This window comes from Citrobacter sp. RHBSTW-00859 (assembly GCF_013729795.1).
Classification (GTDB): Bacteria; Pseudomonadota; Gammaproteobacteria; order Enterobacterales; family Enterobacteriaceae; genus Citrobacter; species Citrobacter braakii.
Genome location: NZ_CP056284.1, coordinates 57,672 through 115,217, shown reverse-complemented (window position 1 = coordinate 115,217; position 57,546 = coordinate 57,672). Strand labels below are relative to the sequence as shown.

At 49.8% G+C, this 57,546-nt stretch carries 56 protein-coding genes, 1 tRNA gene and 4 pseudogenes (2 of these 61 running past the window's edge); 35 read left to right on the top strand and 26 right to left on the bottom strand.

What is annotated here, in order from left to right:
* From HV302_RS00580 to rfaQ, 6 genes are all read right to left on the bottom strand, one after another.
* Positions 1-315, bottom strand: partial view of a lipopolysaccharide N-acetylglucosaminyltransferase gene (locus tag HV302_RS00580; protein ID WP_181626789.1) — the start only. The gene continues 828 nt to the left of window position 1, outside the view; 315 of the gene's 1,143 nt are visible here — the first part of the coding sequence; it begins with the start codon at positions 313-315; its stop codon lies beyond the left edge, outside the window.
* Between the two features lie 11 nt (positions 316-326).
* The gene (locus tag HV302_RS00575; protein WP_137352466.1) at positions 327-1,340 is read right to left on the bottom strand and encodes a glycosyltransferase family 8 protein; all 1,014 of its coding nucleotides are present in this window, start codon (positions 1,338-1,340) and stop codon (positions 327-329) included.
* Between the two features lie 90 nt (positions 1,341-1,430).
* Entirely contained in the window at positions 1,431-2,441 is a 1,011-nt protein-coding gene (gene waaO / locus HV302_RS00570; protein WP_181627426.1) for a lipopolysaccharide 3-alpha-galactosyltransferase, read from the bottom strand.
* Positions 2,442-2,515: 74 nt separating this feature from the next.
* A complete protein-coding gene (gene rfaP / locus HV302_RS00565; protein ID WP_137379814.1) occupies positions 2,516-3,313 on the bottom strand; it encodes a lipopolysaccharide core heptose(I) kinase RfaP in 798 nt (265 codons plus the stop codon).
* Positions 3,306-4,430, bottom strand: coding sequence for a glycosyltransferase family 4 protein (locus tag HV302_RS00560; RefSeq protein WP_181626788.1), 1,125 nt, complete (start codon positions 4,428-4,430; stop codon positions 3,306-3,308). The genes rfaP and HV302_RS00560 overlap by 8 nt, the downstream gene beginning before the upstream one ends.
* The gene (gene rfaQ / locus HV302_RS00555) at positions 4,427-5,497 is read right to left on the bottom strand and encodes a lipopolysaccharide core heptosyltransferase RfaQ (RefSeq protein WP_181626787.1); all 1,071 of its coding nucleotides are present in this window, start codon (positions 5,495-5,497) and stop codon (positions 4,427-4,429) included. The genes HV302_RS00560 and rfaQ overlap by 4 nt, the downstream gene beginning before the upstream one ends.
* A gap of 397 nt (positions 5,498-5,894) precedes the next feature.
* Here rfaQ and waaA point away from each other — a divergent pair, with 397 nt between their 5' ends.
* Together waaA and coaD are read left to right on the top strand one after the other, a co-directional pair.
* Positions 5,895-7,172, top strand: a complete 1,278-nt coding sequence (waaA, locus tag HV302_RS00550) for a lipid IV(A) 3-deoxy-D-manno-octulosonic acid transferase (RefSeq protein ID WP_046275764.1) — start codon at positions 5,895-5,897, stop codon at positions 7,170-7,172.
* Positions 7,173-7,180: 8 nt separating this feature from the next.
* Entirely contained in the window at positions 7,181-7,660 is a 480-nt protein-coding gene (coaD, locus tag HV302_RS00545; protein ID WP_181598745.1) for a pantetheine-phosphate adenylyltransferase, read from the top strand.
* 47 nt (positions 7,661-7,707) lie between these two features.
* On the opposite strand, the gene mutM is transcribed toward coaD, so the two are convergent.
* From mutM to radC, 4 genes are all read right to left on the bottom strand, one after another.
* Positions 7,708-8,517, bottom strand: coding sequence for a bifunctional DNA-formamidopyrimidine glycosylase/DNA-(apurinic or apyrimidinic site) lyase (mutM, locus tag HV302_RS00540; protein ID WP_019078041.1), 810 nt, complete (start codon positions 8,515-8,517; stop codon positions 7,708-7,710).
* A gap of 98 nt (positions 8,518-8,615) precedes the next feature.
* On the bottom strand, positions 8,616-8,783 hold the full coding sequence (gene rpmG / locus HV302_RS00535) for a 50S ribosomal protein L33 (protein ID WP_003024094.1): 168 nt from the start codon (positions 8,781-8,783) through the stop codon (positions 8,616-8,618).
* 20 nt (positions 8,784-8,803) lie between these two features.
* Positions 8,804-9,040, bottom strand: coding sequence for a 50S ribosomal protein L28 (rpmB, locus tag HV302_RS00530; RefSeq protein WP_003024071.1), 237 nt, complete (start codon positions 9,038-9,040; stop codon positions 8,804-8,806).
* A gap of 276 nt (positions 9,041-9,316) precedes the next feature.
* Positions 9,317-9,982, bottom strand: a complete 666-nt coding sequence (gene radC / locus HV302_RS00525) for a RadC family protein (RefSeq protein ID WP_016154986.1) — start codon at positions 9,980-9,982, stop codon at positions 9,317-9,319.
* 172 nt (positions 9,983-10,154) lie between these two features.
* Between radC and coaBC the strand changes: the two genes are divergently transcribed.
* From coaBC to slmA, 3 genes are all read left to right on the top strand, one after another.
* Positions 10,155-11,375 (top strand): bifunctional phosphopantothenoylcysteine decarboxylase/phosphopantothenate--cysteine ligase CoaBC, encoded by a 1,221-nt coding sequence (gene coaBC / locus HV302_RS00520; RefSeq protein ID WP_181599263.1) that lies wholly within the window; start codon positions 10,155-10,157, stop codon positions 11,373-11,375.
* Positions 11,353-11,811 (top strand): dUTP diphosphatase, encoded by a 459-nt coding sequence (dut, locus tag HV302_RS00515; RefSeq protein WP_016154988.1) that lies wholly within the window; start codon positions 11,353-11,355, stop codon positions 11,809-11,811. Before coaBC ends, dut begins: the two co-directional genes overlap by 23 nt.
* A gap of 116 nt (positions 11,812-11,927) precedes the next feature.
* Complete coding sequence (slmA, locus tag HV302_RS00510; protein WP_016154989.1) at positions 11,928-12,524, top strand: nucleoid occlusion factor SlmA; 597 nt, start codon at positions 11,928-11,930, stop codon at positions 12,522-12,524.
* Positions 12,525-12,611: 87 nt separating this feature from the next.
* On the opposite strand, the gene pyrE is transcribed toward slmA, so the two are convergent.
* Both pyrE and rph read right to left on the bottom strand, forming a co-directional pair.
* A complete protein-coding gene (gene pyrE / locus HV302_RS00505) occupies positions 12,612-13,253 on the bottom strand; it encodes an orotate phosphoribosyltransferase (RefSeq protein ID WP_016157763.1) in 642 nt (213 codons plus the stop codon).
* Between the two features lie 65 nt (positions 13,254-13,318).
* The gene (rph, locus tag HV302_RS00500) at positions 13,319-14,035 is read right to left on the bottom strand and encodes a ribonuclease PH (protein ID WP_016154991.1); all 717 of its coding nucleotides are present in this window, start codon (positions 14,033-14,035) and stop codon (positions 13,319-13,321) included.
* Positions 14,036-14,160: 125 nt separating this feature from the next.
* On the opposite strand from rph, the gene HV302_RS00495 reads away from it, so the two are divergent.
* The 12 genes from HV302_RS00495 (at position 14,161) to HV302_RS00440 (ending at position 23,652) form a co-directional block, all read left to right on the top strand.
* Positions 14,161-15,024 (top strand): YicC/YloC family endoribonuclease, encoded by an 864-nt coding sequence (locus HV302_RS00495; protein ID WP_019078038.1) that lies wholly within the window; start codon positions 14,161-14,163, stop codon positions 15,022-15,024.
* A gap of 175 nt (positions 15,025-15,199) precedes the next feature.
* The gene (locus HV302_RS00490; protein ID WP_181626786.1) at positions 15,200-16,459 is read left to right on the top strand and encodes a tyrosine-type recombinase/integrase; all 1,260 of its coding nucleotides are present in this window, start codon (positions 15,200-15,202) and stop codon (positions 16,457-16,459) included.
* A gap of 188 nt (positions 16,460-16,647) precedes the next feature.
* Entirely contained in the window at positions 16,648-17,283 is a 636-nt protein-coding gene (locus tag HV302_RS00485) for a hypothetical protein (protein WP_181626785.1), read from the top strand.
* 71 nt (positions 17,284-17,354) lie between these two features.
* Positions 17,355-17,531: a helix-turn-helix transcriptional regulator gene (locus tag HV302_RS00480; RefSeq protein ID WP_181626784.1), complete on the top strand. Its 177-nt coding sequence runs from the start codon at positions 17,355-17,357 to the stop codon at positions 17,529-17,531.
* Complete coding sequence (locus HV302_RS00475) at positions 17,525-17,848, top strand: hypothetical protein (RefSeq protein ID WP_181626783.1); 324 nt, start codon at positions 17,525-17,527, stop codon at positions 17,846-17,848. The genes HV302_RS00480 and HV302_RS00475 overlap by 7 nt, the downstream gene beginning before the upstream one ends.
* A 90-nt stretch (positions 17,849-17,938) precedes the next feature.
* On the top strand, positions 17,939-18,808 hold the full coding sequence (locus HV302_RS00470; protein WP_181626782.1) for a toprim domain-containing protein: 870 nt from the start codon (positions 17,939-17,941) through the stop codon (positions 18,806-18,808).
* A complete protein-coding gene (locus HV302_RS00465; RefSeq protein WP_181626781.1) occupies positions 18,805-20,511 on the top strand; it encodes a DUF927 domain-containing protein in 1,707 nt (568 codons plus the stop codon). Before HV302_RS00470 ends, HV302_RS00465 begins: the two co-directional genes overlap by 4 nt.
* Before the next feature lie 300 nt (positions 20,512-20,811).
* Complete coding sequence (locus HV302_RS00460; protein ID WP_123923088.1) at positions 20,812-21,228, top strand: hypothetical protein; 417 nt, start codon at positions 20,812-20,814, stop codon at positions 21,226-21,228.
* A 393-nt stretch (positions 21,229-21,621) separates the two neighbouring features.
* Positions 21,622-22,014, top strand: coding sequence for a hypothetical protein (locus HV302_RS00455; protein WP_235426905.1), 393 nt, complete (start codon positions 21,622-21,624; stop codon positions 22,012-22,014).
* The gene (locus HV302_RS00450; protein WP_044071072.1) at positions 22,011-22,217 is read left to right on the top strand and encodes a hypothetical protein; all 207 of its coding nucleotides are present in this window, start codon (positions 22,011-22,013) and stop codon (positions 22,215-22,217) included. The genes HV302_RS00455 and HV302_RS00450 overlap by 4 nt, the downstream gene beginning before the upstream one ends.
* A 119-nt stretch (positions 22,218-22,336) precedes the next feature.
* Positions 22,337-22,618 carry a hypothetical protein gene (locus HV302_RS00445; RefSeq protein WP_181626779.1) on the top strand — a complete coding sequence of 94 codons (282 nt, stop codon included), beginning with the start codon at positions 22,337-22,339 and terminating at the stop codon, positions 22,616-22,618.
* 416 nt (positions 22,619-23,034) lie between these two features.
* Complete coding sequence (locus tag HV302_RS00440; RefSeq protein WP_003024049.1) at positions 23,035-23,652, top strand: trimeric intracellular cation channel family protein; 618 nt, start codon at positions 23,035-23,037, stop codon at positions 23,650-23,652.
* Here the strand turns inward: HV302_RS00440 and ligB (HV302_RS00435) are convergent.
* Positions 23,649-23,957, bottom strand: a pseudogene (gene ligB / locus HV302_RS00435) (NAD-dependent DNA ligase LigB); the annotation flags it as partial. The gene HV302_RS00440 and the pseudogene ligB (HV302_RS00435) sit on opposite strands and share 4 nt — an antisense overlap.
* Positions 23,958-24,028: 71 nt before the next feature.
* Between ligB (HV302_RS00435) and HV302_RS00430 the strand changes: the two are divergent.
* A protein-coding gene (locus HV302_RS00430) for an IS3-like element IS911 family transposase (RefSeq protein ID WP_094461488.1) occupies positions 24,029-25,197 on the top strand; the annotation gives its coding sequence in 2 pieces (ribosomal slippage) (positions 24,029-24,278 and positions 24,278-25,197; 1,170 coding nt in all).
* Positions 25,198-25,206: 9 nt separating this feature from the next.
* Here the strand turns inward: HV302_RS00430 and ligB (HV302_RS00425) are convergent.
* Positions 25,207-26,580, bottom strand: a pseudogene (ligB, locus tag HV302_RS00425) (NAD-dependent DNA ligase LigB); the annotation flags it as partial.
* Between the two features lie 261 nt (positions 26,581-26,841).
* Between ligB (HV302_RS00425) and gmk the strand changes: the two are divergent.
* From gmk to recG, 5 genes are read left to right on the top strand one after another with little or no spacing between them, the layout of a single operon-like run.
* Positions 26,842-27,465, top strand: coding sequence for a guanylate kinase (gmk, locus tag HV302_RS00420; RefSeq protein ID WP_019078035.1), 624 nt, complete (start codon positions 26,842-26,844; stop codon positions 27,463-27,465).
* Positions 27,466-27,519: 54 nt separating this feature from the next.
* Positions 27,520-27,795, top strand: a complete 276-nt coding sequence (gene rpoZ / locus HV302_RS00415; protein WP_000135058.1) for a DNA-directed RNA polymerase subunit omega — start codon at positions 27,520-27,522, stop codon at positions 27,793-27,795.
* A gap of 18 nt (positions 27,796-27,813) precedes the next feature.
* A complete protein-coding gene (gene spoT / locus HV302_RS00410; RefSeq protein WP_003024038.1) occupies positions 27,814-29,928 on the top strand; it encodes a bifunctional GTP diphosphokinase/guanosine-3',5'-bis pyrophosphate 3'-pyrophosphohydrolase in 2,115 nt (704 codons plus the stop codon).
* A gap of 10 nt (positions 29,929-29,938) precedes the next feature.
* Complete coding sequence (gene trmH / locus HV302_RS00405; RefSeq protein WP_047415767.1) at positions 29,939-30,628, top strand: tRNA (guanosine(18)-2'-O)-methyltransferase TrmH; 690 nt, start codon at positions 29,939-29,941, stop codon at positions 30,626-30,628.
* 5 nt (positions 30,629-30,633) lie between these two features.
* Positions 30,634-32,715 carry an ATP-dependent DNA helicase RecG gene (recG, locus tag HV302_RS00400; RefSeq protein ID WP_047358798.1) on the top strand — a complete coding sequence of 694 codons (2,082 nt, stop codon included), beginning with the start codon at positions 30,634-30,636 and terminating at the stop codon, positions 32,713-32,715.
* 42 nt (positions 32,716-32,757) lie between these two features.
* Here the strand turns inward: recG and gltS are convergent, their stop codons facing one another.
* Positions 32,758-33,963 carry a sodium/glutamate symporter gene (gene gltS / locus HV302_RS00395; protein ID WP_016155009.1) on the bottom strand — a complete coding sequence of 402 codons (1,206 nt, stop codon included), beginning with the start codon at positions 33,961-33,963 and terminating at the stop codon, positions 32,758-32,760.
* Between the two features lie 225 nt (positions 33,964-34,188).
* On the opposite strand from gltS, the gene xanP reads away from it, so the two are divergent.
* Together xanP and HV302_RS00385 are read left to right on the top strand one after the other, a co-directional pair.
* Positions 34,189-35,580 carry a xanthine/proton symporter XanP gene (gene xanP / locus HV302_RS00390; protein ID WP_003024026.1) on the top strand — a complete coding sequence of 464 codons (1,392 nt, stop codon included), beginning with the start codon at positions 34,189-34,191 and terminating at the stop codon, positions 35,578-35,580.
* 121 nt (positions 35,581-35,701) lie between these two features.
* Positions 35,702-37,411, top strand: a complete 1,710-nt coding sequence (locus HV302_RS00385) for an AsmA family protein (RefSeq protein ID WP_181626778.1) — start codon at positions 35,702-35,704, stop codon at positions 37,409-37,411.
* Positions 37,412-37,452: 41 nt separating this feature from the next.
* On the opposite strand, the gene HV302_RS00380 is transcribed toward HV302_RS00385, so the two are convergent.
* The 4 genes and pseudogenes from HV302_RS00380 to HV302_RS00365 all read right to left on the bottom strand — a co-directional run.
* Entirely contained in the window at positions 37,453-38,136 is a 684-nt protein-coding gene (locus tag HV302_RS00380; protein ID WP_016155011.1) for a D-lyxose/D-mannose family sugar isomerase, read from the bottom strand.
* A gap of 49 nt (positions 38,137-38,185) precedes the next feature.
* Positions 38,186-39,046, bottom strand: coding sequence for a ketose-bisphosphate aldolase (locus HV302_RS00375; protein ID WP_016155012.1), 861 nt, complete (start codon positions 39,044-39,046; stop codon positions 38,186-38,188).
* 80 nt (positions 39,047-39,126) lie between these two features.
* The gene (locus HV302_RS00370; RefSeq protein WP_181626777.1) at positions 39,127-39,978 is read right to left on the bottom strand and encodes a class II fructose-bisphosphate aldolase; all 852 of its coding nucleotides are present in this window, start codon (positions 39,976-39,978) and stop codon (positions 39,127-39,129) included.
* An 11-nt stretch (positions 39,979-39,989) separates the two neighbouring features.
* A pseudogene (locus tag HV302_RS00365) lies at positions 39,990-40,937 on the bottom strand (PTS fructose transporter subunit IIC); the annotation flags it as partial.
* Between the two features lie 56 nt (positions 40,938-40,993).
* On the opposite strand from HV302_RS00365, the gene HV302_RS00360 reads away from it, so the two are divergent.
* A protein-coding gene (locus tag HV302_RS00360; RefSeq protein ID WP_223429336.1) for an IS1 family transposase occupies positions 40,994-41,691 on the top strand; the annotation gives its coding sequence in 2 pieces (ribosomal slippage) (positions 40,994-41,243 and positions 41,243-41,691; 699 coding nt in all).
* 68 nt (positions 41,692-41,759) lie between these two features.
* On the opposite strand, the gene yicI is transcribed toward HV302_RS00360, so the two are convergent.
* Positions 41,760-44,078, bottom strand: a complete 2,319-nt coding sequence (gene yicI, locus HV302_RS00355; protein ID WP_181626776.1) for an alpha-xylosidase — start codon at positions 44,076-44,078, stop codon at positions 41,760-41,762.
* A gap of 10 nt (positions 44,079-44,088) precedes the next feature.
* Positions 44,089-45,471, bottom strand: coding sequence for a glycoside-pentoside-hexuronide family transporter (locus tag HV302_RS00350; protein WP_181626775.1), 1,383 nt, complete (start codon positions 45,469-45,471; stop codon positions 44,089-44,091).
* 290 nt (positions 45,472-45,761) lie between these two features.
* Between HV302_RS00350 and HV302_RS00345 the strand changes: the two genes are divergently transcribed.
* The 4 genes from HV302_RS00345 (at position 45,762) to HV302_RS00325 (ending at position 49,521) form a co-directional block, all read left to right on the top strand.
* A tRNA-Sec gene (locus tag HV302_RS00345) sits at positions 45,762-45,856 on the top strand.
* A gap of 162 nt (positions 45,857-46,018) precedes the next feature.
* On the top strand, positions 46,019-47,191 hold the full coding sequence (locus HV302_RS00340; protein ID WP_181626774.1) for a tyrosine-type recombinase/integrase: 1,173 nt from the start codon (positions 46,019-46,021) through the stop codon (positions 47,189-47,191).
* Between the two features lie 110 nt (positions 47,192-47,301).
* Entirely contained in the window at positions 47,302-48,033 is a 732-nt protein-coding gene (locus HV302_RS00330; RefSeq protein ID WP_202048122.1) for a hypothetical protein, read from the top strand.
* Positions 48,034-49,521 (top strand): reverse transcriptase domain-containing protein, encoded by a 1,488-nt coding sequence (locus HV302_RS00325; RefSeq protein ID WP_181626770.1) that lies wholly within the window; start codon positions 48,034-48,036, stop codon positions 49,519-49,521.
* Between the two features lie 445 nt (positions 49,522-49,966).
* Here HV302_RS00325 and HV302_RS00320 read toward each other — a convergent pair.
* A pseudogene (locus tag HV302_RS00320) lies at positions 49,967-50,104 on the bottom strand (phage polarity suppression protein); the annotation flags it as partial.
* A 212-nt stretch (positions 50,105-50,316) separates the two neighbouring features.
* Here HV302_RS00320 and HV302_RS28105 point away from each other — a divergent pair.
* Positions 50,317-50,499, top strand: a complete 183-nt coding sequence (locus HV302_RS28105) for a DUF6680 family protein (protein ID WP_308457948.1) — start codon at positions 50,317-50,319, stop codon at positions 50,497-50,499.
* A gap of 70 nt (positions 50,500-50,569) precedes the next feature.
* Here HV302_RS28105 and HV302_RS00315 read toward each other — a convergent pair whose 3' ends face one another.
* Complete coding sequence (locus HV302_RS00315) at positions 50,570-50,761, bottom strand: toxin-antitoxin system HicB family antitoxin (protein WP_003844491.1); 192 nt, start codon at positions 50,759-50,761, stop codon at positions 50,570-50,572.
* Positions 50,762-50,898: 137 nt separating this feature from the next.
* On the opposite strand from HV302_RS00315, the gene HV302_RS00310 reads away from it, so the two are divergent.
* A complete protein-coding gene (locus HV302_RS00310) occupies positions 50,899-51,189 on the top strand; it encodes a SymE family type I addiction module toxin (RefSeq protein ID WP_141895750.1) in 291 nt (96 codons plus the stop codon).
* 135 nt (positions 51,190-51,324) lie between these two features.
* Here the strand turns inward: HV302_RS00310 and misL are convergent, their stop codons facing one another.
* Positions 51,325-54,159: an intestinal colonization autotransporter adhesin MisL gene (gene misL, locus HV302_RS00305; protein WP_181626769.1), complete on the bottom strand. Its 2,835-nt coding sequence runs from the start codon at positions 54,157-54,159 to the stop codon at positions 51,325-51,327.
* A gap of 75 nt (positions 54,160-54,234) precedes the next feature.
* Complete coding sequence (locus HV302_RS00300) at positions 54,235-54,852, bottom strand: helix-turn-helix transcriptional regulator (protein ID WP_016155022.1); 618 nt, start codon at positions 54,850-54,852, stop codon at positions 54,235-54,237.
* Between the two features lie 577 nt (positions 54,853-55,429).
* Between HV302_RS00300 and HV302_RS00295 the strand changes: the two genes are divergently transcribed.
* Together HV302_RS00295 and HV302_RS00290 are read left to right on the top strand one after the other, a co-directional pair.
* Complete coding sequence (locus tag HV302_RS00295) at positions 55,430-56,203, top strand: winged helix-turn-helix domain-containing protein (RefSeq protein ID WP_181626768.1); 774 nt, start codon at positions 55,430-55,432, stop codon at positions 56,201-56,203.
* The gene (locus HV302_RS00290; protein ID WP_326928743.1) at positions 56,200-56,430 is read left to right on the top strand and encodes a hypothetical protein; all 231 of its coding nucleotides are present in this window, start codon (positions 56,200-56,202) and stop codon (positions 56,428-56,430) included. Before HV302_RS00295 ends, HV302_RS00290 begins: the two co-directional genes overlap by 4 nt.
* 10 nt (positions 56,431-56,440) lie before the next feature.
* Here the strand turns inward: HV302_RS00290 and HV302_RS00285 are convergent.
* Positions 56,441-57,138, bottom strand: a protein-coding gene (locus tag HV302_RS00285; protein ID WP_223429336.1) for an IS1 family transposase whose coding sequence is annotated in 2 segments (ribosomal slippage) — positions 56,441-56,889 and positions 56,889-57,138 — 699 coding nt in all. Because the reading frame shifts where the segments join, the coding sequence is not laid out codon by codon here.
* Between the two features lie 41 nt (positions 57,139-57,179).
* On the opposite strand from HV302_RS00285, the gene HV302_RS00280 reads away from it, so the two are divergent.
* Positions 57,180-57,546: the 5' portion of a fimbrial biogenesis chaperone gene (locus tag HV302_RS00280; RefSeq protein ID WP_326928742.1), read on the top strand. Its footprint extends 110 nt past the window's final position; 367 of the gene's 477 nt are visible here — the first part of the coding sequence; it begins with the start codon at positions 57,180-57,182; its stop codon lies off the right edge, out of view.

The following is a 57,546-nucleotide window of genomic DNA, read 5'->3' as shown; positions in this document are numbered from 1 at the left end:
GACAACAATCACACTTTGATCGGTTATCTCAAACTTTTCGGCAACTTTCAGTATGCGCTTTGAATAAGGTAACGGATCCAGCCGAGTCCACTTTTGGAAAATACGCTTATATATCGAGCTAAATCCAATACGATGAATACTACATCTTTCGTTTACGTAAGAATAATCAGAATATCCTTCATTCTTTATACAGACAATACGATTAGGGAATTTGGTTCTTTGGGCAACCTGATACATCCAGGTCTCAACTGCTGCGGCACCACGTGGTGGAATAGAATAAATAGGTGTTACAGTAAATATGATTTTATCAATCATAAAGATCACCATTACATTGTTTTATATTTAATTGCTGCGATCAGGCCTGGAATTATTTTATTTTGATAAAGAAGGTGTTTATATTCTTCTCTATATTCGTGCTTTTGTTTTGCAACTTGATAAGGCTGATTCTTCCATGGTGACTTCTCATATACTGTGCGGAAAAATTGTGCTGAGGAATAGTTAGCCCACTCGTGCCATGGTTTTGTTACACCAGTATAATGAATAAATACTGTCTCTTCATTAATCACTGATTTATAGTGATTTTTATTTTTAATCTCAAACTCAGACTTCAATGAGTAAATTGAGTTATATTTCCTCGGTAGTAATACCGCATGATGCAAAAACATGATATTTAAAATATCCTGGTCAGGATATTTTACTCTGGAAACTATACTTTCATCTGACAATAATTCGAAGAATTTTTTCGTTAAATTAGAGTTAAGCCATTGCTGCAAGTTTATATACATGACACCCGAGTTAAAGTAGTTGCCTTTAAACTCAGGATTATGTAGACGCTCTGCACTTTTATCCTGCATTGAATCAACATCTACTACAACCGCACCATATTCCCCATCAAATTTCAGTGCAGCAAGATCCTCTAAAGAGCCTTTACACGTAATATCAGCATCAAGATATAGCAGTCGATCTAATCGTTCAGAAAAATAATCAAATGAAAGCAAGCGATAGTATATTGACACTGGCCATATATTTGTTTTAGGTAGTGACACCAACGGTTCAGAATCAATATGATATAGCTTAATAACTGTTTTATACTGTTCTGCTAATTGTGTCAAAAGTACAATATATCCTTGATCTAAATAATCCGCAATAATATGAAAAGTAAAATTAATATTACTCTGTTTATTATTTTCAAGGATTGAGGCAATAGAAATTGCCGCGCCAGTTTGGTAATTTTTATCGATTCCCCATGAGATATTAAAAGTGTCACGATCATCACATGGTGTAACACGTCTGTCTAACTCAATAATATCTTTGAAGTTAGTTAATCTTTTGAAGTCCAAGTTAATTACCTTTAATTATTTCAGCTATATTTCCCAGCGGCTAAGATATGCATTGTTGTTGATTATTTTAACAATGTACTTAGCCAGCAGTTAACCTTTCAACTTGGTCAGATAATAATTAAAGTAGTTACACAGTCCCTGAACGTATAACCCTTGTTTAAATTTATGCTTTGCACAATATCTGAATTGATTGCTATTGGTCGGTTTGAGAAGCGCTACTGAATGCCAGGGCGAGGCCTCTTTCGCAACTAAAAAACTCTTCGATACCGGATAGTTGGACCACTCATGCCAGGGTTTTGTCGGTCCCACATAATGAATGAAGACAGTTTCATTATTCACAGGATTGACTACTGTATCTTTCAGTTCATAATTAATGCTAAAGCGTGTATTGTATTTACCATTGATAAAAGTTACTTTTCCGGCTAACAATACATTAAGGACATCTTGATCAAGATGAGTTATTCTTTCCACCCATTCTGGAACTCGCAACATTTCGATGGCTCTGGAAGAGATATTATTACTGTGCCATGCATTGATGTTGATAAGTAAGAATCCAGCATTAAAGTATCCGGTGATTAATTCTGGAGTGGCCAGCGTTACAGAACGATTATGCCACCATTCGGAATCTCTTTCCGTTACAACGACAGCGATCTCATCTGCGGAAAACTTATAATCGACCAGTTCTCGTACACTACCCTGGCAAGCAATATCAGCATCCAGGTATAATAATTTATCTATTTTATTATAGAAATAATCTGCAATAACAAAACGGAAGTATGTTGCATAAGTCCAGTTTTTAGTACTAGGTAAGTCTTTTAATTTATTGCAATCAATTAGGTAAACTTTGATACAGGATTGATATTGTTTAGCAAGATCGGCGAATCTGGCTTTATCACTCTCATCGAAATAATCAGTAAATATATGAAATGTGAAATCGATTTTTTTATTCGACAATAATACAGAGGCTATTGATACACCGCAGCCAAATAAAAAATTCCTGTCAATACCATAACCGATATTAAAACAGTCTACAGAAGCATTTTCCCGAAAATCGTACTCAAAAACAGAAAGGATAACTTCTTTATCGCTAAATTGAGACATTTGACTCTTACCAATTTTTGAGAAATAGACCATGTTCTCACATGATGCATTTCAAATAGTTCAGGATAAATTAATCACAGAGATTTACGGATTGTTCTTTCGCGTATTTTATTAGCTTTAACCTGAGCTTCCTTGAACAAATCAGCCTCCTGACTTAGGATGCTTTTCAACGGCAACTCGCAATAGATGCGTAGAAATCTATAAATATCACGCTGGGTTAATCCAATGTTCATGGACGAAAAATAGAGACCGATTAAGTCCTTATCGCGCCAGCGTTGGGGAACAGTCGACCGAATCTGAGCACGGTGCAAATCAATCACTGAAATCTTGAGATCGTCCTCATGCCCTGAAAAAGGCAGATGTAATAAAAAGTGGCAAATATAGCAATCGCGATGATTGATACCACCAGCATGCATCTTACGCACCATGGTGGCAACACGATCAATAATTATACGCTTCACTTTCACATCGGGAGAATTTGTGGCCCAATCAGCACAGTAATCTTCTAAGCTGATAGTTGGTGTGAGATCCTCAGTAATAATAAACGAGGTTTTAGTCAGTGGATTCAACCCTTTCTCACCAAATCCCACGCCTGTCATTGTATCCACACCTAACTGACTCAGGCGATGAATGGCATTCCATTCTCTATCAGCACCTAATACTGGCATGCGTAATGAAAGTAGGTTTTTAACAATCTCTTTCAGAGAAGTGCCTCTGTGCCATTTTAAAAAATAGCTTTTACCCGTTAGTTCAAATCGTAGAGTACGGCGAGTCTCCAGTTCTCTGAATACTTCACCTTGTAAATTTTTAACTTCTTCAAATGCATCTTTTCCGCGCCATAGTGTGGCTAACGGTTCTTTTAATTCAACCATCTAAACCACCCGTAATCATATCCGCAGCTTTCTCCGGTAGGCTGTATAAATCTTGCGTATCCGCATAGTGTCGTGCATTTGCCCTCCATTCCGAACACAATGAAGGCTCTACCAGCGCTTTACGTAAGGCTTCATTCAGCGTTTCTTGCCGGAATGGTTCTGTAATTGCCATACCACAATTAGCATCAACAATATAATGCGCGTAACCGCATACGGCTGTGGTCAACACCGGCAGCCCGGCAGTGATTGCTTCTAGTAAAACAATACCTGCCGCCTCCTGATAAGCTGGATGCATCAATATATCAGCCGCAGCCATTAATTCTGCAACATCATTACGGCCAGAGTAGAAATGGACATTACTGCGTACGCCAAGTTTTTCCGCCAGCGCCTCAAATTTTCTCGGTCTGTCTTGTCCAACAACATACAGTAGCGTATTAGTTCGAAGCGTTTCTGGTAACGAGGCCACTGCACGTATTGAACGATCCACACCCTTACGAGTGAAATCAGAGCCTACCTGCAATAATAGATTTTGTTGCTCTGTTATACCGTTTTTCTGGCGATAAACTTCACGGCTATTCGGAATCTGCTGGCTATACTTCCTGTCTGGATAAATCCCTGGAGGAAGAATATGAAATCTTTGAGCTTCTGTCTGATAGTGTTTCTGAAAATCAGCAATCTGCTTATCAGTTAGCATTAATAGCTGCGTCGGTTTACCCTGCTCAAACGTCGCGCGTTCAAACGCTGCATAGTGCCGATATCGTGAAGTTAACCGATAGAGGAAACCTTTTTCTTCTGCCACTTTCTCGGCATAGCAAACGTCAGCAGCATAGTAGAGATCCAGCCCTGGCATTTTATTAAAACCAACTACCCGATCGACAGGGTGCTGAAGTAAATGTGCCTGGACCCAGGAATAATACTCCGCATTGCGACCATGGTTTGTCTGGGACTTGACCGGTACAAGAACCAATTCAAAAACGTCAGGACACTCACCTTCCCAGGACTGCGTATAGACACGAACATGGTGACCACGTGCCGCTACAGTTTGCGCAATGCGCATAAAATCACGCTGTAACCCACCGAATGGGAAGTATTTATACAAACAGAAAGCAACAATCATACGGGACTCCCCGCTTGTGGCGGCACAAGTCTACCCGGTAATAATTTATCGATAGCAGCAATAACATCGTCAGCGGGAATCACCGAAAGATACATTTCATTGCGATCGCGCTGCTCGCGTGGAGGCATCGGACGATAATCACCAGCCCAAAATTGAATCATCTGCTTTGACCATGGTCGCCAAAAATTATGATCCGTTGCGCCAAACAGGCATATCAATGGTGTATCAACCGCAGCAGCAATGTGTCCCGGAGCAGAGTCCACCCCAATAAACAACTGAGCATGATCGATGACCGCTCCTAGCTCGGGGAAGCTCATCTTTCCCGCCAGAGCAGTAACGGGCTTTTCTTTGCAACCTTGTGCAATTTCATTCACGCAAGCCAGATCGTCTTCGCCTGGGCCTGAGGTCATAACTACCTCCAAACCACGCTGGTGTAAGGCGTCAATTACCTGTGAAAACTTTTCGTTATTCCAGCATTTGAAGCGTTGGCGTGCCGTTGGTTGAATTACAACATATTCATCACCAACCCCAGCCCGATTTAATTCTGTGCGCATACGTTCCCAGCTATCCGGAGGATAGCTCATTGTTGTATGCGTAACAGTCGATTTAAGTTTCAACGGGGCCAGCACAGACAGATTGCTTTCCACCACATTTTCACCGCTAAGCGGGGCCAGACATGTAAAACTATTTTTCCAAAAAGAAGATTGCCGATGTGCATAATCTTGAGAGATTTTGATTGGCGCGTTCAGTAGCCGCATCAGTATCGCAACCATCCACTGATCGGTAAGGTTTACAACTAAATCATACCCATTTGCGCGCAACGTTCCGATCAGGTGCAGAAAATTAGTAATTTTATCAGTTACTTTTGCCTTTTTATTTTTAATACCATAAAGGGCATTAATTTCTGGGTTTTCCGACAAAATTGGGATGGTATCCTGATAGAGAAGCACGTCGATTTTCGCATCAGGATAGTTCTGCTTTAGCGTACTAATGACCGGAGTTGTTAACAACATATCTCCGTGAAAACGCATTTTTATGACCAGAATTCTATTAATTGGCTTATCCACAAGCGGCTCTTTTATCGTGAGTGTCCGGTAAAGTTAAGCAGAAAAAAGCACGCTACCGCCCCAGGCTCAACAGCTACCTGATTACTGATATCGCACTGATTTTTTACGCGCTAGTGTATCACTTCTTTCGCCATGTTCCGACTCGAATAATTCTTGCACAGCCAATGATTTTAAAACATATAAATCAATGAATTAAGATGTTCAGGCCTTTTGATTTTTAGCCCTCTATCTCGACTAAACCGGAAAATACCAACAGAAAACGTAAAGATGCAAAAGATGCTGGTACCCTGGACTTCCCCCGCGAGGGACGCTATTTAATTTAAAAATGGGAAAAGTATTGGTAAAGCCACAGCTAAATACATAGAATCCCCAGCACATTCATAAGTCAGCTACCATTATGCTCGAATTGCTTTACACCGCCCTTTTCTACCTTATTCAGCCTTTGATCTGGGTACGGCTTTGGGTGCGCGGACGTAAGGCTCCGGCCTACCGTAAACGCTGGGGTGAACGCTACGGCTTTTACCGCCGTCCGCTAAAACCAGGCGGCATCATGCTTCATTCGGTTTCCGTGGGCGAAACGCTGGCAGCTATCCCATTAGTCCGCGCTCTGCGACATCGTTACCCCGACTTGCCGATCACGGTTACCACCATGACGCCAACCGGTTCCGAGCGCGTACAATCCGCTTTTGGCCCTGACGTTCAGCATATTTATCTGCCATACGATTTACCGGATGCCCTAAACCGTTTCCTGAATAAAGTTGACCCCAAGCTGGTGTTAATTATGGAAACCGAGCTGTGGCCGAATCTGATCGCGGCACTGCATAAGCGCCATATTCCGCTGGTCATTGCCAATGCACGTCTTTCCGCTCGTTCAGCTGCTGGCTACGCTAAATTAGGTAAATTTGTTGGCAGGCTACTGCGCCGAATTACGTTGATTGCCGCCCAGAACGAAGAAGATGGCGCTCGTTTTATCACGCTTGGTGCCAGAAACAATCAGGTCACCGTTACCGGTAGCCTGAAGTTTGATATTTCCGTCACGCCGCAGCTGGCCGCAAAAGCGATTACATTGCGCCGTCAATGGGCACCTCACCGCCCGGTATGGATTGCAACCAGCACGCACGACGGCGAAGAAAGCATTATCATTGCCGCCCATCAGGCGTTATTAAACCAGTTCCCTAATCTTTTACTGATTCTGGTACCCAGACATCCTGAACGGTTCCCGGATGCCATTAACCTCGTACGCCAGGCTGGGCTAAGCTATACGACACGTTCTTCGGGCGAAGTTCCGTCATCAGGAACCCAGGTCGTAATCGGCGACACCATGGGCGAGTTGATGTTGCTGTATGGCATTGCTGACCTTGCATTTGTTGGCGGTTCGCTGGTTGAACGCGGTGGACACAACCCACTGGAAGCCGCGGCGCACGCCATTCCGGTACTGATGGGGCCACATACTTTTAATTTTAAAGATATTTGCGCCCGCCTCGAACAGGCAAGCGGATTGATCACCGTCACCGACGCAACTACGCTGGTGAAAGAGGTCTCTTCTTTACTGACCGATGCAGATTATCGTAATTTTTATGGCCGTCACGCAGTTGAAGTTCTGTATCAAAATCAGGGCGCGCTTCAGCGTCTGCTGCAGCTGCTGGAACCTTATCTGCCACCCAAAACGCATTGAGGCAAGTCATGCAAAAACGGGCGATTTATCCAGGAACCTTTGATCCCATTACTAACGGCCACCTCGATATCGTGACACGAGCGACAAACATGTTCGATCACGTAATCCTGGCAATTGCCGCAAGTCCCAGTAAAAAACCGATGTTTACTCTGGAAGAGCGCGTTGAGCTGGCACAACAGGCAACGGCGCATCTCGGTAATGTGGAGGTTCTGGGATTCAGCGATCTGATGGCAAACTTTGCCCGCGATAATCAGGCTAACATTCTGATCCGTGGCCTGCGTGCGGTAGCCGATTTTGAGTATGAAATGCAGCTGGCCCATATGAACCGTCATCTGATGCCACAACTGGAAAGCGTCTTTCTGATGCCGTCTAAAGAGTGGTCATTTATCTCATCTTCACTGGTGAAAGAAGTTGCCCGCCACCAGGGTGACGTAGCGCACTTTCTGCCGGAAAACGTTCATCAGGCATTATTGAGTAAACTGAAGTAATGCGTCTGGCCGGATGAGGCATTCGCTACGTCCGGCCGATAATGGTGTTATTTCTGACAGCGACGGCAATAAAACGTTGTGCGCTGAGCGTGTTTTGTCGCAATGATTGGCGCGCCGCATACGCGACAGGGTTCACCTTCTCTCCCATAGACCTGCAACTCCTGGGCAAAATAGCCCGGCTTACCGTCACTTTGCAGAAAGTCCTTCAGCGTGGTCCCGCCCTGCTCGATAGAACGCAGCAAAACCGCCTTGATAACGCGCACCAGCAGTTCGCACTCATCCTGCGACAAAGATGACGCCAGACGGTCAGGATGGATACCAGCCGCAAACAGCGACTCGCTGGCATAGATGTTTCCCACCCCCACGACCAGCTTGTTATCCATCAGCCAGGGTTTAATCGCAGTTTTCTTCTTCGCACATTTCTGCTGCAGATAACCAGCATTGAAATCGTCGCTCAGAGGCTCAGGGCCAAGATGGGCGAGGACATTATGCCCATCCAGCTCTTTAGTCCACAGCCAGGCGCCAAAACGACGCGGATCGGTATAGCGCAGGACTTTGCCGTTACTCATCACTAAGTCGACGTGGTCATGTTTTTCTGCCGGAAGCTCTTCAGAAAGGATACGCAAACTACCCGACATCCCCAGGTGAATGATTACCCAGCCATCTGATAGCTCCAGCAGCAGGTATTTCGCGCGCCGCTGTACGCTCAGGACAGGTTTATCACTCAGACGATAGATTTCCTCTGATACTGGCCAACGCAAACGACCGTTACGCACAGTCGCGTGCATAATCGTTGCCCCCACCAGATGCGGCTCAATACCGCGGCGGCTGGTTTCGACTTCAGGTAATTCAGGCATAGTATCTCCGGCGGTGTATCAGGTCTCATTAATATGGGGACGGCCAGAAAACAAAAAACCCCGCCGAGGCAGGGTTTTTCTTTACATCAAAGCGGAAATTATTTGATTTTCGCTTCTTTGTATAAAACGTGCTGACGAACAACTGGATCGAACTTTTTCAGCTCCAGTTTTTCCGGCTTAGTACGTTTGTTCTTCGTGGTGGTATAGAAGTGACCAGTACCAGCAGAAGAAACCAGCTTGATTTTCTCACGAATACCTTTAGCCATGATTTATTTCCTCTTAGTACTTAGTACTTTTCGCCACGGGCACGCAGTTCAGACAGAACTGTTTCGATGCCTTTCTTATCAATAACACGCATACCTTTAGCAGATACACGCAGGGTGACAAAACGCTTCTCGCTCTCAACCCAAAAACGGTGAGAGTGCAGGTTAGGCAGGAAACGGCGTTTAGTCGCGTTCAGTGCGTGGGAACGGTTGTTACCGGTCACCGGACGCTTGCCAGTAACTTGGCAGACTCGGGACATGTCTATTCTCCAAAAATCAAATTAGCTCGAGCTTCGTATGGGGTATTGGCGCCTCGTCAGGCTTCTCAGCCCGGTTATCGCAGTTCAATACACTAAATCTTTCATTGTTGCCTCGTCATTGGACGCAACAAGAATTATTTTGCGTATTTGCGAACTCTCGATTGCCAGGCCCAAATGCCAAACCCGAGATTCTCAAAGGTGGCGTAGTATACGCTGAGTCAGCGATGTGCTCAAGTCCCGAACAGACAAAGATCCCGATGGATCGCGTAAAGTGCGTTAAATCCAACCGCGTTCCGCAAAAGAAACGTACTCTCCGCGCCCAATGACCAGATGATCAAGCACCCGGATATCCATGAACTGACAGCATTTCACAACACGCTCGGTGATGAGTTTATCTGCTTTGCTCGGCTCTGCACACCCCGAAGGGTGATTATGTGCAAGGATCACCGCAGAAGCATTCATTTTTATCGCTTCGCGGACAATTTCTCGCGGATGCACTTCAACGTGGCTTAGCGTTCCGGAAAAAAGTTTACGGTGTTTAATCACGCGATGTTGAGAATCCATAAAGATCACATAGAAGATCTCGCGTTCCTCTTGCGAAAGCTGGCTTTGCAAAAATTCACGCGCCATTTCCGGGCTAAGTATCGCACGTTCCTCTATCACCTGTACGTTGTAGTAGCGCCTTGCCAGCTCCACTATTCCCTTCAACTGTGCGTACTTCGCGATACCGATGCCCTGAACATAGCTGAAATCCATGTAATCAGCAGACAACAGGCCATACAACGAATCAAAATGCTGAAGCATCTCTTTCGCCAGCGTAAGCACATCTTTACCCAGTATCCCGGTGCGTAGAAAAAGAGCCAGTAGCTCTACGTCGGTCAGCGAACTGGCCCCCTGCGCCAACAGCTTTTCCCGAGGCATTATACGTCCTGTATTTTCCATGCTTTTCCCCTCCTTTCGCGTCCGCATAGTGGCATAACGCCAGCGGCGAATCGACGCTCTGTTTTCACTTCTTCGTAGAGCCTCGCAAACTGGAGCGCGGGCAAAAGCACGACACATTGCGGATTGTGATAAAATATCCGCCTTCTGGTGAAACCCAACAGGAAAGATCATGATGAGCCTGGCCGGTAAAAAAATCGTACTTGGCGTCAGTGGCGGGATTGCTGCGTACAAAACCCCTGAGCTGGTGCGTCGTTTACGGGAACGCGGCGCAGACGTCCGCGTGGCGATGACCGAAGCAGCAAAAGCGTTTATTACTCCTCTGAGCTTACAGGCGGTTTCGGGCTATCCCGTTTCCGACAGCCTGCTTGACCCCGCAGCCGAAGCCGCGATGGGCCATATTGAACTGGGGAAATGGGCCGATTTGGTTATACTGGCCCCTGCGACGGCAGACCTGATTGCCCGCGTTGCCGCAGGTATGGCCAACGATCTGGTGTCTACGATCTGTCTGGCAACGCCAGCGCCTGTTGCCGTGCTGCCGGCTATGAACCAGCAGATGTACCGCGCCGCCGCTACCCTACACAATCTGGGCATTCTTGCCTCGCGCGGTTTGCTCATTTGGGGTCCTGACAGCGGTAGTCAGGCATGTGGTGATGTCGGTCCTGGACGTATGCTGGATCCGTTAACAATTGTGGATATGGCGGCAGAACATTTTTCACCTGTCAAAGATCTGCAACATCTCAACATCATGATTACAGCAGGCCCGACGCGTGAACCGCTTGATCCCGTGCGTTATATTTCCAACCACAGCTCCGGGAAAATGGGATTTGCTATCGCGGCCGCTGCCGCAAAACGCGGGGCAAACGTCACGCTGGTATCAGGTCCGGTTTCGTTACCTACACCACCTTTTGTCCAGCGCATTGATGTGATGACCGCACTGGAAATGGAAGCCGCCGTGCAATCTGCGGTGCAACAACAGCATATTTTTATCGGCTGCGCCGCAGTCGCTGATTATCGCGCTGAAACTGTCGCCAGTGAAAAAATCAAAAAACAGGCAACGCAGGGTGATGAATTAACAGTAAAAATGGTCAAAAACCCGGACATCATCGCTGGTGTTGCCGCACTGGATGCTAACCGTCCTTTTGTCGTTGGGTTTGCCGCCGAAACAAATAATGTGGAAGAATATGCCCGGCAAAAACGCATCCGCAAAAACCTTGATGTGATCTGTGCGAACGACGTTTCGCTGTCCACTCAAGGATTTAACAGCGACAGCAACGCATTACACCTTTTTTGGCAGGATGGAGATAAAGTCTTACCGCTTGAGCGCAAAGAACTCCTGGGCCAATTATTACTCGACGAGATCGTGACCCGTTATGATGAAAAAAATCGACGTTAAGATTCTGGACCCGCGCGTAGGGCAACAATTTCCGCTCCCGACGTACGCCACTTCTGGTTCTGCCGGACTTGACCTGCGTGCCTGTCTTGATGACGCCGTAGAACTGGCGCCTGGCGCAACAACGCTGGTGCCAACCGGGTTAGCTATCCACATTGCCGATCCTTCTCTTGCGGCAGTGATGCTCCCGCGCTCCGGGCTGGGCCATAAGCACGGGATCGTACTGGGCAATCTGGTCGGTTTGATTGATTCCGACTACCAGGGCCAGCTGATGGTTTCAATCTGGAACCGTGGTCAGGACAACTTTACTATTGAACCGGGCGAACGTATCGCGCAGATGGTATTTGTACCGGTCGTCCAGGCTGAATTTAATTTGGTGGAAGAGTTTGAAGCCACCGATCGTGGCGAAGGTGGCTTCGGCCATTCCGGGCGCAAGTAACCCGCAGAAAAGTATCTCACAGCGTAATAACGCAATAACACACCGCAAACACCAGTTTGCGGTCGCTGTGTGGATGCCTGCCTGGCAAGAGCTTATTTTCAGGGGTATTTTGTAACATGGTAGAAAAGCAAACTGCGAAAAGGAATCGTCGCGAAGAAATACTTCAGTCTCTGGCACTGATGCTTGAGTCCAGCGATGGTAGCCAACGCATCACGACAGCTAAACTGGCGGCCTCTGTGGGCGTTTCCGAAGCGGCCTTGTATCGCCATTTTCCCAGCAAGACCCGCATGTTCGATAGCCTGATTGAGTTTATCGAAGATAGTCTGATTACCCGTATCAATCTGATTTTGAAAGATGAAAAGGACACTAACGCGCGATTGCGTCTGATCGTACTGCTGATTTTAGGGTTCGGTGAACGTAATCCTGGCCTGACGCGAATTCTGACCGGACACGCGTTGATGTTCGAGCAAGACCGTCTGCAAGGCCGTATTAACCAGCTTTTTGAGCGAATTGAGGCGCAGTTACGCCAGGTTCTGCGAGAAAAAAGAATGCGTGAAGGTGAAGGCTACACCGTGGATGAAACGCTGCTGGCCAGCCAGCTACTGGCTTTCTGCGAAGGTATGCTGTCCCGGTTTGTACGTAGCGAATTTAAATACCGCCCAACGGATGATTTCGACATCCGCTGGCCGTTGGTTGCCGCTCAATTGCAGTAACACCGTTGTTGGATGGCGACCTCGCCTATTTTGCCTACGAACCCTGCGGTGCGTAGGCTGGATAAGCGCAGCGCCATCCGGCAGTTCTTATACGCCGTACGCTTCGCGATACGCCCGTACTGCGGCCAGATGTTCTGCCATTTCTGGTTTTTCTTCCAGATACGCAATCAGATCTTTCAGGGTAATGATAGAAATCACCTTGCAGCCATAATCGCGTTCCACTTCCTGAATCGCTGAAATCTCGCCGCGACCGCGTTCCTGACGATCGAGAGAAATCAGTACCCCCGCCAGCGTAGCGCCGTTAGCCTGAATAATTTCCATCGACTCACGAATAGCCGTACCTGCAGTGATAACATCATCCACCAGCATTACACGCCCCTCAAGTGCGCTACCTACCAGATTACCGCCTTCACCGTGGGTCTTCGCCTCTTTACGGTTAAAGCAGTACGGCAAATCTTTATCGTGGTGTTCCGCCAGCGCAACAGCCGTGGTGGTCGCAATCGGGATACCTTTGTAGGCCGGACCAAACAGCAAATCGAACTCAATACCGGAATCCATCAGCGCTTCGGCATAAAAACGGCCTAACAGTGCCAGGCAGCGCCCGGTATTAAACAGCCCGGCGTTGAAGAAATAGGGGCTTTTACGCCCGGATTTCAGCGTAAACTCGCCAAACTTTAGTACCTGCTTGCTAAGCGCAAACTCAATAAACTGGCGCTGATACGGTTTCATGGATTCGCTCCTCATCTCACTTTATTACAGACAAAAAAAAGGCGACTCATCAGTCGCCTTTAAAATCAATTTTCTAACGCCGCCTTCTGCGTCGTTACAATGGATTCGATTCCCCCTCGGGCTAACGCCAGTAGGGTGAGAAGTTCTTCATGGCTGAACGGCTCGCCTTCTGCCGTACCCTGCACCTCTATAATGCGTCCGTCTTCAGTCATCACCACGTTCATGTCGGTTTCTGCGGCAGAGTCCTCAACGTATTCGAGGTCACAGAGCGCTTCACCGTTCACAATGCCCACGGAAACCGCGGCGACCATCCCTTTCATCGGGTTAGTTTTCAGTTTACCGCTCGCAACCAGCTTGTTCAGCGCATCAGCCAACGCCACACATGCGCCGGTAATTGATGCAGTGCGCGTACCGCCATCTGCCTGAATAACATCGCAGTCCAGCGTAATAGTGAATTCACCGAGCGTCTTCAGATCAACGGCGGCGCGCAGCGCACGAGCGATCAGACGCTGGATTTCCATGGTACGACCGCCCTGCTTACCTTTCGCCGCTTCACGGGCGTTACGGGTGTGCGTGGCGCGTGGCAGCATGCCATATTCTGCGGTGATCCAGCCCTGGCCCTGACCTTTCAGAAAACGCGGTACGCCTTCATCAATAGAGGCGGTACACAGCACTTTGGTATCACCAAATTCGACCAGCACGGAGCCTTCAGCGTGTTTTGTATAATTACGGGTCAGGGTGACGGGACGCACCTGGTTGGCACTACGACCTGCTGGACGCATGATAAAATCTCCGGCTTGAAACGAATGTGGCTGCGCATTATACGGACTTCCGACTGTTATTCCTATCCTGACAAGACGTGGATGGCTATAATCCTCCCATCTCATCTTTAAAAACAGGAACGTCTATGATCCGCAGCATGACCGCCTACGCCCGGCGTGAAATCAAGGGTGAATGGGGTAGCGCTACCTGGGAAATGCGCTCGGTAAACCAGCGTTATCTGGAAACTTATTTTCGCCTGCCGGAACAGTTCCGTAGTCTTGAACCCGTTGTTCGCGAACGCATACGCACGCGTCTGACGCGCGGTAAAGTCGAGTGTACGCTGCGTTTTGAACCTGATGCCAGCGCCCAGGGCGAGCTGATTCTAAATGAAAAGCTCGCTAAACAGCTCGTTAGCGCTGCTAACTGGGTCAAAATGCAGAGTGATGAAGGTGAAATTAACCCAGTTGATATCCTGCGCTGGCCAGGCGTAATGGCTGCCCAGGAGCAAGATCTGGACGCCATTGCCGCTGAAATCCTCGCCGCGCTAGACGGTACGCTGGATGACTTCATCGTCGCGCGTGAAACCGAAGGTCAGGCGCTGAAAGCGCTGATCGAGCAGCGTCTGGAAGGCGTCAGCACTGAAGTCGCTAAAGTGCGTGCACATATGCCGGAAATTCTGCAATGGCAGCGTGAGCGTCTGGTAGCCAAACTGGAAGACGCCCAGGTGCAACTGGAGAATAACCGCCTTGAGCAAGAACTGGTGCTGATGGCGCAGCGCATAGATGTAGCAGAAGAGTTAGATCGTCTGGAAGCCCACGTCAAAGAAACCTACAACATTCTGAAGAAAAAAGAGGCTGTTGGCCGTCGTCTGGACTTCATGATGCAGGAATTCAACCGTGAGTCGAACACTCTTGCATCCAAGTCTATCAATGCCGAGGTGACTAATTCCGCAATTGAACTGAAGGTATTGATCGAGCAAATGCGCGAGCAGATTCAGAACATTGAGTAGGATATCATTCCATATCAAGTAGACTCACCAACCAGAAGAAGCCCGCTAACCACGGGCTTTTTTAATGTCACAAAGTTGCAGTTAGTATCATAAAAGCGCATATTTCTTGTGTACCCTAACGTGTACAAAGCCACGAAAGGCAAACTCTTAATCGGGTACAAGAATACAGGTGAATATGGGCAAGCTAACTGACATTCAAATCAAGGCATGGGTAAAAGCCGGAACACGCTTCGAGGGCAAAGCAGACGGTAACGGCTTGTACCTACGTTATAGAACCCACGACACAATCCCTTCATGGCGCTTTCGATATCGGTTAGCAGGCAAACCCCGTGTAATGACCATTGGCACATATGGCGCTATCTCATTAGCTAAAGCCCGTGAAATCACCCGAGAGCTAGCCGCTCGCGTTTCTCTTGGATATGACGTTGCCGGAGAGAAGCAGGAACGTAAGGCAGAGGTAAAAGCCAAAATAGAAGCTGACCGGAACGATAAAACCGTGGCTGAAGTCGCTGAAGACTATTTTAAGAAGAAAGTGCTGGGTACATGGAAACACCCTGACATTCTGCGCCGCCGTCTTCAGAAAGACATAAATCCGCGCATGGGCAAAAAGAAGGTTAACGAGATAAAGCCCAGGGATATTGACGCTTTACTCCAAGCAATTCTGAAACGTGGTGCGCCATCTGTGGCTAATGACGTGTTGCGCTGGGTACGTCGCATTTTCGATCATGCCATAAAGCTAGGGATGATTGAGGTTAACCCCGCTGCTGCCTTTGATACGAGCGATGCGGGCGGCAAAGAAACATCACGCGAACGGTGGTTAACCAGACCGGAGCTGGTTCAATTCTTTGAAGCAATGCGAATGGCGAAAGGCTTCAGCCGTGAGAACGAGTTAACGCTGAAGCTGCTGCTGGTCACTTGCGTGAGAAAGATGGAACTGTGCGCCGCACGCTGGAGCGAGTTCGATTTAGCCAATGGCATTTGGTACTTACCGGGTGAGCGTACAAAGACAGGCGACGGGATCGATATCCCACTACCAAAGCAGGCCATCGAATGGCTTGAAGAATTGCGCCTTCTTTCCTGTAACAGCAAATGGGTATTACCTGCGCGAAAACAACAGCACCGCATGATCCCCCACATTCAGGAAAGCACCCTGCCCGTTGCGCTGGCGAAGGTTAAGCAGGCAATGCCGGGCGTACCTAACTTCACCGTTCACGATATGCGCCGTACCGCCAGAACCCACTTAGGAGCGCTGGGCGTTGATCCTATCGTTGCCGAACGTTGCCTTAATCACCGCATTAAAGGCGTCGAAGGCATCTACAACCGTCACCAATATTTAAACGAACGGCGGGAAGCGCTGGCCATGCTGGGCAACCTGATGGAAGCGCTTGAACGGGGCGAAGAGTACAACGTTACACCACTGAGGCAAGCCAGATAGATTTTCAATATTGTTTTTTTGCTTGTCCCATCTGTCCCGCTTGTCCCGTTTTGTAAAGACTCAATAAATACAGCTGGTTACAAGAATGGTTATGGGACATAACCGGGACAAAATACGGGACAGGACGGGACAAAATATTTGGCATCCCAACCACTACGCGAACAAATAACAATCAAGGGGAGCGATAAATGAGCAAGGAATTTGAAGATTTACCCCCGGAGACTCGAGCATTTTTCGACCAAGCGGGCGAAGAAATTGGGAAATTATTTACCAATGAATTGGTTAAAGAAATAAGGGAAGCAGCAGCCCCGGTTGCTAAGATTTTTTCAGCCATTGAAATTATCGGCAGTTTTATGGAGGCAGCAGCGAAGGAAGCAGAGGCATTCAAAACATCGCGGGAAGAAAAAATAAAACAACTGATGCGAGAACTGGATGAGAGGCCATATACAGATATTAAATTGGATGGCTATCACTTGTTTGAGGTTATAGAAGCAATAAATAAATGGTCGCAAAAGCATCGCGCCCAAAAAAGCAGGAATCGGAACGCAGACGCAAGGGCAGAATTTACCGAGCATTTTAGACGAGTCAGTCAAGAAAAATGCGGGAGTGCCACGTTTCGCGAGGTGATTAAATCATTAAGAGCAGTGGCATGTGAAGATAAATCAGAGGTGTTTTCCAAACTATCCACCGTTGGTGCGGAGTATGCGGGGGAAGCACACCTACTTGATGAAGAGCAAAAACCCATCAAATACACCGTAATGAAGAGATGGCTAACACCGCTAAGAAAAGAATTTAACGCGGACATTCAAAAAAAATCGCACTAGCCGAACTGCGATTTTAAGGGGGGTTATCATCTCATTGCCGCTTATGGCCGATCTAAAAAAAAGGAAAGAAGATGACTAAACCAAACCTTCGCCCTGCTGAAGCAGCCAACTTTCTCAGCATTTCGATTCCAACGCTTTACCGTTGGTGTAAGCAGCCCGGTTTTCCTAAAAAAACGAAGTTAACTGAGAGAGTGACTGTTTTCAAAACTGATGAATTGCTTTCGTGGCTGGAGGGTAAAAAATGCTAATTGATGAAAAACGCTGTCAGGAAATAGGCCTTCCAAAACCGGAGAGCTTCGATACAGAAAATTCTTACGTGATGAAAATCATACTTTCCGGGAAATCACTTAATACAAGGCAAGCCCGATATATCGGCATTGGCAACTTGCACAGCGTCGTTTCAGGTTTAGTAAATAAGAACCAAATCGAGCTGACAAAAGTACGCGGGCGAGTTAAAGACCCCTTAACAGGTCAACAGCCCATTAACCCGGTAATTATCGTGTTCATGAAACCAGAACAAATCGAAGGTTACAAAGCAAGGCGGCACCCAAAGGATGCCGCTTGATAATGCTAGCTAATAATAATTCTTAAAATCATATCGCTGGCGGATCGGTGACCAAACTTTACCGCTAGCGATAACACAGGTAAATTATATATGAGTACACTTCAAAGACAATCACTGTCTGACACCATGCGCGAAGCTGGTGTTATTCCTTGCGAGCTGCCAGAACTAACACCCGGCATCGTTGCCCGCTTCCGTGTTGAGGGCGATAAATCTGGCTCACTTAATGGCTGGGCTTACCCTTTCCCTGATGGAGCTGGTTGCGCATTTGGGAGCTGGAAAACTGGTGTAACCGCATGTCACTTTGCGGATGGCGTACAGGTAAACAGCATTGAACGTAAGCGCGTGATGATGGAAGCACGCCGGGCAATTGGGGCGATACAACGTAAAGCGGAGGTTGCCGCCGCTGCTGAGTGTCGAACCAAGATTGGTAACGCAATCCTCGCCAGTGATGAACATCCCTACCTGATGCGCAAAGGTGTTAAAGCGCACGGCATTTATCAATCTGGTGACTGGTTACTAATTCCAATCCATGACCAGTACGGAAGTGTACAGTCCATTCAGTACATTATGCCGGACGGCACAAAGCGCTTTAAATCTGGCGCACTATTGAAAGGTGGACGCTATTGGCTGGGCGGGTTAGTCGTCAATGGCAAAACCGTCTTTATCGCTGAAGGCTATGCCACCGCCGCCACCGTTCGAGAGATAACGGGCTGCCCGGTCTGCGTCGCCTTTACTGCCGGAAACCTGCGTGAGGTTGCTGAGAGTGTACGCAGTGAATTTCCACGCGCCCGCATCATCATTGCCGCCGATAATGACGCGAATACAGAAGGCAATCCGGGGGTTAATAAGGCCATTGACGCGGCAAGCCGCTACCGTTGCGAGCTGCTAATCCCGTCCAGTCATGGTGACTGGAACGATCACAAAGATGAACTGGTGAAGAAATGGGAGGCAGTGGCATGAGTACGGATAATGTTGTCGCCTTGTCAGCACACAAAGATAAGCCACCAGTAGAGAAGTTACCGCCGTTTTACTGGGTACATCGGGAGTACGACAGAGAGCGTGGGGAGGCTGGCGTTTACTTCTACAGAGCGCCTACAGAGAAAAACCCTAATCCGGCACCTGTTTGTATATCTGATGTTATTGAGGTTACTGCGGAAACCAGAGACAACGATAACGAGTCATGGGGCAAACTTCTGTCATGGTGTGATCGTGACGGGATGCCAAAGAAATGGGCGATGCCCGCAACCTCACTTTACGCAAATGGCGGAGCGGAAGCCATTAGCATACTTGTTAACGGCGGCCTGCGTATCTGGGATGAGAAGGCGTTTATCCGCTATCTCAAAGGGCAATCCCACCAAAGCCGGTTAACCTGCGTTACTCGCTGCGGTTGGTTTAAGCCTGCTGTATACGTGACCCCGGTACGGACATTTAACCCAATCGATAAAGATATGGTTGTCTATCAGGTGAATGCCCGCGTCAAACCAGAGCCATTCTGCGGCACGCTAGATACATGGCGTGATGAGGTAGCGGCGTTGTGTGTTGGCAATAGTCGTCTGGTTCTGGCTGTGTCTACTGCCTTCCTGTCCCCTATGCTCACCATGCTGGGAGTTGATGGGTTCTGCTTCCATTATGTAGGGGCGTCATCTTCAGGCAAATCCCGCTCAATGACAGTTGCTGCTTCCGTTTTATCTGACCCTAAAGAATATATTCGCTCATGGAGGGCTACCGATAACGGGCTAGAAGGTATCGCCGCACGCCATAATGACGGCCTTCTGTGCCTTGATGAAATCGCACAAGTAGACGCAAGCAAAGCCGGGGAAATCGCGTACATGCTTCCGAATGGGAAAGGCAAGCAACGAAGCACCAAAAACGGAACAGCCAAAGAGATTCAGCAATGGTGTTTAGCGCTATTATCCAATGGTGAAATTGATCTCAAATCCCATGCTGATTCGGTTCGGAAAAGTACATATGCCGGGCAGGAAATGCGAGTGATCAACATACCCGCTGATAACTGTGAATATGCCTGCTTTGAGGAGCTTCACGGAGAGGCAAACGGTGCGCTTTTCGCTGACCGCCTCGACAGAGCCGTGAGAGATAACCACGGTACAGCATTTAACGCATGGCTTGATAACCTGACCATTAACTATGAGGCCATTAAGAATGGTTGGCGTGAGTTTAAGGCAATCTTCCTGGCTGATGTGGCCGAAGAACCTACCGGGCAGATTGGGCGCGTCGCTGAAAAATTTGCTATTGCTGCTTATGCTGGCGAGCTGTCTTCAGAGATAACGGGATGGAGTGCCGGAACCGCGACAAAGGCGGCGAAAGTTTGCTTTGCCGCATGGGTTGAGCGGAGAGGTGGAACAGAAAGCCACGAAGATAATGAAATCGTTGAACGTATCAGACAAACCATAGTGCGTGACGGGGCGCGTTTTCAGGACGTAAATAAACCAGATGAGATACCGACTGCCCGGGTTGGGTTTATTAAAGACGATGAATACATTATCCCGGTTGAAGGCTGGAAAGTGATTTTTGCCGGACTTGATGCTAAACGAGCTGCCAGCGTTTTACAGGCGAAGGAAATCACCAAATCAGATCGCCGATACCTTCCTGGCTTAGGTCGTGTCAGATGTTACATAATCCATCGTGACAGCCTCGAAGATTGAGAACCAATGCCCGCCACTGTGCGGGTGTTTTTTTGCGACCAGCCCACCTACACCAACCAAATTTGTATGTGTTTCAAACAAAAAACTTCAATGGGACAAAAACCTGTCCCGCTTTGTCCCATTCTTGTCCCATAAAAAAACAAGCTAACCATATGAAATACAATATATATAAAATCTATGGGACAACGGGACAGATGGGACAAGCAAAATATATAAACCTGAAAAACATACCAAATGATGTAGGTATTGAGATAATCAGATATGGGACATGTTCACATAACAACAAATAAGGACAAGAAATTGAAAAGTATAGCTATTATCACACTTACACTCTTGGCTACTGCCACTGTACATGCCGGAGCATTGGCTGAAATGTCCGGGGGATTGGCAGAACAACAAAAGAGCAAATTAGCTAATCAGCTTGTTGAAACTGTTTCGCGTAATGGTGGAAAGGTATCATTTGAAGAGGCTTACAAGAGAGCTGAAATGGCGCTTTCACAATTAGATCCAATTGCTAGTCAGAAGGGGAAATCATGCCTATTTATTGCCACGGAGTGGAAGGAGGGACAAGAAAAGAAATTCAAAGAAGAGCTTAAAACAATAGTCGATACTGAAAAGAAAAAAGTCTTTGAGGAATTTGCTACTGTGACCACTCCGACAGCGGTCGATTACATCAAATACAAATGCTTAGAAAACAGTGAGTTCCTCAACAAATAATTCCCCCGCATCTTGGGGTAAGAAGAATGTAGGCTCATAATGCCCTACCATTTTGCTGACCCCAACCTAACCTCTTCCCTAAGATAACCCTGACATCACCCCTACGAATGGTTCGCTTGCTTACTATTTCATACCTTATCAGCTACTGACATTTGCTAACCGTTTTCGGGTTATCGCCGATTCATCTGATATCACCTACACCACGATTTACCTTACATCTCTGCTGGCCCCAAAAGAAAACCCCGAACACTGTTTCCAGTGCCGAGGCGCTCCTTACTGCTGCGCTTTGATGGTGTGCCAAACAATCACTTATTTGGTGTGAATATTGTACCAGCAAGCTAGTACGGTTGGTATAATGTACCCTCACGCTAGTACATTTTAATGGTGACACCAATGACTGAGTTAGAAACAATTTTGATTGAACAAAAGCAAGCAGCAGAACAACGCCGCTTGGCTAATGAGAAGAAGCGCCATCCATCCGGCCTGTACGCTGCGGGTGATGGGTGGTATGTGAAGCAAATCGAAGAGCTTCACTCCCCGCTGGGTCTCAGTAAGGTGGTTCTGGTAAGCCCTGATGATGTTTGTGTGAGATATCAGCGCCAATATGGCAAAGCACTCACCACTGACAAATTGAAGGAATGGAGCAGGGACGGGAACTTCCCTTTGCCGCGCTCTATTAATGGGGTTATCGGTTGGGAATCGAATGTTGTGACCAATGGCCTGAATGAACTGAGCAAAGCAGCCGGTCGAGGCTACACCAGTATTACACGAGGGTTCGCACGATGAGCAAAGAATCTGTAATGGCGGCATTGAGAAAGGCGCGTGAAGCGCGTGAAGGCAATATCTTTGGCGGTACTGGTCAGGCCGAATTTAACAAAAATTTTTACGCTGGCCGCGTCACCAAAACAGATGGGGTCAGCAAAACCGACAGTAACGAGCCGATGAACCAAAAGGCATTTAATGCCCGGTTCTATGCGGGGAAATCATGACTGAGGCATATGCGCTCTGTGTGATGCTGTACTGCTACCTGATGCTTATCTGCCCGTAACCTTCCCTCACTGCCAAGCGCCGCCGAAAGGCGGTTTCTTTTGACCTGATGGAGTCTGTCATGCTGAATGTGAACCGCTTGCCCAACAGCACCCGCCTACAGATTGCCGCCGCTATTGCTGAAGAGGTTTACGCGCTGGATCTGGATGATGAGGCGTTAATTCATGAGCTGCGTCGTTATGGATTCAGCCAGGCTTATGCGGAAGCAATGACTTTCAGATTTATGACGCCAGCCTTTAAAATCGCAGATCCACGGCGCGAACGTAAAACAAAAATGCCAGCGCCCACCTCTCACCCCGAATGGGTTTTTGTTGATAATGTTTTAATGAAGATCACGGCGTGACTTACACAAAATTACAATTGGTCATAAATCACACAATAAAAATTGTAATCCCTGTAAATCCATGTACCCCTACGTGTACACAAGCAAAACCAGAAAAACAAAAATCATTTAAATATCAATACATATAACCCACAATTCAATATTCAGATTCAATATCGAGTAAACTCCATTCCACGTAGCCCCCATAAACGAGGGGCTACGTGTTTTTCCCAACACTTCGGTTGTGATCCATCCAGTTCGAATTATATTTTCTCATCATTTATTGTCACCATTCATAAAGTAAAGCGCATGCCATAACGCATTTACAGAAAACTCACATTAGCTGTAGTTATTAAAATCACTTCACCTTAGAAAATCTCAATCGTGACAATGCGCACAAATCGTTAACCTTAGCCCCAGCAAATCAGGGGGAATACATGCTGTTACACGTTTTATATTTAATTGGTATTACTGCCGAAGCCATGACCGGTGCGCTTGCGGCTGGGCGTCGCCGTATGGATACATTTGGCGTCATTATCATTGCTACCGCGACGGCCATTGGCGGCGGCTCGGTACGCGACATTCTTCTCGGCCACTATCCGCTCGGCTGGGTAAAGCACCCTGAATACGTCATTATCGTGGCGACCGCTGCGGTACTCACCACCATTATTGCCCCCGTCATGCCCTATCTGCGTAAAATATTCCTCGTCCTGGATGCGCTGGGCCTGGTGGTCTTTTCTATTATTGGCGCCCAGGTGGCGCTGGATATGGGTCATGGACCGATTATTGCCGTGGTCGCGGCGGTCACTACCGGAGTCTTTGGTGGTGTATTACGTGACATGTTCTGCAAACGCATCCCGTTAGTATTCCAGAAAGAACTGTATGCCGGCGTTTCATTTGCCGCTGCTGTGCTGTATATCGTGCTACAACATTATGTCTCCAGCCACGATGTGGTGGTGATCTCTACCCTGCTCTTCGGCTTTACCGCCCGACTACTGGCCCTGCGCCTGAAGTTGGGGCTGCCGGTATTTTACTATCGCCATGAAGGCCATTAAGGCATAAAGCCCGTGATCCGCTGAGCAGCTAACCAGTTGCTCAGCGCTGTGATCTCTTTATCCTCCAGCCACTGAATAACCTGTCGTGCCCGTCGCTCTCCCATGAAAGGAAATTGCCGCCAGCTTTGTTCACTGCGATCCCGTAACTGCTGCCACGAACCATCCCGACTGGCATTCAACGTTGCCTGTGTTAACGGTATTCCCATGGCAATCACCCAGCGCGTAAATGGAAGATGGCGTGACAGATTGAACTGATGCCACAGCTTCCCCCCTTTGTTCACGCCAAATGTGGACTGTAGCTGCTTGAAGTGGCACACTGAATTTGGCCACCTGAACAGAGGTGATATGCTCACCTCAGAACAACACAGGTGCTCCAATGAAAAAAAGAAATTTCAGCGCAGAGTTTAAACGCGAATCCGCTCAACTGGTTGTTGACCAGAACTACACGGTGGCAGATGCCGCCAAAGCTATGGATGTTGGCCTTTCCACAATGACAAGATGGGTCAAACAACTGCGTGATGAGCGTCAGGGCAAAACACCAAAAGCCTCTCCGATAACACCAGAACAAATCGAAATACGTGAGCTGAGGAAAAAGCTACAACGCATTGAAATGGAGAATGAAATATTAAAAAAGGCTACCGCGCTCTTGATGTCAGACTCCCTGAACAGTTCTCGATAATCGGGAAACTCAGAGCGCATTATCCTGTGGTCACACTCTGCCATGTGTTCGGGGTTCATCGCAGCAGCTACAGATACTGGAAAAACCGTCCTGAAAAACCAGACGGCAGACGGGCTGTATTACGCAGTCAGGTACTTGAGCTACATGGCATCAGCCACGGTTCGGCCGGAGCAAGAAGCATCGCCACAATGGCAACCCGGAGAGGCTACCAGATGGGACGCTGGCTTGCTGGCAGGCTCATGAAAGAGCTGGGGCTGGTCAGCTGTCAGCAGCCGACTCACCGGTATAAACGTGGTGGTCATGAACATGTTGCTATCCCTAACTACCTTGAACGGCAGTTCGCCGTGACCGAGCCAAATCAGGTGTGGTGCGGTGATGTGACCTATATCTGGACGGGTAAGCGCTGGGCGTACCTCGCCGTTGTTCTCGACCTGTTCGCAAGAAAACCAGTGGGCTGGGCCATGTCGTTCTCGCCGGACAGCAGGCTCACCATGAAAGCGCTGGAAATGGCATGGGAAACCCGTGGTAAGCCCGGCGGGGTGATGTTCCACAGCGATCAGGGCAGTCATTATACGAGCAGGCAGTTCCGGCAGTTATTGTGGCGATACCAGATCAGGCAGAGTATGAGCCGGCGCGGAAATTGCTGGGATAACAGCCCAATGGAACGCTTCTTCAGAAGTCTGAAGAACGAATGGATACCGGTGGTGGGTTACGTAAGCTTCAGCGAGGCAGCTCACGCCATAACGGATTATATCGTTGGATATTACAGCGCACTAAGACCGCACGAATATAACGGTGGGTTACCCCCAAACGAATCGGAAAATCGATACTGGAAAAACTCTAACTCGGTGGCCAGTTTTTGTTGACCACTTCAGCTCCTGTGTTAATCCAAGCCAGGAAAAGATATGTTCAAAGCGATACGTCTGATGTAGCTCCCGCCATCCCGCCTCGCCCATACCCTCCAGCCCTAACACATCTTTGGCCCCCAGCCAGACGAGCCTGGCAACAAACTGTTCCTGACACTCCGCTGTGGCATAAAAACAAGTTAGTGAATTGAAGCGCCCCTCAGGTGGTGCTGGCTTATTACGCTGGGTGCTGCGCCAGACCACCTCATCTATACGGGGAATCCCCTGTCCGGCCAGACTTATCAGAATCTGATCGCCAGGCGCAATATCCCATTCATTCCAGCGCCGGATTGAGCCAATATTGACGCGCTGCACCCGCTTATCATCCAGCATGACGGGGACCAGCAATGCAACCACCGCAATTTTCCCACTTTTGCCAACGGAAAACTGAATACCCGTCACCTCAGATACCCTGGCCACGGGAGGATATTTCCACGCTGCCAGCCAGTCTCCCTGTCCGGGTAGCCAGTATTGCGCCCGCGGTTCTTTTCCCGTTCGCACCACCACACCATCCGTCACAAAAGGTAACGCTGAAGTCCACCACCTGGCACGCGCCTGCTCGACGTCATCCGCACTCTTCACGGCCTGAGTATATCGTTGCGTGAAACTGAACCCGGCAGCAGTGAGTTGCTCAAGTCTTTCCGACATGGCAACTGGACCATCAGGCCAGGCCCAGATAAAAATAGCCAGCGAGCGTAACATTTCCGGGTTGCTCTGGCGCATCATCATTCCAGCAACCTTTGAGCGGGCGTTCATTCCCCCTCTCTGCTGCTGAATATGCCCTTGTTGCTGCAAAAATATCTCCCCCTGCAACGTACTGTTAGAGAGCGGTCCGCTGGTAGTACGTGGAACGGAAGGGATCTGAAGAACCTTTTGCGTCCAGTCTTCGCCTTTCAGACCGTTACCACGGCTAATCGCCCGTATCAGATTGCCATTGCGATAGACCAGCGTGACCGCCACGCCATCCACCTTCGGCTGCACCCAGAGATCGCTGCGAGCATGCATCCATTGCTGTAGCGCTTGCTTATCGGCAAGTTTTCGAACTCCCGTATGGGGAACGGGGTGCGAGACTGTTCCACTTATTGGGGGCGCAGATAGATCTGATGGGGCTTCATCGCCAAAACAGCGCTGCCATTGGATGAGTTGCGCATTGAGCTGGTCATAAACAGCGTCGTCTACGACACTTTCCCCTTGTTTCCAGTAACTGTCATTCCACTGTGTTATCTGCTGCTGTAGTCGTGAAATTTCCTCTTGTGCCCTGGCAGGCGACCAGACGGGGCATACCGCCCATGAGGGTAGATACCACATTAGCAAAACCAGCCCTATGCATTTCCATAATCCCATGCTATCTCCGCTGAACAGTACGTTTCCCGGCAGATATAACGCGAATTGAAATGGAAACAGAGCGGCAAAAAATCATCCTGCGAGCAACGTTCCTGACATTTGCACGAATTGCTGCAAATCGCGGATAAAACAGGAAACTGGTACGCAAAACGCAATAAACATGCACAAAAAGTGTGACAAGGGCTACGTCACATAGCGGCTACGTGTATAATAAGCCCGTATGTAGGCTCTCTTTCGACAATCACATACATTAAGATACTCATGGCTCAAGGCACGCTTTATATTGTTTCTGCCCCCAGTGGCGCGGGTAAATCCAGCCTGATTCAGGCTTTATTAAAGACCCAACCGTTGTATGACACCCAGGTTTCTGTTTCGCACACCACGCGCGCACCGCGCCCGGGGGAAGTGCACGGTGAACACTATTTTTTTGTGAACCATGACGAATTCAGAACCATGATTGGCAGAGACGCGTTCCTGGAACACGCTGAGGTTTTCGGTAATTACTACGGCACCTCGCGTGAGACCATTGAGCAAGTATTAGCATCCGGCGTAGACGTCTTTTTAGATATCGACTGGCAAGGTGCGCAGCAGATTCGTCAAAAAATGCCGCATGCGCGCAGTATTTTTATTTTGCCGCCATCTAAGATTGAGCTGGATCGCCGTCTTCGTGGCCGCGGTCAGGATAGCGAAGACGTGATTGCAAAACGTATGGCGCAAGCTGTTGCAGAAATGAGCCATTACGCCGAATATGATTATCTTATTGTGAATGATGATTTCGATACCGCCCTGGGCGATTTGAAAACTATCATTCGCGCCGAACGTCTGCGCATGAGCCGCCAAAAGCAGCGTCATGACGCTTTAATCAGCAAACTGTTGGCAGACTGAACCCACATTCAGTATCATGCCCAGTCATTTCTTCACCTGTGGAGCATTTTAAGTATGGCACGCGTAACTGTTCAGGACGCTGTAGAGAAAATTGGTAACCGTTTTGACCTGGTACTGGTCGCCGCGCGTCGCGCTCGTCAGATGCAGGTAGGCGGAAAGGATCCGCTCGTACCGGAAGAAAACGATAAAACTACCGTTATCGCGCTGCGCGAAATCGAAGAAGGTCTGATCAACAACCAGATCCTCGACGTGCGTGAGCGCCAGGAACAGCAAGAGCAGGAAGCCGCTGAATTACAAGCCGTTACCGCTATTGCTGAAGGTCGTCGTTAATCACAAAGCGGGTCGCCCTTGTATCTGTTTGAAAGCCTGAATCAACTGATTCAAAACTACCTGCCGGAAGACCAGATTAAGCGTCTTCGGCAGGCGTATCTCGTTGCACGTGACGCTCACGAGGGCCAGACACGTTCAAGCGGTGAACCCTATATCACGCACCCGGTAGCGGTAGCCTGCATTCTGGCCGAGATGAAACTCGACTATGAAACGCTGATGGCTGCGCTGCTGCATGACGTGATTGAAGATACCCCTGCCACCTACCAGGACATGGAACAGCTTTTTGGTAAAAGCGTTGCTGAACTGGTAGAAGGGGTGTCGAAACTTGATAAGCTTAAGTTTCGCGATAAGAAAGAGGCGCAAGCCGAAAACTTTCGCAAGATGATTATGGCGATGGTGCAGGATATCCGCGTCATTCTCATCAAACTCGCTGACCGTACCCACAACATGCGCACGCTGGGCTCATTACGCCCGGACAAGCGTCGCCGCATCGCCCGTGAAACCCTCGAAATCTATAGTCCGCTGGCACACCGTTTAGGTATTCATCACATTAAAACCGAGCTGGAAGAGCTGGGTTTTGAAGCGCTGTACCCGAACCGCTATCGCGTGATTAAAGAAGTGGTTAAAGCCGCTCGTGGCAACCGCAAAGAGATGATCCAAAAAATCCTCTCGGAAATCGAAGGGCGTTTGCAGGAGGCAGGTATTCCGTGTCGCGTAAGTGGCCGCGAGAAGCACCTGTACTCTATTTACTGCAAAATGGTGCTCAAAGAGCAGCGTTTTCACTCCATCATGGATATCTACGCTTTTCGCGTTATCGTTCATGATTCCGATACCTGTTATCGCGTACTCGGCCAGATGCACAGCCTGTACAAACCTCGTCCTGGTCGCGTGAAAGACTATATCGCCATTCCGAAAGCGAACGGATATCAGTCTTTGCACACCTCAATGATCGGCCCTCACGGCGTCCCGGTTGAAGTACAGATTCGTACCGAAGACATGGACCAGATGGCAGAAATGGGTGTAGCAGCGCACTGGGCTTACAAAGAGCACGGCGGCGAAAGCAGCACCACCGCACAAATCCGCGCTCAACGCTGGATGCAAAGCCTGCTGGAACTGCAGCAGAGCGCCGGTAGCTCGTTTGAATTTATTGAAAGCGTCAAATCTGATCTCTTCCCGGATGAGATTTATGTTTTCACACCGGAAGGGCGCATTGTCGAACTGCCTGCCGGTGCAACGCCTGTCGACTTCGCCTACGCCGTGCATACCGATATCGGTCACGCCTGCGTCGGCGCCCGCGTCGACAGACAACCTTACCCGCTTTCGCAGCCGCTCTTTAGCGGCCAGACCGTTGAGATTATTACCGCTCCGGGCGCCCGTCCGAATGCAGCGTGGCTCAACTTCGTCGTCAGTTCGAAAGCGCGCGCCAAAATTCGCCAACTGCTGAAAAACCTCAAGCGCGATGATTCCGTCAGTCTGGGTCGTCGACTGCTCAACCATGCCTTAGGCGGTAGCCGTAAACTGGCTGAGATCCCGCCAGAGAGCATCCAGCGTGAGCTTGAGCGCATGAAGCTCGCCACGCTTGACGATCTGCTCGCGGAAATCGGTCTGGGTAACGCCATGAGCGTGGTAGTAGCGAAAAACCTCCAGCAGGGCGAAGCAACGGCAAACGTGCCAGCACAATCTGGTCACGGTCATCTGCCGATCAAAGGCGCAGATGGCGTGCTGATCACCTTCGCGAAATGCTGTCGTCCGATTCCTGGCGATCCAATCATTGCCCACGTCAGCCCGGGTAAAGGTCTGGTGATTCACCATGAATCCTGCCGTAACATTCGTGGCTATCAAAAAGAGCCAGAGAAGTTTATGGCGGTGGAATGGGATAAAGAGACAGAGCAGGAGTTCATCACCGAGATTAAGGTGGATATGTTTAACCACCAGGGTGCTCTGGCAAACCTGACGGCGGCAATCAACACGACCACCTCCAACATTCAAAGTCTGAATACGGAAGAGAAAGATGGCCGCGTCTATAGCGCCTTTATTCGCCTGACCGCTCGCGATCGCGTGCACCTGGCGAATATCATGCGCAAAATCCGCGTCATGCCGGACGTGATAAAAGTCACCCGTAACCGTAACTAGAACACGTTTTATGAATACTCAACGTTATGCACGTATTTGCGAGATGCTCGCACGTCGTCAGCCCGATCTGACCGTCTGCATGGAGCAGGTCCACAAACCTCATAACGTTTCTGCAATCATTCGTACTGCAGACGCGGTCGGCGTGCATGAAGTCCACGCCGTCTGGCCTGGTAGCCGTATGCGCACCATGGCCTCTTCTGCCGCAGGCAGCAACAGTTGGGTACAGGTGAAGACTCACCGCACTATTGGCGATGCGGTCACACATTTAAAAAGCCAGGGTATGCAGGTTCTGGCAACACATCTGTCAGATAAAGCCGTGGATTTTCGCGAGATTGATTACACGCGCCCCACCTGCATCCTGATGGGCCAGGAGAAAACCGGCATCACTCAGGAAGCGTTGGATCTGGCGGATCAGGACATCATCATTCCCATGACTGGCATGGTGCAGTCGCTGAACGTTTCGGTCGCCTCCGCGCTGATTCTGTACGAAGCACAGCGCCAGCGGCAAAACGCCGGCATGTACCAACGAGAAAACAGCATGCTTGCGCAAGATGAGCAGCAGCGTTTGCTGTTTGAAGGCGGTTATCCGGTGCTGGCGAATGTCGCTAAGCGCAAAGGTCTTCCCTACCCCCACGTAAACACGCAGGGCGAAATTGAAGCCGATGCAACGTGGTGGGCCACTATGCAATCTGCGAGATAAACGCGATGAAAGGCCGTTTACTGGATGCCATCCCACTCAATTCTCTGACCGGCGTTGGCGCAGCGCAAAGCAGTAAACTGGCGAAAATTGGCCTGCACACCGTGCAGGACCTTCTGCTCCACCTCCCTCTGCGTTACGAAGACCGCACGCACCTGTACCCGATTGGTGAACTGCTGCCGGGCGTTTACGCCACCGTAGAAGGCGAAGTGCTGAACTGCAATATCACCTTCGGCGGACGCCGGATGATGACCTGTCAGATCAGTGATGGCTCCGGCATTCTCACCATGCGCTTTTTCAACTTCAGCGCCGCAATGAAAAATAGTCTCGCCACCGGTCGCCGGGTGCTGGCCTATGGCGAAGCCAAACGCGGAAAATACGGCGCAGAGATGATCCACCCGGAGTATCGCGTGCAGGGCGATCTCAGCACGCCGGAATTGCAGGAAACGCTCACACCGGTGTATCCAACCACCGAAGGCGTGAAGCAGGCCACGCTGCGCAAACTGACCGATCAAGCGCTGGACCTGCTCGATACCTGCGCCATTGCCGAACTGCTGCCGCCAGAGTTGTTGCAAGGTATGATGAGCCTGCCAGAAGCTCTGCGCACATTGCACCGTCCACCGCCGTCACTGCAGTTGAGCGATCTGGAAACCGGTCAGCATCCAGCACAGCGACGTCTGATTCTGGAAGAATTGCTGGCGCATAACCTCAGCATGCTGGCACTACGCGCCGGGGCGCAACGTTTCCACGCCCAGCCGCTGCTCGCAAACAACGCGCTGAAAGATAAGCTGCTGGCGGCTCTACCGTTTAAACCCACCGGCGCCCAGGCCCGCGTTACCGCTGAGATCGAACGCGATATGGCACTGGATGTCCCCATGATGCGTCTGGTGCAGGGCGATGTCGGCTCAGGTAAAACGCTGGTTGCGGCGCTGGCCGCCCTACGTGCCATCGCACATGGTAAGCAAGTTGCGCTGATGGCCCCCACCGAACTGCTGGCTGAACAGCACGCCAATAACTTCCGCAACTGGTTCGCGCCACTGGGTATTGAAGTAGGCTGGCTGGCAGGTAAACAGAAAGGCAAAGCGCGCCAGGCACAGCAGGAAGCTATCGCCAGCGGTGAGGTGCAGATGATTGTCGGCACGCACGCAATTTTCCAGGAACAGGTGCAGTTCAACGGACTAGCACTGGTTATCATCGACGAACAGCACCGTTTTGGCGTACATCAGCGCCTGGCGCTGTGGGAGAAAGGTCAGCAGCAGGGTTTCCATCCACACCAGCTAATCATGACCGCCACCCCAATCCCGCGCACGCTGGCAATGACCGCCTATGCCGATCTCGACACGTCGGTCATTGACGAACTCCCTCCGGGGCGTACGCCGGTCACCACGGTGGCGATTCCGGATACCCGCCGCAGCGATATTATTGACCGCGTGCGCAACGCTTGTACCCATGAAGGGCGCCAGGCGTACTGGGTCTGTACGCTGATTGAGGAGTCTGATTTGTTAGAAGCTCAGGCGGCTGAAGCCACGTGGGAAGAGCTTAAACTGGTGCTGCCAGAGCTGAATATTGGCCTGGTACACGGCCGTATGAAGCCCGCAGAGAAGCAGTCGGTAATGGCGGCCTTTAAGCAGGGCGAATTGCAGCTGCTGGTTGCCACCACGGTGATTGAAGTGGGCGTAGACGTACCTAACGCCAGCCTGATGATTATTGAAAACCCGGAGCGCTTGGGCCTGGCGCAGTTGCACCAGCTACGTGGTCGCGTAGGTCGTGGCGCGGTGGCCTCCCACTGCGTCCTGCTCTACAAATCGCCGTTGTCAAAAACCGCGCAAAAACGTCTGCAGGTTCTGCGCGACAGCAACGACGGATTCGTGATCGCGCAAAAAGATTTAGAGATCCGCGGGCCCGGCGAGCTATTGGGTACGCGCCAGACCGGAACGGCAGAATTCAAAGTCGCAGATTTACTGCGCGATCAGGCGATTATCCCGGAAGTTCAGCGCATTGCCCGTCATATTCACGAACGTTATCCGCAACAAGCTGTGGCGCTGATTGAACGCTGGATGCCGGAAACCGAGCGCTACTCCAACGCATAGTCGATTCATAGCGGCGGCGGATGTGACTCCGCCGCACAGACATTATTGCGCAAAAATCGGCAGCAGCAGATACAGCTTAATCACCAGCGCATTGACGATATCGATAAAGAACGCCCCCACCATCGGCACCACCAGAAACGCCATATGGGATGGTCCAAAACGTTCTGTAATTGCCTGCATGTTGGCAATCGCCGTGGGTGTCGCACCGAGGCCAAAACCGCAGTGTCCGGCTGCCAGCACGGCGGCATCGTAGTTCTTACCCATCATGCGCCAGGTGACGAATATCGCATACAGCGCCATGAAAATGGTCTGCACAACCAGGATTGCCAGCATCGGCAGGGCCAGAGAAGCCAGCTCCCACAGCTTCAGACTCATTAGCGCCATCGCCAGGAACAGCGACAGGCTAACGTTACCCAACACCGAAACCGCGCGCTCGAACACCCGATAAAAACCCATTAACGCCAGGCCGTTACTGAGGATCACCCCAACAAACAGCACGCAGACGAAAGTCGGCAGTTCCAGCACCGTTCCGACCAGCATTTGTGCAACGATTTTACCCACCGTCAGACAGATAGCGATCAGCGCAATGGTTTCAATCAGCACCAGCGAAGTGATTATGCGTCCGACATCCGGCTTTTCAAATGCGGTAGGCACAGCCTGATCGTCCGGCATGCCGTCTGGCGTGGTAGAGTGTTTGACCAGATAGCGGGCCACCGGGCCGCCAATCAATCCGCCCAGCACCAGGCCAAACGTTGCGCAAGCCATCGCCACTTCCGTCGCATTAGCGAAACCATAGCGCTCAATAAACAGTTTGCTCCATGCGGCCCCGGTTCCATGCCCGCCAGAGAGGGTTATCGAACCGGCGATCAGACCCATCAGCGGATCCAGACCCAGCAGAGTCGCCATACCAATACCGATGGCGTTTTGCATCAGCAGCAGGCCAACAACCACAATCAGAAAGATACCCACCACGCGGCCACCCGCGCGCAGGCTGGCGATATTGGCGTTCAGGCCGATAGTGGCGAAGAATGCCAGCATCAGCGGATCGCGCAGGGTCATATCGAAGTTCACTTCCCAACCCATGCTTTTTTTCAGCACCAGCAGCGCAATCGCCACCAGCAATCCGCCAGCTACAGGTTCGGGAATGGTGTATTTTTTCAGGAAGGAAACAGACTGGACGAGCTTACGTCCCAGCAGCAACACAAGGGTTGCCGCAACCAGCGTTGATAACGTATCGAGATAAAACATTTACAACTCCATTAGTGCGTTTAGCACAATCACGCACGATGCATTCCAGACCGATTTTTAGCTCTTATTGAGTTTTCGGTGTGGATTTTAAGCAGAAAATCATGAAAAGTTATATAAAAATGTTTGTTTATCCGTTTTAAATATTAAGAACACCTGGTAGCAAACGTTTGCATTTCCGCCATGGTCAGATAAAATCACCGCTTTTCCACCATGGGATTGCCTCTGATGTCCGTTAACGCCGTAGAGTCAACAAATGCGCAACCGGTTGCGCAGACTCACAACAGTGAACTGATTTACCGTCTTGAAGATCGCCCCCCGCTAGCCCAGACCCTGTTTGCCGCCTGTCAGCACCTGCTGGCCATGTTCGTCGCGGTAATCACCCCAGCGCTGTTAATTTGCCAGGCGCTCGGTTTACCGGCTCAGGATACTCAACACATAATCAGTATGTCGCTGTTCGCTTCCGGCGTGGCTTCTATCATTCAGATCAAAGCCTGGGGGCCGGTCGGCTCAGGGCTATTATCCATTCAGGGCACCAGCTTTAACTTTGTTGCGCCACTGATTATGGGCGGTACAGCGCTAAAAACCGGTGGTGCAGATGTCCCAACCATGATGGCGGCGCTGTTCGGTACACTGATGCTGGCAAGCTGCACTGAGATGGTTATCTCACGTGTACTGCATCTGGCGCGTCGTATCATTACCCCGCTGGTCTCAGGCGTGGTGGTGATGATTATCGGCCTGTCGCTGATTCAGGTGGGTCTGACGTCGATTGGCGGCGGCTATGCGGCAATGAGCGACAACACCTTTGGCGCGCCAAAGAATTTACTGCTGGCAGGCGTCGTGCTGGCGCTGATTATCCTGCTTAACCGCCAGCGCAACCCGTACCTGCGCGTTGCGTCACTGGTTATTGCGATGGCGGCAGGTTACCTGTTGGCGTGGTTTATGGATATGCTACCGCAAAATACCGCGCCGGTAAGTCAGGACCTGCTGATGGTGCCAACGCCGTTGTATTATGGCCTGGGTATCGACTGGAGCTTACTGCTGCCGCTAATGCTGGTGTTTATGATTACCTCGCTGGAAACCATCGGTGATATTACGGCCACCTCCGATGTCTCCGAGCAGCCCGTTTCTGGTCCGCTGTATATGAAACGCCTGAAAGGCGGCGTACTGGCGAACGGTCTGAACTCGTTTGTTTCAGCCGTATTCAACACCTTCCCGAACTCCTGTTTTGGACAAAACAACGGGGTTATTCAGTTAACGGGCGTTGCCAGCCGCTACGTTGGTTTTGTGGTTGCGCTGATGCTGATCGCGTTGGGCCTATTCCCGGCGGTCAGCGGTTTTGTACAGCATATTCCTGAGCCGGTACTCGGCGGTGCTACGCTGGTGATGTTCGGTACTATCGCGGCATCCGGCGTGCGTATCGTATCCCGCGAACCGCTGAACCGCCGCGCAATTCTGATTATCGCGCTGTCGCTGGCCGTCGGCCTCGGCGTTTCCCAGCAGCCGCTGATCCTGCAGTTCGCTCCGGACTGGGTGAAAAACCTGCTCTCTTCCGGCATTGCCGCAGGCGGTATTACCGCTATCGTTCTGAATCTGGTGTTCCCACCAGAGAAGCAATAAGCAAAATGCGGCGTTGATTCTGAATCAACGCCGCTGTAACGCTCTTTCACCATTCCCGCCTTGAGCATTGCGCCTAAATCGTGCATAACTTGACTATGTGCACTTCGCGGGATGGAAGACCATGAAATTTATTGGAAAGCTGCTTCTTTACGTGCTGATCGCCCTTGCAGTGGCGATCCTCGGCTTATATTTTCTACTGCAAACCCGCTGGGGCGCAGAGCACGTCAGCGCCTGGGTTTCGCAGAACAGCAGCTACCATCTGGCATTTGATGCCATCGATCACCGGTTTTCTTCTCCTTCCCATATTCTGCTGGAAAACGTCACCTTTGGCCGGGATGGTCAGCCCGCAACGCTGGTCGCCAAAACGGTCGATATTGGACTGAGCAGCCGCCAAATCACCGACCCGCTGCACGTAGACACCATTCTTTTGCAAAACGGCACGCTGAATCTTTCCCAGCAAACTGCGCCGCTGCCGTTCCAGGCCGATCGCCTGCAATTGCAAGATATGGCGCTTAACAGTCCCGGTAGCGAGTGGACCCTGAGCGCGCAGCGCGTTAACGGCGGAGTCATTCCCTGGAGTCCTGAGGCGGGTAAAATTCTCGGGAGTAAAGCGCAAATTCAGCTCAGCGCCAGTTCGTTGACGCTGAACGACGTCCCCACGACCAACGTATTGATTGAAGGCAGTATTGACCATGACCGTGTGACGCTGAGCAATATTGGCGCAGACGTGGCGCGTGGCGCATTAACCGGCGTGGCACAACGCAATGCCGACGGTAGTTGGGTAGTGGAGAATCTGCGCCTGAACGATATTCGGCTGCAAAGCGATAAATCGCTGGCCGAGTTTTTTGCTCCGTTAAGCACTATTCCTTCCCTGCAAATTGGTCGTCTGGAAGTAACAGATGCCCGTCTGCAAGGCCCTGACTGGGCGGTGACGGATCTCGATCTGAGCTTGCGCAACATGACCTTCAGCAAGGACGACTGGCAAACTCAGGAAGGAAAACTGTCGATGAACGCCAGCGAGTTTATCTACGGCTCTCTGCACTTTTTCGATCCGATTATGAACGCCGAGTTCTCGCCGCAGGGCATAGCGCTGCGTCAGTTCACCACCCGCTGGGAAGGGGGAATGGTCAGAACATCCGGAAACTGGCAGCGCAACAACAAAGCGCTGGTCCTCGATGATGCCGCCATTGCCGGTCTGGAGTACACGCTGCCGGAAAACTGGAAACAGCTGTGGATGAAACCTCTACCAGCCTGGCTAGCCAGCCTGACGCTGAAGAAATTCAGCGCCAGCCGTAATCTGGTGATTGATATCGACCCGAGCTTCCCATGGCAGCTCACCGCGCTGGACGGCTACGGTGCTAACCTCGGGCTGGTGCAGAACAATCAGTGGGGGATCTGGAGCGGGAGCGCTAACCTCAACGCCGCTGCCGGCACCTTTAACCGCACCGACGTGCGTCGTCCTTCGCTGGCGCTGACGGCGAACAGCAGCACCATCAATATCAGCGAACTAAGCGCCTATACGGAAAAAGGGTTGCTGGAGGCCACTGCCAGTATTTCACAGTTGCCTCAGCGTCAAACTCAGGTCAGCCTGAACGGGCGCGGCGTGCCAATGACGATTCTGCAACAGTGGGGATGGCCCGCACTGCCGCTTTCCGGCGACGGTAACATCCAGCTTACGGCCAGCGGCAATATTCAAGCCGATGCGCCACTCAAGCCAACGGTCAGCGGCCAGTTGCATGCGGTGAACGTGGAGAAACAGCAGGTAACGCAAACCATGCAGGCGGGCGTGGTATCCGGTAGTGAAATTACCGCCCCACCCGCTGCGCAGTAAAATCTGACGGCCCGGCGGCGCTTTGCCTGCCGGGTCGCCGTTTATCGCTGTAAGCGCGCATATTCACTGCACAACAGCCACTTCACCGGCTCGTCCTCTTCTATCGCCGGGAAGCGACCGCCTGGCTCAAGGAAGTGATTGTCATGCAGGTCGTCATTGACCATCGAGATCTCCCAGCCCAGCACGAACGCTTTCTCCGCCCAAAAGCGATGATACAACCGCGGCGGCAGGCATACCCCCTGCCCCGGTTTCAATACCAGCGTCTCGCCAGCGTCAACGGAACGCCGCTGACCATCGACGCTAACCTCAACAATGCGCCGGGCATCATACCCGTCATCGGGCGTAGCCCACGCCAACTGCATACATAAATCACCGCCGCCGCGGTTAACGATATCTTCCATTTTATGGCGATGAAAATGCCATGGCGTCTGCTGATCCTGCTGAATCTGCAGCATCTTTTCGGCGTACGGTTTGGGGTAGCTGGCTGACCCTAACTGACCATTGCGCAACGTCAGTAACGTCAGCCCCGTTTGCGCAAAATCTCCGCGCCCAAAGTCGGTTATATCCCAGCCCAGTTGGAGATCGAGCACTTCACGCCACAGAGTGTGATCCTGTTGCCGCCAGGCATCAGCCGTAAAATACGCAAAGTCAGGCAGGCAAACCCGAAAAGTCTCGGCGATGGCATGCGCTTTATCGACGGCATAATTAATGTGTGAACGCTTCATTCCACTTTTCCTTGTTGCGAAAAAGGCGGGTCACCCCGCCTGTATGCGGTTAGTAAAGTGACGCTTTGCCAGTTGAGCCGAACAGTTTCATTTTGTGACGGATCACATCCCGCGCGGCGCTAATGGCTTCCGGGTAAATAACGTTCGGGTCCCACCAGGTTTCTTTCGCCAGGATTTCGCGGACTTTCTGGAAGTAAGCGTATTTCATATCGCTGGAAATGTTGATTTTGCCAACGCCCAGCGTAACGGATTCGGCAATTTCCGCATCCGGGTTCGCGGAACCTCCGTGCAGCACCAGCGGAATGTCCACTCGCCCGGCAATCTCGCGCAGGATGTGCATTTGCAGCTCTGGCTGCATCCCTTTCGGGTAGATGCCGTGTGCAGTTCCAATCGCCACCGCCAGCGTGTCCGCGCCGGTACGGGCGATAAAATCCTGTGCCTGATCAGGATCGGTATAAGTGACCTTCGATACACCGCCTTCCACTGACGTCCCGGTTTGACCAATCGTACCCAGTTCCCCCTCCACCGAAACGCCTACCGCATGCGCCAGCTTGACCACTTCGCGGGTCAGCGCCACGTTCTCTTCATACGGCAACAGCGAGCCATCAATCATCACCGAGGTAAACCCACACTGAATCGCCCGCAGGACATGCTCGACCGAAGCGCCGTGGTCCAGATGCAGAGTAAAGGGAACCGGGCTGCGCAGAGTGATATCACGGACGTAGCTAAAAAACGCATCGCCTACAAAATCATGTTCGCTGGGGTGAATGGAGATAATCGCCGGGGTATTGGTTGCTTCCGCTTCTTCCACTACTGCACGTACAAAGCAGCTGTCCGCCACGTTGAATGCGCCGATGGCGAAACCGTGCTGACGGGTAGGTTGCAGTAATTCTTTCATCGAAACTAACATGTTAATTCTCCAGTTTCAGGGTGTAGAAAGCCCTGCCAGTGCATCGTCGCAGAGGCATAGAAGGCGTTACAGAAAATGAATCAGGCTTTGTCGATAGCGCCGCTGGCCTGCAGGTACGGAATAATGGCTTCCTCGCAGGCCTGCTCCATCAGGGCCAGGGCATCAACGAGTTCACCGGATGTGTCGCGACACAGGGTATGCAGTAGTGCAGCCTTTCCGGCTTCGAAAACCGCCGCGCCAACGTTTATCTTGGCGACGCCAAACGTCGGGCAGCGCTGTAGCTGGTCAAACGGCGTCCCGCTGCCGCCATGCAGCGCCAGCGGCACCGTTGATAAACGGGCAATTTCCTCCAGTCGCTGGAAATCAATGGCGGGTATGACACCGGGCGCGTACATGCCATGTGCCGTGCCGACCGAGACCGCCAGTAAATCGATACCGGTCTGTTGGATAAAGGGCTCCACATCGGCGGCCTGGGTCATCAAATCAGCGTTAGCTGCGTGATCATAGCGCGGGGCGTCGGCCAGATGCCCCAGCTCACCTTCCACGCACAGAGAAATGCTGGTCGCGAGCTCAACCACCGCCCGGGTCTGGCGAATGTTCTCCTCCAGCGCAAAGGCGGAGGCGTCGATCATTAACCCGCTGAATCCGGCGCGAAAAGCCTGGCGAATGCGCACTGGGTCCTTTCCATGATCCAGCGCCAGCGCGACCGGTACCGACGCTTCCTCTGCCAGCGTTTTGACGACCGCCACCGCTATCGGTGCAGGAAAATGGCCCAGATGCCCCTGATACAGATTCAGAATGATGGGCGCACGGTGTTTCTCAGCCGCCCGCACCGCCGCACGGGCGCTTTCCAGGTTCATACAGTTGATGGCCAGCAGCGCGTACTGCTCGCGCCAGGCTTTCGTCACCATGCTTTTCATATCGGCAAACATACGGCCTCCGGTTATTCCAGGGTGAAGGTGATCTCTTCGTCTTTCAGCTTTTGATCGCTAAGTTCATCAAACTCTTCGTCACGTTCGGTCACCGGTTTCTTCCACAACGACAGCATGACGCCGCAAATCACCGTACCGATCCCCAGCGCCAGGCAAAACAGCAGCGGATGCGTAAAGAGCGGGACCACGAACATGCCGCCGTGCGGTACCGGGCTTTCGACGCCCCACACCATAATCAGACCGCCCGCTATCGCCGAGGCCACCACGCAGGACCCCACCACGCGCAGCAGGTCGCGCGCCGCAATGGGAATGACCCCTTCGGTAATCATGCAGATCCCCATCGGGAATGCCGCTTTCAGCGCCTCGCGCTCCGCACGGGTGTACTTGTGACGTGTCAGCAAAAAGGAGAGCGTAATGCCGAACGGAGGGATCATCGAACCGACAAACTTCACCGCTTCCGGACCGTACACGCCGCTGACCAACATGCCGTCAGCAAAGAGCGACATGGTTTTATTCACCGGTCCGCCAAAGTCGAATGTCGCCATTGCGCCAAGGATGGCCCCCATTAAAAAGCGTGACCCGCCCTGCATGGACTCCAGCAGATGAATCAACGCGTCCTGCAGCCAGGCTATCGGTTTGCCAATGAGCGTCATCATCAACAGGCCGCCAATGACGGTACTCAGTACCGGCAACACCATGATGGGCATCAACCCCTGCATCGACTGCGGCAAACGGATATAGCGCTTGAGCAGCAGGACGGTATAACCGACCAGAAAACCGCCCAGCATCCCGCCGATAAAACCGGTATGAATTTCACCGCAGACAAAGCCGACAATCAGACCCGGCGCGAATCCGGGGCGGTCAGCAATGGAGTACGCAATCGCCGCACTAATCAGCGGTACGATTAACCCCATCCCCCAACCGCCAATCTGGTTGAGCATCCAGGGGATGGTTCCTGTTGGTGATGCTGCCAACTTACTGATTTAGTGTATGATGGTGTTTTTGAGGTGCTCCAGTGGCTTCTGTTTCTATCAGCTGTCCCTCCTGTTCAGCTACTGACGGGGTGGTGCGTAACGGCAAAAGCACTGCCGGACATCAGCGCTATCTCTGCTCTCACTGCCGTAAAACATGGCAACTGCAGTTCACTTACACCGCTTCTCAACCCGGTACGCACCAGAAAATCATTGATATGGCCATGAATGGCGTTGGATGCCGGGCAACCGCCCGCATTATGGGCGTTGGCCTCAACACGATTTTACGTCACTTAAAAAACTCAGGCCGCAGTCGGTAACCTCGCGCATACAGCCGGGCAGTGACGTCATCGTCTGCGCGGAAATGGACGAACAGTGGGGCTACGTCGGTGCTAAATCACGTCAGCGCTGGCTGTTTTACGCGTATGACAGGATACGGAGGACGGTTGTGGCGCACGTCTTCGGTGAACGCACTCTGGCCACACTGGAGCGTCTTCTGAGCCTGCTGTCGGCCTTTGAGGTCGTGGTATGGATGACGGATGGCTGGCCGCTGTATGAATCCCGCCTGAAGGGAAAGCTGCACGTAATCAGCAAGCGTTACACTCAGCGCATTGAGCGACATAACCTGAATCTGAGACAACATCTGGCAAGGCTGGGACGGAAGTCACTGTCGTTCTCAAAATCGGTGGAGCTGCATGACAAGGTCATCGGGCATTATCTGAACATAAAACACTATCAGTAAGTTGGAGTCATTACCCTGCTCGCGGTGTGGGCCGGATAAGACGCATCCGGCACCACGTCGACACATGCTTACAAGGTAATCGTCAGCTCACTGCCCTGTGGAGTAATAACTACACCCAGCTCGCTGCCCATATGCGAACCGCATTTAATGCCGCCAATTTTCTGAATATTTCGCAGGCACAGCGTCCAGTTACGCGCATCTCCACTACCTTGCACGGTGATGGTATTACCCGTACGCACCGCCTTCAGCGTGAAGATAACCGAGCCGTCAGCAGCCGGAACTTCACAGAGTGCTTCCCGCCCCTCCTGCAGATGGAACAGCTGGAACGCTGTCCCTTCGTGCCAGGCGTAGTCCGGCTTCTGGTTATTACTGCCCAGCGCCAGCAGGGTGTTCTCACGCACATAAACCGGCAGACTCAGGAAGTCATGCTGCTGCTTATGCCAGCGGCTACCAGACACCTCATCATTACGCCACAGATGCGTCCAGCGTCCTTCCGGCAGGTAGAACTGCACATCGCCCGCCTCGCTAAACACCGGCGCGACCATCACGCTATCGCCCAGCATGTACTGGCGGTCGAGATAATCACACGCCGGATCGTCCGGGAACTCCAGCATCATCGCGCGCATCATCGGGGTGCCCTGCGCATTAGCGCGCGCTGCTTCACGATACAGGTACGGCATCATGCGGCATTTCTGTTCGGTGAAGTAGCGCACCACATCGCAGGATTCGTCATCGTACGCCCATGGCACACGGTAGGATTTACTGCCATGCAGGCGGCTGTGGCTGGAGAGCAGCCCAAACGCACACCAGCGCTTGTAGACGTGCGCCGGAGCGGTATTCTCAAAGCCGCCGATATCGTGGCTCCAGAAGCCAAAGCCGGACAGGCCAATAGACAAGCCACCGCGCAAGCTTTCCGCCATCGATTCATAGTTGGCGTAGCAGTCGCCGCCCCAGTGCACCGGAAACTGCTGTGCGCCCACGGAGGCCGAACGAGCGAACAGCACCGCCTCTTCTTCACCAACGGTTTCTTTCAGCACGTTCCACACCAGTTCGTTGTAGATGTACGCATAATGGTTGTGCATCTTCTGCGGATCGGCGCCGTCAAACCACTGCACATCTGTGGGGATGCGTTCGCCAAAGTCAGTTTTGAAGCAGTCTACGCCGATATCCACCAGACCTTTCAGCTTGTTGGCATACCACTCGCAGGCTTGCGGATTAGTGAAGTCATAAATCGCCAGGCCCGGCTGCCATTTATCCCATTGCCACAGGGAACCGTCCGGCCGCTTGAGCAGATACCCTTTCGCTTTCAGTTCATTGAACAGCGGGGACTTCTGACCGATGTAGGGGTTTATCCATACGCACACCTTCAGCCCTTTCTCTTTCAGGCGGCGGATCATACCTTCCGGGTCCGGGAAGGTCACCGGGTCCCACTCAAAGTCGCACCACTGGAAGGCCTTCATCCAGAAACAGTCGAAGTGAAAGACGTGCAGCGGCAGATTGCGCTCGGCCATGCCGTCGATAAAGCTGTTCACCGTCGCTTCGTCGTAATTGGTGGTGAATGACGTGGTCAGCCACAGACCGAACGACCAGGCTGGCGGCAACGCCGGACGGCCGGTAAAGCGGGTATAGCGATCCAGCACCGCCTTCGGCGTTGGGCCGTCGATGACGAAATATTCCAGATACTCGCTTTCAACGCTGAACTGCACTTTCGACACTTTCTCAGAGCCGATTTCAAACGACACGCACTGCGGATGGTTCACCAGCACGCCGTAGCCGCGGTTGGTGAGATAAAACGGGATGTTCTTGTAAGACTGCTCGGTACTGGTGCCCCCATCGCGGTTCCAGGTTTCCACCGTCTGGCCGTTACGTACCAACGCGGTAAAACGCTCGCCCAGCCCGTACACCGTTTCCCCCACGCCCAAATCCAGACGCTCAAACATATAATTACGCCCGCTGTGGGTATCCTGCACGTAACCGCTATTCTTTAGCTGACTGCCGGTAATACGTTCACCATTACGCAGGAAATCCAGCGACCAGAACTCGCCTTTGGTCACCCGAACGCTCAGATTGCCGCTCTTCAGTTCGGCAAATTCAGCGGTGTTTCGCATCTCAACATTGACGTCCTGCAACACATTCAACGGGTAATGTGGGCCGGTATCCAGCGCGCCCTGGAAGTGCTCCATACGTACCCCCACCACCCCTTCCTGCGGCGAGAAAAAGCGTAAGGTGAAGAGTGGGGTATCCAGTTGCCAGGTACGTTCACGCACGTCGCGCGGCGCAACGTAGACAATCATCTCGTTACCCTGCTGTTCAACGTCGAACACCTGAATTGGGTGTATTAAATTCAGTCCAGGTTGGGTCAGCCAGTTTCCATCGCTAATTTTCATCGTCAGTTCCTTAGTTCTGTAATTCTTTCGTCGTGAAATCCTGCTGGTTGCGGCGCGCGCCCTGAGCCAACTGACTCATAATTTCCGTCAGATACGGCGTTTTCAGGGTATAGAAGCGTTTGGCAATCACGGCACTCAGCAGGTAACAAATCGCCGGGACAATGGTGAACAGGGCGATGATGATGTTAATGGTGGCGCTGTTCTGGGTTTTCGCGGCGGCGTCGTAGCCCCCGCCCGCCAGCATCCAGCCGATCAGCGCCCCGCCGAGCGCCAGACCCAGCTTGAGCACGATCAACGTGCCCGCAAAGCTGATCCCCGTCAGGCGTTTACCGTTGCACCATTCGCCGTAATCAACGGTGTCGGACATCATTACCCACTGGATTGGCGTAACGAGCTGGTGCAGTACACCAATGACAAAAATAAAGATAAACATGGTGATGCTGGCGTGCATCGGCACAAAGAACATCGCCAGGCTCGCTACCGCCAGCGCAGCGTTGGTCCACCAGAAGACGCTGACTTTGCATTTCCAGTCGGTCAGCGGTTTTGCCAGCGCAGAGCCGATCAGGTTGCCGACGCAATAGGCGGTGAGAAAGGCGACAAACACCTCCGGCTTACCCAAAATCCAGGTGACGTAATACATCATCGCCCCGCCACGAACGCAGACGGCCAGAATATTGAGGATGGTCAGCAGGCCGACGATGCGCCATTGGTCGTTTTGCCAGATGTCGCGCAGGTCTTCACGCATAGAGGTGGTGCTCGGCGGCGCTTCCACGCGTTCTTTGGTAGTGAAGAAGCAGAACGCCAGCATCAGGAACGCCACCACGGAGAGCACCGCAATCCCGCCTTGAAAGCCGAACGCTTTATCCTCGCCACCAATCAGATTCACCAGCGGCATCATCAGCACGGTGGAGAGCATGCCGCCCGCCGTCGCCAGCACAAAGCGCCATGATTGCAGGGAGATACGCTGCGTTGGGTCATTAGTGATCACGCCGCCCAGCGCGCAGTAGGGAATATTGACCACGGTATAAAGCAGGGTCAGCAGCGTGTAGGTGATTGCGGCATAAATCATTTTGCCGTTCAGGCTGAGATCCGGCGTGCTATAGGCCAGCACGCAAACCAGACCAAACGGCAGTGCGCCGAACAGCACCCATGGGCGGAATTTCCCCCAGCGCGAACGGGTACGGTCGGCCAGCAGCCCCATGCAAGGGTCTGAGATGGCATCCAGCGCGCGGGCCAGTAAGAACATGGTGCCGACAAATCCGGCTGGGATACCAAAAATATCGGTATAGAAGAACATCATATATAACATGACATTATCGAAGATAATGTGGCTAGCCGCATCGCCCATTCCGTAGCCAATCTTCTCTTTAACAGACAGAATTTCACTTTTCATTACGCATCCTTGTTAGCACTTTCACACGCCCTGATACCGGTTACAGTTCTTGTAAACCATCCCTGTGAGCGCGGGTATTCCGATATCTCGTTATCAAATTACGATTCTTGTTTTCTGTGATCAGCGTAGCGTCTAAAAATGTGTCTAAGTGTAAGTAATGGATTTTGCGGGGATTTATTTGAAACTGGTCATGGTATAGAGAAACGGAAGTTAAAAAAGTGAGTGAGGGGGTGTGGAAACGTTTGGAAGTAGCTATAATGCGCCCCGCCTCCATGTAGCAATCGAGGCGCGGAAGATCGTCATCTCCGGTGAGGTGGCTGGACTTCAAATCCAGTTGGGGACGCCAGCGTTCCCGGGCAGGTTCGACTCCTGTGATCTTCCGCCAAAGTTCCTCCTCATCCATCCGAGAAAGTCTTAAAAACCCTTTATTTTCAATCATCATCATGGACTAATCATCCGTAGCCGTCCGACAAGATCTCCCTGAATCCGTGAAAAATATGTATAGTGATGTGTATAGATCTTTTATACACATTTTTGACTTATACACATGCCACTCACAGACATTCAAATTAAACGAGCAAAGCCCCAAGACAAGCCCTACACATTGAACGATGGACAAGGCCTGTCATTACTCATCAATCCAGACGGCTCAAAGGGCTGGCGCTTCCGCTTTCGTTTTGCCGGTAAAGCACGGCTAATGTCATTTGGCAGCTACGACCTTGTGAGCCTCGCAGAAGCACGTGAGAAACGCGATACAGCTCGTAAGCAGGTAGCAAACGGCATAGACCCAGTAGAAGAACGTAAAGCCCAAAAGCTGGCACAGCAACTCTCAGCAGAGAATTCATTCGAAGCCATATGTCGAGAATGGCACACAAACAAAGCTGACCGCTGGACAGTGGCCTATCGCGAAGAAATCATTAAGACATTTGAACAAGATGTGTTCCCGTTCATTGGTAAACGCCCTATCAGTGAAATCAAACCGTTAGAACTGCTTGAAGTATTGAGACGAATAGAGAAGCGTGGAGCACTAGAGAAGACCAGAAAAGTGCGCCAAAGATGCGGCGAGGTCTATCGCTATGCAATCATAACTGGCCGCGCAGAATACAATCCTGCTCCTGATTTGGCTATTGCTTTGGCCGTTCCGAAGCAAAAACATCATCCATTTTTATCCGCTGAAGAGTTACCTCATTTTATTCGGGATCTTGAAGCGTATACCGGCAGCATCATCACTAAGAATGCGACAAAAATCGTCATGCTGACCGGTGTACGAACCCAAGAGATGCGCTTTGCTACGTGGGAAGAAGTAGACCTCGAAAAAGGTATATGGGAGATACCAGCGGAACGTATGAAAATGCGTAGGCCTCACATTGTTCCTTTATCTACTCAGGTAATTGAGCTATTTAAGCAGCTCAAACCTATTACCGGCCATTATCCCTATATTTTTATTGGGCGGAACAATCATGGCAAACCAATCTCGAAGGAGAGCGTGTCACAAGTGATTGAGTTACTTGGCTACAAAGGACGTGCTACCGGTCACGGTTTTAGACATACGATGTCGACAATCCTGCATGAACAAGGGTTTGATAGTGCATGGATTGAGATGCAATTAGCGCATGTTGATAAAAACAGCATTCGTGGCATTTACAATCATGCCAGTTACGAACAAAATAGAAGAAAAATGTTACAATGGTACGCTGACTACATTCTAAAAAGGGATTGATTTCATGCAAGATGTAATTAATTGGGTTTTATTAAATAAAGAATGGCTATTCTCTGGCGTAGGATTGCTAGCTATTACTGTTATCGCAAAAATCTTCTTTCGGTCTAAAAATGATGGGATTAAATCAAATAAACAAAAATCTTGCATGTTTTCAATTGGGTCGAATAATAAAACAAAAAATACTCAGAAAAATGAGCAATAGCAACGCTCAAAAATCAAATGTAAACATTCTTGGTTCAAATAATGAAACCAAGGTCAACCAATTCAACATTTCAATTTACGCCAATGATGTTTTGTCAATTACAAATGAACTTAGAGAGAATATAATAGATACCCTAGAGGGCGAATTAGTTAATTCTGAGCTTAATGTTTTTTTATGCTATCCGAACATTTTGAAAGATAAATTATTTGACTCTTGCATCAACAATCTTAAAACCGAACTTAGTAAAATAGATGCTGTGATTTATGAGGGGGGAGGAAAGCAAACTCTGCCCGATACTGAAAGTGTGTATATACATATAGCGGAATTAGATTTTATTAACAAAAAGTGTGATAGTATCATCATATTCGTCTTAGATGAGTTAACCCTATCACAGATAACTTTAATAAGTTATTACAAAATAACTAAAGATATTAAAAATCCAGATTTGATAGTCATCTGCAATGACAAAATAAAAAATCTCGATCGTTTTTTTTCATTAGGTGTTCTTCAATATTGTGACGATAACAGCATTAAAATATTTGACATATCCGATATTGAAGATGAAAAAATTGAAAATATTATTAGACGAGTCAGGAATAAAAAGCTCGTTTCTAAAAATAAAGGCCTTTTGGGAGGATAAATGTCTAACTCAATAAACTTTCGCTTACTTTTATGGGCCACCTCAATTATTCAACCTGCAGCCCCATCTGAGATATTATATTACTTGAGATTAATATTAACAGATGACGGAGCATTACCAAACATTGATTCATTGAAACAGCACCTTAAAGAATTACATAAAATTGGCTATGTGGAATTAGTTTCCATTAAAAACGAGCTGTATTCTATAACTCCCTCTGGCGATGAAAAACTTTCAGCAAATTTAAAAAAACTAAGAGACAAGTTGCGTATTTTCCTTCTTGACAAATGCCATAAATCCACTAAATTGGGTGTGCTAGCCTCTACTGATACAAAGAATATGGACGGCGCACCGCCGTCTTTGCAGTTAAGGCCTTACATAAAAGAGGTTCCGCACCCAAGCCTGTCTTGGGCGTCCGGGACCTTGCCCAGCCGCCCAAGACAGGCTTGGGTGCGGATCTTTGAGCAATTACGAATTGGTTCAATGTCCAGTAGTCAGGCTAGCATCCTTTCAAAAGATAGTGATAGCCTAATTCCCGAAAAAAAAATTATCGCAGCTCCAATTTTCTATTCTTACAAGTCACTAAACAGTCCCCTTTTCGAAAATAACGGCATTTTAACGGTCGCATCTTGTATCGGACTTACACCACGACTTATAAGCTCTATGATAAAAAATCCAGATAGATATTATCGGATTTTTGATATGCGTAAAAAGAGCGGTGGTGTTAGAAAAATATCAGCACCACGGAAATTCATGAAGGTAACACAGTACTGGATAAATGATTATTTTTTGAATAGACTAAATATTCACTCCTCATGTTTCTCATATAGAAAGGGGATCAGTATTCATGACAATGCTTATCCACATCAAAATAATAAGTTCATTGCCAATATAGACATTGAAAACTATTTTGGTTCCATTAATAAAACCATGATAAAGAACTGTCTTTTAAGAAATAATATATCTGAACATATAGTTAATACTATTGCAGGTTTAACAACTCTCTATGGTACTTTACCACAGGGTGCACCTACTAGTCCTAATATATCAAATGCCATATTGTTTGAATTCGATGAATTAATGACAAACCAAGCTTTAGTTAGAGACTGTGTATACACTCGATATTCTGACGATATAACTATAAGTGGCGATAATAGACATTTAATAGAAGAACTTGTCAGCCTCGCGAAAAATAAAATAAACTCCATGGGCTTTACCTTAAATAATGCAAAATATAGGCTGCTCTCATATAACAACAGACAAGCGGTTACTGGGATCTTAATTAAAGGCCCACTAAGGCCACCTAGAGCATATCGCCGAAGAGTTAGAGCAATATTTGATCAAGCAATAAAGTCAAATGATCAAACCTCGTTAACAATTAATGCGTTAAAGGGGCATTTAAATTATTTACAGTCATTCAAAAAATATGGCTTCAGCTTTGAAGAAACTAAATATTCATTAATCATTGAAAAATTAACAAAAAAGTAAAACATCACTATTTACAACGCCATTTTAGGATGGCGTTATTGTATCCACTATGTAAGTTATCGAAGTACTTATTGATTATTTATCCAATTCAATAGCAATCGAACAAACTTATGGAAGATAATTTCTGCGGCTTATGGCTGATTTTTATTTCCACTCCTCAAAGATTCGTCACGACCTCAAACCTTTTGACACTCCCGAGGCCCCGTACGGCGCGGTGATCCGTTCAGGCCATGAAAAATAATAACTTTAATGCTGGCGCGCAATGCTCTCCCCGCCACGCCTGCCCGCTTCGTGGGGCACTTTTAATGCAGGCGCATGAAGGGGCTCAGGCCGCGCCAGTGCTGGTGCTCCGGGGTGTGGAAAATTCAGGGTTTTGCATGCAAAGCCATGCAGCGTAGGCATGCATGGCTATTTTTATTAAAAAGACGGGTATTTTCGGGGCGTTTTATGCGGATTTTTTGCGGGTCTGCGCGGCCTGTCTGCGCATGAAAATCTGACTCTGTTCAGGCGTATATTTTGCCCGGTTGTCGTCTCTCGATGCTCTGTCAGGCCGGAAACCGATGGTTGTCAGAATCTCGCGATCTTCCGCCAAAATGCTCATATCATCCTCAAAGATTTTATTTCGTCTCAATTGTCATAACCTTCAGAATTAAGGAAAAGACAATAAATTTAGCACTAACTGTCGCTACTGTTTTGCTACGCTTTTAAGTCCTTTGCTCGCAGTCCGAGCACAAAAACTTATCGAAAAACACTCCTTTATGCACACACTTTCCAGAAAGTGAGAGTGGTAACACGATATGGGATCAGACTAGCCATAGACTTTTTGCGAATTTACTTTCTGTTATGGCTAAAGATATAGGCTACGATTTTGATCGAGTTCATTTGCAGAATACTATTTATATAGCTGTTGCTCACGGGCAAATAAATTTAGATAATCTAAAAATTCGCAAAGGGATGGCTTCAATTTTCTCTGGTTAAACAGCATTGAAAATGGATGTAGTTTCTTTTCCCGAATCCTCTGACGCCTAAAATTCTTAATAGAATTAACCTACATTTCTGGTTCAATACCTAATTTACGTAATTCATTTCTCCCCAAGGTTTTGAGCCAATTCCCCAAACTCATCCCCTCTGCTTTTGCGGCAGCCTCAAATTGCGCCTTTAACTCCGGAGTGATACGAATCTGGAAAGTCGGTGCTTTTCCAGATTTGGACTGATTTGGGTCGCGTTTAGCCGTTGACATATACGTACCTACAAGCGCAAGATATCACCAATCAGGTACGTACCTTTTATATCTGACGACCTGACTCATAAACGCTCTCGCCCGGTATTCGCAGTACCCGACGAGAGCTAACCTCACCAACTATCAAGGAGTTGATTATGGCTGATTCGCATTCTACCCCAGACACCGACCAATCCGGAACCGAGCATTCGGTAATTGTGGGATATCGCCCGAATGTTTTCGACAAATCCACACCCAAAATTATTCTTTCCGGCAAGTGGCTACGCGAAGCGGGGTTTGATACCGGGCAACAGATTACCGTAAAAGTGATGAATGGCTGTATCGTCCTGATGGTCTATGGCGAGCAGGAACAACGGCTGCAGGATGAGCTGCAAGAAGCAAATCAGAAGTTAAAAAGAATTGAGAGCACGCTGGCGACTCTCCAGTAACGTATAACTGAACCTGTAAGCGTTAATTACAGGTTTACCAGGTGCCGGATGGCGCTAACGCTTATCCGGCCTCCCCCCACAAAAAATAAAGCCGCCGATCGGTTAATCAGCGGCTTTTTGTCACCTGCAGTTACGTCAGAAGTTATATTTCACGCCCAGCATACCGCGGGTATCGCTGTAGCCTTTGTCACCAACCTGTTGGGCCACGTTGCTCCACACGTTGAGGCGCGGAGTGATTTGACCTTCAACACCGACTTTCAGCTCGCCAATGTTCTTGGTGCCACGCATGTCGTTGCTCACATCGTCCATCTTCACGCGAGTCGTCTGCGTGTTGTGGATCCAGTTGGCTTCAACAAACGGCTGGAACTCACGAGATTTACCGTCGTCGATGGCGTTGTGACCGTTGATAAAGGCTTTTACCCCCAGACGGGTCATCAGGTTGCCATCGGTGTTGTCCTTCACGCGGGTGCCGTTCGCTTCGCGGTGGCTGTCGGCCTGCACGTCCATCCACACCACCTGAGCTTTCGGTTGCAGCCAATAGCTGTTGCGCTCGTTTTCACCCAGTTTGAAGCTGTAACCGGCTTCAACAGAAGCGGTGATCCCGCTGGATTTATATTTCTCCGTCGCCTGCTCCTGACCCATCACCTTGTTATCAAACCAGTTGTACAGCACCCAGGTGTCTACATAAGTGCCGGTCTTGTCAGCGTCATTGGCATACCAGGTGCCGTACAGTCCCACGCTGTAACCAGTGACCTGACCACGTGAATGGTAGCCGGTCAGACTGGACTGCGTGCGGTTCTGGCTGTTGGCATAACCAGCCATCGCGCCGAGGTGCCAGCGGTCGAGGCCATCGCTACTCCACTGCGCCAGGTCACCGCCTAACTGCAGGACATAGCTGTTGCTTTGGGTTTTCAACTGCCCGCTACTGTCTTTGAAGCGGGTATGTGCCCCGACGTTACGCATCCACAGACTGGTGACTTTTTTCTCGCCCGTCAGCATATCGACGTACTGCGTTTCGCCCAGACGATCGTGGAGTCGGGTCATGAACAGCGTGTTAGCAGCGTAGTTGTTCGCCAGATAACTGCCTGCTTCCGGGCGGTACTGCTGCTCAGTGACAGGGGACGCAACAGGTTCTTCCGGCTCAGGGATAATCGGGTCGACAGGATCGACCGGGTCCGGGTCAACAGGACCTGGGTCAATAGGGTCAACCGGGTCCGGGTCAACGGGATCTGGGTCAATAGGGTCAACCGGGTCCGGATCGACAGGGTCCGGCTCTTCCGGATCCGGCGGAGCAGGAATAAAGCTGGTCAGATACCAGTTGCTGCCCTTTTGCACCACGTTATAGTCGTACGCACCGGCAACAATACGGCCCGCTTTCTCAAAAGTACCGTCAGAATTACCGGCCACTTCGATGATCTCAATTCCCTCAACGGTTTGCGCCCCGGTTCCGCCAATATTGTTCACCGCCACAAACGCGTTACCCGCGGTGTTGCCGAGCACTTTCAGCTTGTCGGTTTCGGAGGCATCGTCATTCAGGACGGTATTGAAAACGAGTTTTCCGCCGTTGCCGGTAAAATCTTCATTGATAGTAAGCGTCTGCCACGGTTCGCCGTCAGCATGCCCAAAGTTCACCACTGACCCGCCGTTCAGCGTCAGGTCAGTGAGCGTTGAGCTGTTGGTCATGTTCCAGGTCGCATCGCTCATTTGCAGCGAGATAACCCCCGTCCCGGCAGTGGCGCTGGTGACGTATGACGCCCCACTCCACAACGAGTTGTCGGTCATATTGAGTTTGATGGTACTGTTTTGCTGCGGCTGGGTGTTGTTTGCGGCAGTAGCACCGGCGGCGTGAAGATCGCCGTCGATAAGGAAACGCCCGCCAGCAGAACCGTCGACGATGCCGCCCGTTTCTGTACTGATGGCATAGCTTTCATTGCTGTGATTGCCCGCCATAGCAATAGTAGCGCCGCCACCGAGATTTACCGTGCCGCGTGAAATCGCATACAGGCCGCGTGGGGCCTTGCTGAATGAGTAAACTTTATCGATGCTGTTAACACGAATCGTCGCATTATCACCCAGATTCACCGTCGCATTATAGGAATAGACCGCATGGGCGCTGGCTCCGCTTACCGAAATAGTGGCGTTATTGCCCAGTTCCGTTTTGGAAGATGAGGCGGCGTAGACCCCTATTGAGGAAGTGCCCGATGTCTCGATGGTGGCGTCATTGCCAAGGCGGATTGAGGACCCGCTCTGTCCGGAGCGGATTCCCTCTGAGCTGTTACCGGTAGTCACAATGTGGGCACGATCGCCGACAATAATCGTATTTTTGGCAAGCGTTGCGTCTCTAAACGCGTTGGCGGTGATGCCACGTCCCTGGTTACCGGTGGTTTGAATATACAGATCGTCGCCGACGTAGATGTTTGCTGAGCCTATCCCACCCTGACCGATGGCGTTGTATCCGGCGTTAATACCATCACCATCCTGGCCGTCCACATAAATACTGGTGCGATCCCCGGTGATAATAAAGACTGGATTATCCGGCGTATTAGCCCCGTGCGTGCGGATACCGTCAACATCTTTACCATTATTAGCGGCATTCTTTGACTGTGTGCGAATCGTAAGGTCGTCACCGAAAATAACGCCCGGGCTACCCGTCGCGCTGTTCTGAATAACGGTAATGGTGTGGTCGAAGGCTTCTCCTCCTGGCCCATTCAGCGTTAATCCATGACCATAAACGGGAATGGTACCGGCACTCCACTGATAAACATAATTCGGCGTTTCGCTGTTTTTTTTGAAACTGTCATTCGTCTGTGCAGGAAATAAAGCCTGCAACTCCGGCGAAAGACTGCTCACCAATCCACTGGCAGGAAGACTATCAATATCAATCCAGGCCGCGTGGGTTGAAAATACCATTGACGTTAACGCGGTTGATACCGCTATCGCAATGCGTGAGTAATGCTTAGGTTTTTTCATAATAGCCTCCTGCTTTCGGGCGTAGGGCGTCCACCACATCGCAAAGATGTGAAAATAGTAAGAATCAAAAATGCGTTATAAAATATTCGACAGTATTTGATGAATGCTATGGCCTAATTTATCTTCAAGCCTGAGCTTGTAGACATAGATTTTCTTAATATCTATATTATCTATTTTGGTAATTTGCTGAATACTTTTCCCTGACACAAACCGCTTCAGTAATATCATTTCTGTATAGTTGAGTGAGCGTCCGCGTTTACTGTTCGCAAGGTGGCCGGTAAATAATCGGCGAATTTTCTGATGCTGAACTTCATCATCATCATCGGAATATATAATCCCTTGTATTTTATTGCTTTTCGACAGCCAGTAGTTGGCTAACGGCGCGAGATTCCTGTCCGCTATCAACACAATATACATACCGCTGTAGGCCAGCCGGTCAACCCATTGCGGATCGGCGAACAGGCGCAAGTTTGGGAAGGAAAAGTCCACAAAAATAAACCCACGCGACAAATGATTTTGATTATTAAGGAGAAGTTTTTCAATAATTCCTTTTTGCAGAAAACTATTTCCCTCTGGCCAGATCGCAAAAGTGGCTCGGTGACAGTAGTTGGCGCGTACCACAGTATCCGGAAATAATTGACAGGATAATTCACAGCTTATGCAACGAACACTCTGTGATGGTGATCTCTTCATCAAAAATGACTCCTGTTATTTTTCCATAAATATTTCATTGGTAAATAAATGTGTCAATCCGACACGTATGACATTCCTTGTCAGTTAATAACAGTGACACTTAAAAAATGTAATAAACTCCTGATACGCTATTATGAATAGGCTGTAAGCAATGCGATTGCGCTAAGCTTTTTTCTGCTTTATCTCAGAATAACAGTCTGGGTATTAGGAATTTTATGCATAAATCCAAATCCCAGAATAAAAATTAAAAAAGCACTATTTGCTAAAAATTAACCAATGAAAGGGGTTCTTATTAATTACACAATCCTGATAACTCAATCCCCCTTGAAGTGCTGTTGATAAATATAATGAGAATTCAGATAAAACTGTAATGAATTCTCATTATTTAACATTAGTTAATACTCACCTAAGAATTTACACACGTAACACGTTGTATTTAAAGTATTTTTAATCCTTAAGTGAAATTCTTATCTTCGATCACGTACAAAGAGTGAGGCATATTCACGATTTGGATGTAAAATTTAAGGTATGTGTAGGCACACGCGGTGATACGTTATAGTTACTGAGGGCTGGGCAATTGTACCTTATCAATCAGTTGGTCGAATTTAATCCTGACAGCAAAAGTCTGGTCAATCGTCAGACCGGGCGCGCAATACAACTTCAGCTCCCAGCTTCGCTTTGCTTTCTCTATTTAATTACTCACGCAAGTGACATTGTTTCGCAGAACACATTGATAAAAGTGGGTTGGGGTGAGAGAAATAATGTGACCACAACCAACACATTTTACCAGGCTATTCTGACGCTACGTAACGCGCTGGCGGATGTGGGTCTGCCACGTGATACGGTGAAAACTATTTCACGACGCGGACTCAGATTAAATGGAAATACGCAGGTAGAGGCGATAACGCATCTTCAGAGTGAAGTTTTCCAGTCACCGCTAATAGAGGAATACGCGCCCCCAAAGATAATTCCTCCCGCGGCACAACAAACGACGCGGGTCCCCTGGTGGAATATTATATTTAGCGCTGGCATCGTTATTGCCACTTTGATTATCTGGCTGGTGTGGTATCAGACACGTCCTGTTATGCCGTTTAGTAAATTCATTTCTGTTTCTATGCAGGTCCCATCTCGGCAAAACTGTAAAATTTATTACTCACTGAATGATCACGATCAGGAAAATTATTTCAATCTGATGCAACTGCACCCTTCTCTCTGTGAAAACAACAAGCATGTTTTCCTTTCCGGCTACCGTAAAGCGGAGAGGATCGTGGCATTTGTTTGTGATAAAGATGCACGGGTAGATGCGCACGCGTTTTGTACTACCCATTATTACTGGATGCGCGGGCAATGAAAAAAATACACCACCTTATTTTAATCGTAATCGGCGTGGCGACATTGCTCGGCTCAGGCGGATGGCTATGGCATTCACGCTATGCCGAAAAGCAGCTAAATTGCGTTGGAAATGTCGAATGGAATATTGGCAGCAACCGCTTTGCAGGTACGGTTTCATTTCGGATGTACAAAGATGCAGGGCTAGCGACCATTACCGGAAAACTGTACGGACGTAATACCTGGTAATGACTCCAACTTACTGATAGTGTTTTATGTTCAGATAATGCCCGATGACCTTGTCATGCAGCTCCACCGATTTTGAGAACGACAGTGACTTCCGTCCCAGCCTTGCCAGATGTTGTCTCAGATTCAGGTTATGTCGCTCAATGCGCTGAGTGTAACGCTTGCTGATTACGTGCAGCTTTCCCTTCAGGCGGGATTCATACAGCGGCCAGCCATCCGTCATCCATACCACGACCTCAAAGGCCGACAGCAGGCTCAGAAGACGCTCCAGTGTGGCCAGAGTGCGTTCACCGAAGACGTGCGCCACAACCGTCCTCCGTATCCTGTCATACGCGTAAAACAGCCAGCGCTGACGTGATTTAGCACCGACGTAGCCCCACTGTTCGTCCATTTCCGCGCAGACGATGACGTCACTGCCCGGCTGTATGCGCGAGGTTACCGACTGCGGCCTGAGTTTTTTAAGTGACGTAAAATCGTGTTGAGGCCAACGCCCATAATGCGGGCGGTTGCCCGGCATCCAACGCCATTCATGGCCATATCAATGATTTTCTGGTGCGTACCGGGTTGAGAAGCGGTGTAAGTGAACTGCAGTTGCCATGTTTTACGGCAGTGAGAGCAGAGATAGCGCTGATGTCCGGCAGTGCTTTTGCCGTTACGCACCACCCCGTCAGTAGCTGAACAGGAGGGACAGCTGATAGAAACAGAAGCCACTGGAGCACCTCAAAAACACCATCATACACTAAATCAGTAAGTTGGCAGCATCACCAAAAAATGGACAATCAATAAGAATAAAAAAAGCTATTGATAAACGTATTGCCGCGAACGATCGAGAATCATTATGGTGGTTAAATATTCTGGACATTCCCTCCGTAGATAAAAGCCAGACTACGGAAAACACAGCCATTCTCAATTTAGCCATTCGTTCTCGGTTTAAATTTTTCTGGCGGCCGATCGGTTTAGGAGATCGGCAAAATGCCGAAAGTAAGATGGAATTTATTGCCACCTCTGACGGCATTACGTTGGTCAACCCGACGCCCTTTTTTATCACAGTTGTAGATGTTGTTAGCGCCTCAGGAAACGGGTTATTGAAAGAAAGCATCATGGTTGCGCCTAAAAGTA

Excerpts from the sequence above, each read along its gene's own strand:
- waaO (WP_181627426.1), bottom strand. The coding sequence starts at position 2,441 with ATGTCTCAATTTAGCGATAAAGAAGTTATCCTTTCTGTTTTTGAGTAC.
- rfaP (WP_137379814.1), bottom strand. The coding sequence starts at position 3,313 with ATGGTTGAATTAAAAGAACCGTTAGCCACACTATGGCGCGGAAAAGAT.
- HV302_RS00560 (WP_181626788.1), bottom strand. The coding sequence starts at position 4,430 with ATGATTGTTGCTTTCTGTTTGTATAAATACTTCCCATTCGGTGGGTTA.
- waaA (WP_046275764.1), top strand. The coding sequence starts at position 5,895 with ATGCTCGAATTGCTTTACACCGCCCTTTTCTACCTTATTCAGCCTTTG.
- coaD (WP_181598745.1), top strand. The coding sequence starts at position 7,181 with ATGCAAAAACGGGCGATTTATCCAGGAACCTTTGATCCCATTACTAAC.
- mutM (WP_019078041.1), bottom strand. The coding sequence starts at position 8,517 with ATGCCTGAATTACCTGAAGTCGAAACCAGCCGCCGCGGTATTGAGCCG.
- rpmG (WP_003024094.1), bottom strand. The coding sequence starts at position 8,783 with ATGGCTAAAGGTATTCGTGAGAAAATCAAGCTGGTTTCTTCTGCTGGT.
- rpmB (WP_003024071.1), bottom strand. The coding sequence starts at position 9,040 with ATGTCCCGAGTCTGCCAAGTTACTGGCAAGCGTCCGGTGACCGGTAAC.
- radC (WP_016154986.1), bottom strand. The coding sequence starts at position 9,982 with ATGGAAAATACAGGACGTATAATGCCTCGGGAAAAGCTGTTGGCGCAG.
- coaBC (WP_181599263.1), top strand. The coding sequence starts at position 10,155 with ATGAGCCTGGCCGGTAAAAAAATCGTACTTGGCGTCAGTGGCGGGATT.
- dut (WP_016154988.1), top strand. The coding sequence starts at position 11,353 with ATGATGAAAAAAATCGACGTTAAGATTCTGGACCCGCGCGTAGGGCAA.
- slmA (WP_016154989.1), top strand. The coding sequence starts at position 11,928 with ATGGTAGAAAAGCAAACTGCGAAAAGGAATCGTCGCGAAGAAATACTT.
- pyrE (WP_016157763.1), bottom strand. The coding sequence starts at position 13,253 with ATGAAACCGTATCAGCGCCAGTTTATTGAGTTTGCGCTTAGCAAGCAG.
- rph (WP_016154991.1), bottom strand. The coding sequence starts at position 14,035 with ATGCGTCCAGCAGGTCGTAGTGCCAACCAGGTGCGTCCCGTCACCCTG.
- HV302_RS00495 (WP_019078038.1), top strand. The coding sequence starts at position 14,161 with ATGATCCGCAGCATGACCGCCTACGCCCGGCGTGAAATCAAGGGTGAA.
- HV302_RS00490 (WP_181626786.1), top strand. The coding sequence starts at position 15,200 with ATGGGCAAGCTAACTGACATTCAAATCAAGGCATGGGTAAAAGCCGGA.
- HV302_RS00485 (WP_181626785.1), top strand. The coding sequence starts at position 16,648 with ATGAGCAAGGAATTTGAAGATTTACCCCCGGAGACTCGAGCATTTTTC.
- HV302_RS00480 (WP_181626784.1), top strand. The coding sequence starts at position 17,355 with ATGACTAAACCAAACCTTCGCCCTGCTGAAGCAGCCAACTTTCTCAGC.
- HV302_RS00475 (WP_181626783.1), top strand. The coding sequence starts at position 17,525 with ATGCTAATTGATGAAAAACGCTGTCAGGAAATAGGCCTTCCAAAACCG.
- HV302_RS00470 (WP_181626782.1), top strand. The coding sequence starts at position 17,939 with ATGAGTACACTTCAAAGACAATCACTGTCTGACACCATGCGCGAAGCT.
- HV302_RS00465 (WP_181626781.1), top strand. The coding sequence starts at position 18,805 with ATGAGTACGGATAATGTTGTCGCCTTGTCAGCACACAAAGATAAGCCA.
- HV302_RS00455 (WP_235426905.1), top strand. The coding sequence starts at position 21,622 with ATGACTGAGTTAGAAACAATTTTGATTGAACAAAAGCAAGCAGCAGAA.
- HV302_RS00450 (WP_044071072.1), top strand. The coding sequence starts at position 22,011 with ATGAGCAAAGAATCTGTAATGGCGGCATTGAGAAAGGCGCGTGAAGCG.
- HV302_RS00445 (WP_181626779.1), top strand. The coding sequence starts at position 22,337 with ATGCTGAATGTGAACCGCTTGCCCAACAGCACCCGCCTACAGATTGCC.
- HV302_RS00440 (WP_003024049.1), top strand. The coding sequence starts at position 23,035 with ATGCTGTTACACGTTTTATATTTAATTGGTATTACTGCCGAAGCCATG.
- gmk (WP_019078035.1), top strand. The coding sequence starts at position 26,842 with ATGGCTCAAGGCACGCTTTATATTGTTTCTGCCCCCAGTGGCGCGGGT.
- rpoZ (WP_000135058.1), top strand. The coding sequence starts at position 27,520 with ATGGCACGCGTAACTGTTCAGGACGCTGTAGAGAAAATTGGTAACCGT.
- trmH (WP_047415767.1), top strand. The coding sequence starts at position 29,939 with ATGAATACTCAACGTTATGCACGTATTTGCGAGATGCTCGCACGTCGT.
- recG (WP_047358798.1), top strand. The coding sequence starts at position 30,634 with ATGAAAGGCCGTTTACTGGATGCCATCCCACTCAATTCTCTGACCGGC.
- gltS (WP_016155009.1), bottom strand. The coding sequence starts at position 33,963 with ATGTTTTATCTCGATACGTTATCAACGCTGGTTGCGGCAACCCTTGTG.
- xanP (WP_003024026.1), top strand. The coding sequence starts at position 34,189 with ATGTCCGTTAACGCCGTAGAGTCAACAAATGCGCAACCGGTTGCGCAG.
- HV302_RS00385 (WP_181626778.1), top strand. The coding sequence starts at position 35,702 with ATGAAATTTATTGGAAAGCTGCTTCTTTACGTGCTGATCGCCCTTGCA.
- HV302_RS00380 (WP_016155011.1), bottom strand. The coding sequence starts at position 38,136 with ATGAAGCGTTCACACATTAATTATGCCGTCGATAAAGCGCATGCCATC.
- HV302_RS00375 (WP_016155012.1), bottom strand. The coding sequence starts at position 39,046 with ATGTTAGTTTCGATGAAAGAATTACTGCAACCTACCCGTCAGCACGGT.
- HV302_RS00370 (WP_181626777.1), bottom strand. The coding sequence starts at position 39,978 with ATGTTTGCCGATATGAAAAGCATGGTGACGAAAGCCTGGCGCGAGCAG.
- yicI (WP_181626776.1), bottom strand. The coding sequence starts at position 44,078 with ATGAAAATTAGCGATGGAAACTGGCTGACCCAACCTGGACTGAATTTA.
- HV302_RS00350 (WP_181626775.1), bottom strand. The coding sequence starts at position 45,471 with ATGAAAAGTGAAATTCTGTCTGTTAAAGAGAAGATTGGCTACGGAATG.
- HV302_RS00340 (WP_181626774.1), top strand. The coding sequence starts at position 46,019 with ATGCCACTCACAGACATTCAAATTAAACGAGCAAAGCCCCAAGACAAG.
- HV302_RS00330 (WP_202048122.1), top strand. The coding sequence starts at position 47,302 with ATGATGGGATTAAATCAAATAAACAAAAATCTTGCATGTTTTCAATTG.
- HV302_RS00325 (WP_181626770.1), top strand. The coding sequence starts at position 48,034 with ATGTCTAACTCAATAAACTTTCGCTTACTTTTATGGGCCACCTCAATT.
- HV302_RS00315 (WP_003844491.1), bottom strand. The coding sequence starts at position 50,761 with ATGTCAACGGCTAAACGCGACCCAAATCAGTCCAAATCTGGAAAAGCA.
- HV302_RS00310 (WP_141895750.1), top strand. The coding sequence starts at position 50,899 with ATGGCTGATTCGCATTCTACCCCAGACACCGACCAATCCGGAACCGAG.
- misL (WP_181626769.1), bottom strand. The coding sequence starts at position 54,159 with ATGAAAAAACCTAAGCATTACTCACGCATTGCGATAGCGGTATCAACC.
- HV302_RS00300 (WP_016155022.1), bottom strand. The coding sequence starts at position 54,852 with ATGAAGAGATCACCATCACAGAGTGTTCGTTGCATAAGCTGTGAATTA.
- HV302_RS00290 (WP_326928743.1), top strand. The coding sequence starts at position 56,200 with ATGAAAAAAATACACCACCTTATTTTAATCGTAATCGGCGTGGCGACA.